We start from the raw sequence: 57,671 nt of genomic DNA on the forward strand, positions 1-57,671 counted from the left end.
CGGCTTGGTCCGCTTTGGCCAGACCATTCATGACGCCATTTTCAATCCGGCTTTCATCAACAATATCGCCCGCCACAGCAAGCTGCCCTATACGGACTGGTGGCTGGAGCAAAATACCTATTCTTTCTTAAAAGGGTGCGAAAACAATGAGTGATGTTGAAATTATCCAGGAACCGCGCCATACCTGCGCTCTGGGAGGGCTGCAGACCGTAGTGGCCATTGAACGGGCCATTCCCATCTTGCATGCCGGACCGGGCTGCGGCTCCAAGCTGCACCGGGGCATGGCCCTGGCGGGGGGTTACCAGGGAGCCGGTTACGCGGGGGCGGATGCGACCCCGTGTACGAATATGATCGAGAAGGATGTGGTTTTCGGGGGGACCGAAAAACTGCGGGACCTGATTGAGGGGACCCTGAAAATCATGGACGGGGACTTTTTTGTGGTTTTAACCGGCTGCACCGCCGATATTATCGGCGATGATGTCGGCAGTGTGGTGGCCGATTTCCAGGCCCGGGGGATACCCATCGTCCATGCTGAAACGGCCGGTTTCAAAGGGGATTCCTACAAAGGGCATGAGCTGGTGCTGGAGGCCATTATCAGGCAGTACCTGCAGCCGGCCGCCCACAAGGAAAAGGGGCTGGTCAATATTTTGGCCAGTGTGCCCCGGCATGATCCTTTTTGGGAAGGAGATCTCCATGAGGTGAAAGAACTGCTGGCGGGCATCGGCTTAAAGGCCAATATCTTGTTTGGTTTTGACAGCGGGGGCCGGAAAGCTTTGGAGGCGATCCCCTCCGCGGAGTTTAACCTGGTGCTTTCTCCCTACCAGGGCTTGAAAACCGCCCAACTGCTGCAGGAGAAATTTGACACCCCTTACCTGCATTATCCGGTTTTGCCGGTGGGCGGGGCGGAAACCTCCAAGTTTCTGCGGACGGTGGCGGAATTTGCCGGAACCTGGTCCCAAGCCGCCGCTGACGCTGTCGCTTACAGGGAACGGGAATTTTATCATTATCTGGTGCGTTCCGCGGACCTGCTGACCGAATTCCAGCTCCAGATGCCCAGACGGTTTATCAATATTAATGATGCTTCCTACGCCCTGGCGTTCAGCAAGTTTTTGGTCAATGAGCTGGGATATTTCCCGATCCGGCAATTCATTACCGAGAACGTTCCGGAGGAATACCGGCAGCCGGTGGCGGGTTATTTTCAGGAACTGGGTCCCGGCATTTCCACGGAGGTGACCTTTGCCCAGGACGGAGGGGTGATCAGTGAGGTCATCAATTCCACCAGAATACGGGGAACGCCCCTGGTTCTGGGCAGCTCCTGGGAGATCGACCTGGTCGGCAGCATCAAAGGACTGCAGCTGAGTGTGGCCCTGCCGGTCATTGACCGCCTGATTCTGCATCGCAGCTATGTGGGATACCGGGGCGGCCTGAATCTGGTCGAGGATATTTACAGTAAACTGCTGGCCCTCAATCGCGGTTAGCCGGGAGGGGGGCTGTGGGGCGGTCTGCCCTATATTTGAGGAAAGAAGGAATGAGAATGGCGATTAATTTAAACGTAAGCGCCGTAGGTACGCGGGAAGAACGGCTGGGCTCGGTCGTGGGATATGTGGGGGACATCAAGGATCTGGCCCGCCAGAGCAGGTGCGGGACCTTAAAGGACCAGGAGCGCTGCTTCAGTCAGTCCAGCACCTGTGACAATGGCTGTGCGGTGCACTATCTGGCCCACATCCGCGATGTGGCCGTGATTATCCATGCCCCTTCAGGCTGCGCGGCGCTCGCGTCAGCCTCGGTCACCATGCACACCCAGCTGGCCGACAAACGGGGCCTGGAGTATCATTCAGTGATTTTGGGAACGGACATGAATGAATCGGATACGGTTTTCGGCGCTGTGGACGGCCTGCGGGATATTGTGGTGCAGACCTATGAACGGTATAAGCCCTCCGCTGTTTTTGTCGCCACTTCCTGCGTATCCGGAATCATCGGCGAGGATGTTGATTCTGTCGTGGAGGAGCTGGACCGGGAGCTGCCGGTACCGGTTGTGGCCATGCATTGCGAGGGCTTTAAATCCAAGGTGTGGGCGACCGGTTTTGACGCCGCGGATCATGCGATTCTAAGAGGGATTGTCAAGCCGCCCCGGGAAAAAAGAAATGTCATCAATTTTAAAAACTTCAATGAACTGGCCCGCCGGGAAATCACCGAGATGTTCGCCAATTTCGGGGTAACTCCGTTTTTCCTCTATTCCAATACCACAGTGGAGGAGCTTTCCCATATTTCAGAAGCCCTGGCCACGGTCTCCATCTGCGGGACCCTCAGTTCTTATCTGGGCAACGCGCTGGAGCAGGAATACGGGGTTCCTTATATTAAAACCATCAATCCTCTGGGCGTGGCCGGTTTTGAGATCTGGCTGCGGGAAATCGGGCGGGTGATCGGCAAGGAAAATGAGGTGGAAGCGTATATTCAGGAGCAGCGCCAAATTTACCTCCCCCAGCTGGAAGAGGTGAAAAAGAAGCTCAAAGGATTGCGGGTCGTGCTGGGCATGGGCTCCAGCTTCGCCTTTCAAGTGGCCCGGGTGATCCAGGAGCTGGACATGGAAGTGGCTTATATCGCCTCCTGGCATTATGATTCCCGCTACGACGACGGGGAAGCGCCGCCCCATGTGCAATACCTGGCGGAGCACACGCCTGATAATTTTAAAGTCAGTGTGGCCGACCAGCAGAATTTTGAGATTTTGAATATCCTGAATACCTATAAGCCGGACCTTTATCTGGCCAGACACGGGGGAACCACGGTTTGGGCCATCAAACAGGGAACGCCCTCGATTTTTATGGCGGATGAGTACATGACGTACGGCTACAAAGGCACTCTGGATTTTGCCTATAAAATTTTAGCGGCCATTACCAACCGCAGTTTTGAGAAAAACCTGTCCTCCCGGATCGAGCTGCCCTACACCAGCTGGTGGTATGAGCAGGACAGCAGCTTGCTATACAAGAAAGAAGAGGTGGAAGCCAATGCCCAGGATACTTGATCAAACTCGCTATAAATGCGCTTTATCCGCCATTCAGACAGTCCAAGCCATCTCCGGGGCCCTGCCGATCCTGCATTCCGGTCCGGGCTGCTCGGACCGCTTATCGAGCGGGGCCGGAACGTCCGGGCATTTTGCCCCGCGGATTTTTCCCTGTACCAATATCAGCGAAAAAGAAGTCATTTTCGGCGGAGAGGAAAGGCTGCGGGAAACCATTGCCAATGCTCTTAAGGTAATCAATGCCGAGCTTTTTGTGGTGCTGACGGGCTGTTCGGCTGAAATTGTGGGAGATGACGTGGAGGAAGTGGTCCGTTCGTTCAGAGATGCCGAAAAACCGGTGCTTTACGCCTCCACGGCCGGCTTTAAGGGCAATAATTATCTGGGCTATGAGTGGGTCCTGGAAGCGATCATCAGTCAATATTTACAAGACGGTTCTGCCTATCCCCAAGAACCGGGTCTGGTCAATATTTTCGCCAGTATTCCCCTGCACGACCCGTTCTGGCACGGCAACCTGGAGGTTCTGGCCCAGCTTTTGTCCGAACTGGGTCTGCAGCCCAACATCATTTTCGGCTATGACAACGGCATGAAGAATATCGACAAAATTCCCTCCGCCCAGTTCAATCTTCTGGTATCTCCCTGGCAGGGACTGGACAGCGTCAAGCTCTTGGAGCAAAAGTACGGCACTCCCTATTTCCATTATCCCAATCTCCCCGTGGGCGCTTTTGAAACCAGCAAATTTTTAAGGGCGGTCAGTGATTTTGCCGGACTGGACCGCGAAAAAACCGAGGCTGTCGTGAAAGAAAAGGAACGTAAATATTACTACTTTATCGAGCGGTTTGCCGATCTCTTTCTGGAGAACAGAATCATGGCCCAAAGGTTCGTGATTGTCTCCGACGCCCAGTATACTCTGGCGCTGACCAAATTTCTGGTCAATGACCTGGGGCTTTTTCCGGAGAAGCAATATATTATGGATGATACGCCGGAAAAATACCGCCAGGCTATCGCGGGATATTTCCGGGATCTGAATTTTGGCATTGAGACCGAGGTTTCCTTTGAGACCGACGGCTATAAGGTCCACGAGGAAATCGAGGCTACGGATTACCACGGCTATCCCCTGATCGTGGGCAGCGCCTGGGAAAAAAAGCTGGCCCGCAAAACCTCGGCCCACTATTTGTCGGTTTCCTGGCCGCTCACGGAAAGACTGATCATCAACAGTTCTTATGCCGGCTATGAGGGAGGCCTGAAATTCCTGGAGGATATTTATTCGGTGGTGCTGACGCGCTTCAATTAAAAGGCTTTCCTCAGCCAGAGGGCGGACGGGATAACCAGGACTCTTGTTTGCAGATGAAAGAAGAGTGGGCAAAAGATGAACACCCCGAAAGAATATTGGAATAATGAATACCGAAAGCAGCGGATAGAGAAACCCGTCTATGATCTTTGGCTGGCTAAATATAAAGACATATTGGGGAAAGCGAAAGATACCCACATCATTGATCTGGGCTGTGGGCAGGGGAATAACAGCCTGTATCTGACTGAAAGAGGTTATAAGGTCCTGGCTTGTGATATCTCTGAAATTGCCATAGAACGCTTAAAAAAGCAGATATCCGGGGCAGAAACCAGGGTTTTTGACATGCTCGACGGACTTCCCTTTGAGACGAATAGGGCAGAAATTGTCATTGCCGACTTATGCCTGCACTATTTTGCCTGGACGGAGACTCTCGGTATCGTTCAGGAAATAAAGAGGATTCTGGTTGACGGAGGCAATCTGCTCCTGCGGGTTAATTCCACTCATACTAATTAGCGTATAATATATGGAAATATTTAGGTATATATGGTATAATATTAAACAAGGAAGGTGCTGATATTATGCCAAAATACCAGTTTAGCGAAGCCCAAAAAGAAGAAATATTAGAAGCGTCAAAGAAGAGCAAAAATACTTTCGAATACAAAAGACTTCAATGCTTAGTATTAAGATTTGAGAAAAATATGAAGTTACATGAAATCAGTGAAATCGTAGGTTATAACTATAAAGCCGTAGGAAATATCATATCAAAATATTTTGTAGAAGGCCTTAACGGTATACTTGGAGAAAAAAGAAAAGGCGGTAATAAAAGATACTTGAGTGTAGAAGAAGAGAACTCATTATTAGAACCATATTTGAAGAAAGCAGAACAAGGGAAAATGCTGATTGTGGCTGAAATAAATGAGGCCTATGAAAAAAAGATCGGACATAGTGTTCTTGCCGCAACAGTGTATAGGATGCTTTCCAGACATAACTGGAGAAAAATAGTTCCAAGAAGTAAACATCCGAAATCCAAACCAGAAGAGCAAGAGGCTTACAAAAAAAATCACGGACAAAATAAGTGAACTGGTAAATTTTAGCACAAAAAACTGCGTCTGATGTTTCAAGATGAAGGACGTTTTGGGCGTATCAATAAACCTAAACTATGCTGGTGGCCTAAGGGGATTTGCCCGAGAGTCCCTTGCCAAGTAGTAAGAGAATATACATACGCCTACGCCGCAGTCTCACCACAAGACGGGAAGATGGTTTCATTGGTGTTACCGTATGCCAATACTGATTGTATGAATGTGTTTTTAAAAGAAGTATCCGACCGGTTTCCTGAAGATCATATTGTTATGGTCATGGACTGTGCTGCATGGCAGAGATCTAAAACTTTAAAAATTCCAGAAAACATGGAAATCTATCCGCTTCTGCCTTATAGCCCTGAGCTGAATCCTGTTGAAAATATTTGGGATGAGGTTAGAGAGAAAGGCTTTTTCAACGAGATATTCAAGTGCATGAAAGATGTTGAAACTAGACTCTGTGACATTTTGCATGATCTAGAAACTGATGATAAGAGAGTTAAAGGCATAATGGGTTGGAAATGGATACTTTCCATGTTTTAAATGCAAATTAGTATTAGTTCCGAGGAAGCTGTATTGTATGAGGATGCCATCCTTACCGCCATTACTAATGATAACCCCCGTCTTTTTGAAAACGACCGGGGCCTTGCTGAAAACATTGAGAACAAAGTTCTCAATAAAAAGGTATATAGCCTTTACCCTTCAGTGGAGGTCAGTGATGGCCAGCTGTGGGGTGTATGACTGCCGGGTTATCGGAAGCTCTTTCAGCAGAAGAAACCGCGGAGCTTTTGGAATTTGTGGCCGGACAGAATAGTGACGGGTACGGTGCGGTGCTAGAACAGCGCCCAATTAAAACACCGGATAGCATAAATTATGTCAGCTTCTGGGATAGTGATAAAAATTACGCCCCTGAGACAGAACAGGAATTGAAAAAAGGTCCTCTATACTGGATACGGCGGTCCTAAGATGGGAGGGATATAAGTGAGTAAGTTATTTTCAGTAGTGGGATTGAAAACCGATACCGGTATTGGCGAGGTAGGATTTATGGGCGGCATCCCAGAAGCTGAGGAGATTCAAGATTCGAGACTCAACAAAGAGCTTGTCGAGGACTGCGGTGGCTCCGATTACATTACAGTCAACTTAAAATCCTACCTCTACGGGGAGGGAGAACCCGAAAAGATCTCTGTCGCGGACCTGGATTGGATTAAGAACAATCCGGGATTTGTCAACAGCGAGAACGTCACATGCATCCAGAGTTCCCGCTATACCATCTTGCATGGATTAGGCGCGAATCAGGGACGGACAGGGATACCAAATCGTAGAGTGCTTCAATATTCAGGGGGAGGAACTGAGCTTCATTCCCGAAACCTTTTCCCTTACAGAATTGAACTTCCTGGCGCGGCGCATAAGCAAGATGAATGAACACGACCGAATTGCTTTCACAGGCTGCGCCGTCAGGGGCGAAGGAAAGCTGGGAATGCGCGACCTCATCAATCAGACCTACAATCTGGATGACGCTCATGTGAAATGGAAGTAGCACGGAACCCGGGAGGACCACTGCGGACTTCGGAATAGGAGTACGCCGAGTGTTATGAGAAACGGAGCGTAATATTACAACTAACCTGGAATTCAGTCACTGGAACGGGATATTCTTTGATGAGAAAATGACCAGCGCTATTATTGACAGGCTTATTCATCACAGTCATTTGCTTGTATTTACCGGCCCCAGTTACAGACCACCAGATCATCCATAAACTGTTAAATTTGGAAACTGGGGTGCTGCATATTTGAATTTCAGGAGTGCTACATTTTTTACTTGCCAAAAATAGTTAATAATATTACAATTAAAGCCCCTAAAAAGTTAAATGTAAAGAAAGGTCCGTATTGGTAGTAATACATATATGAAAAACTATATCAAGCATTTGATCGACATATATCATGATTTTAAAAAGGCCAATATTAATCCTGAAAGGGAAAAATGAAATATTCTTTAATCTATGATGCAATAAAAAGAGAGATAGGCTTTAAGTGGGATGAAACTTCTAATGAACGTCTTGAAAACTTATATACGTTCCTTCAAAAAAGGATTGATAATACTATATTAGGAAAAACTCGAAAAGCACGGGGTATGAGGAGCTACAGCACATATAAGGAATACATGATTGAAAAACAAGGAATAAACTTGGAATAACTTTTTGGAGGTAATTGGATCGATTTTGACGGATTTGGTCAAAATGTCTGTCTAACTTGGGACACCTAACACCGTCAATTAATGGACATTATGCGGTGGCAGTACCAACTTATTTTATTGCTCGCGTAATGGATATATAATTAGGACATGTAATATTTTCCTGTGAAGGATTATTGTTATGGACTATATGACTGCGAGAGAAGCATCCAAAAAAATGGGATATCATGCAGAGCAGAGTGTAAGTTTTATGCGCTCAAGGGAAGATCCTCAGCGCCGTTATATTCGGAAATGCTTGGGCCATACCAAAAGATGCTGTTAAGGCCAAGGATAGTAGATATAAGAAAGATGTTAATCTAAAGAACGGGTATTAACCGACGAGCAAGTAGGATATAGTCCGAATGGCGAACAATTGGGCGGGTTTACATAGGTTCTAAGAGCAATACTACGCAGTTTGTTCGATGGTAGTTTACCGTAAAATATGCACTAGGAGGGGGCAAAATGTATTCTGGCGAAACACTCAATTCAAGAATGAATAGTGTAAAAGCTGACTATAGAAACGCAATGAAGAGTTTTACCAACATGGTCAATCTATTCAAATCCGGGCTGGACTTTACCGAAATGGATAATCTACAAAATTTGCTTGCAACCTGTCGTCTCTGCCATGAATCGCTCTTTGGCGCATTTGAAACCATAATGAAAATCTTGGCAGGAAAATTGGAAGAGCAACCAGTAGGTAAAGGCTTCCCGACACTCATTAGTCTTTCCAGAGATCTGCACAGGATATCAACCGGTTCAAAACGGGGCTCAGTACCTGGTCTAGCAATTGACTATACAGCAATCCAAAAGATAGAGCTCGACAAAATTGTTTCAACAAAAGATGTGCGCAATGATTTGACTCATAAGGGAATTATCCGTGAAGCGCGACATTATGAGAGCCTGTTTGAAAACTTAAAGCGGCTTATTCGAATGGTTGACCCTGATTTCAATGATATAGTGCCGCCCGATGTTCGGGAGCTTGAGCAAGAGACATTTGGGCACTTTTTAAAGCATATCAAATTTGATGAAGTGTGGGCACCACCGGCTCATATCCTTATTATGGACTCCATTTGGACTATACCGGACGATCATGCAGCACTACTACTCTCTTTGCCTTGGGACGTAATCATAGATTTAGATGGCCGGGGCATTGGAAATTGGGAGTATGACGGCAATCGCAAGATAAGGTATAATATCGCTGCTTCGAGCCGTGTGCAAAAAATTATAGAAAGCGGCGGCAAAAAAACCATTCCTATATTTGCAATCAAACCAGATGAGAACAATTATTCCATGATTCAAAATGTCGAAAGAATTCCGTATTTAAACTATTCGGATGGAGATATATCGCTTAATAAAGATACAGAAAAAAGCCTTGATGCATTGACCACACAGCTGCGCAAGGCAAGAAGCAACCACATCAATATAGATAAAGCGCAAGAAAATCTCACCATGAAGCAGAGGAAAATAAACGTCATACGTAAGTTTTTAAAAGAATATCTCAGCAATTACGACTCTGCTGTCATTGTCAGTCTTGCGGAGGCGTTTAGTCAGGATAATAGCAGCCAACAAATCATCCATGAGATTTTTAAAAAAATAGATATAAACATACAGGTGATACTGGTGCAGGATGCACTTGATGCGAAGGTTCCTTTGCCCGATTGGATTGACGAAACCATGTGCATGACTTGGAATTGTGAGTTAAGTACGTTTTTTAGCGAGATTTATAAAAACAGAGATATGTTTTCCGGTTATAGGTCTACTGAAAATAAAAAGAAAAGCAAGGATAGTTATCGGTTTATCCTGCGGGACAAGGTGGAAAAGATGATCTCCCGAAACGGCATCATAAAAGAAGTGGAAGATTATTTTGAGCTATTGCATTTAGATGTCGGAATGGAGGCGTCCAGAGATGGAGAGGAATTATTTTACCGTGGGCATTTAGCGGAGTGGTCTGCACTAAATAATAAGTGCGACACGGATATCGCACCTGATACGCATAAGAAACTCGTTCAGCGGATCAGAAGCTCATTTACGACCAACCCGGAAGTAGAAAATACATTCTTTATTCTACATCAGCCGGGAGTCGGTGCTACGACACTAGGACGACGTATTGCATGGGATATCCATAAAGATTTTCCCGTAGCGATTTTGAAGCGTTTTGACAGTAAGTTGCTCAACAACCGTATCAGTTCGTTATATAGAGCGCTCGAAAATACACCGTTTCTGATTTTGGTCGATTCGGCTCACGGTGTGTCCGATGATGACATTGATGAATTTGTCAAGCTCATGAGACACCAAAACTTCCCAATTGCGGCACTTGTTGTTCAACGGAATCATAGCAGCCGAGTTGGAAAAAATGTGTATACCCTTCCAAAGCTGGATTCAGATGGCATTGATGCTATCAAAATAAGGTGTATGAAATGCGCTCTTGCCCTTTATGACACGCAGCAAGAGATGATTTCCCATGTCGATGAGCTTGATAGATATATTGAAAAATCGCATCAAACTCCCATGATAATCAATATGTATATCATGGACAAAAATTTCAAGACACCTGAGCAATATGTCCGTTCGTTTATTGACAAGAATACTTTACCTGAGAATATTGTAAAGATATTGACATATGTATCGCTTTATTCAAAATATACCGATCACGAACTCTCCATTAGGTTCATTAGTTCTATTTATCATGCGGATGGCGTGTCGCGAGAAAGCAAGGCGTTCCAAACCGTTATGCAGAATTACGACAAGCTGTTGTTGTTCAGACCCTCGGCTAAATCAGGCCCTCCGGAAAGCGTGCGGTGCATCCACCCATTGTTTGCCACAGAAATTTTGCGTTGGTTGAAAGGTGATTCTTGGGAATATAGCCTTGCTGAAATGAGCTGCGATTTTGTAGAATCGACGCTGGCAGTGCTGACCGACAAAACCACAACCGAAAGCTTATCATGGTTGTTTGCTCGTAAGAGTAGGAATTATTCTGAAGAAACTAGCGGCAATATGACAAATTTAGTTGAAGCTGTGATGAAGGTTACATTAAGGAGCTCAGGAATTGAACTATTGGAGAAGGTGGCAAGCCGTGTCGCGGGATACATTAGTGAGAACGAGACCCTCATAGATGAGGATGAAACCACCGATTACAGCCATATTCTTAACTTGAGTGCTAGACTTTGGGCTCAGTGCGCCCGGTATTACCGCAACAGCGATTGCTATGATGAGTCCATGATGGATAAATATACCGAATTATCCTTGATGACACTAGACAAGGATAATCCGGAGGCACAAAAGGGTTTTCAAGATTTGTATCATATGGCAGGTGTTTGTTGGAGTAAAAAACTCAAAAATCTTTTTGAGAACTCTCCGGATGACAATAGCGATGAAAATATCGCAAATATAAAAAGTATATTCGATACAACCATAGATTATTACGGAAAATGTGTTCAGCTGGGAAAATTGGATTATGCGTTGCCATCCATGATGTCCCTATATGCTTTGGTTCTAAAGTATGTTTTCAATATGCTTGGTTTTCTCAAGGATGACTATAAACCGGAGAAGCTGGACGACATCAAGTTCAGTTGGGTGCAACAGGATATCATCGAAGAAGCAAACCAATTGATTGATGACGCGGAGCAATATGAACTCAGCAAAGAAGCATCCGAATTGTTCAACACTTACGCTAATGATTTCCGCTACACCTATATGTTAAAGGACAACATCAGGATGCTGCAGGATCTCAACAACTATATTGACCGGCTAAGAATTAGCGCCCAAGAGCATCCGGTTTCGCTCCAGCAGGCATACGCCCAGAGGGTCTATTACATTTTAAACAAATACTATGACGAAAAAACCAAAACGTATAACTACCTGTCGCTATATGAAAACAAAATTGATTTAGATAAAGTGCGCAGTAGTATTGACAGTGCACTTGGGTATTATGGCAGGAAACAGAATTACCTTTATAAAATATGGTTTAAACTCGCTAAACTTGACGATACGCCATTTGCTAAAGCTAAACAAAAAGCACTAGATTGGGCTGCTTTGATCAACGGTCAGAAGAAATCGTCGCGATATAGCCGGGAGATCGGACCTTTTTACTATATGTATGTCATCTCTCTATTAAGCAAACAACCCGCAGCAAATGTGAAAAAAGACTGGGATTTGCTCCAAATGAACAATAGTATCAATGATACGAACAGAAACGAAGAGTGGATATTAGACTACTATACATCTGGAAAAACCGGAATGGGTTGCCTGGTAGACCGTGATTGGGCTCCACATGATGGGATTAGGGACAATGCTATGGTTAGCTGGGTAAAAGGAAGAATCGTACACATTTCGACAGATGAAATTGTGGGTGGGATTGATGTCGATAAAAGCATCGTAGATTTAAGCAAAAAGCAATATAAGAGTGAGGGACAGGTATTCTTCAAACCCCGTACCGCAGATAAGACAATCAATCAAAACGGCGACGAAGTCGAATTAAAATTTGGCTTTACATTAACGCGTCTGCGTGCTGTTGACAATACCATTCCAGACAAAAAACCACTTGCACGTGGAAGGAGCGAGAATGTTGTTCTTAAAACCACCGTGTATTTGCCAAATGACTGGGTGCAGTTTATTCCTGAATGGATTTTCAAGGCTGGGCAAAACCGGACTCCGCTGCTTTTGATTGGCAAGGTAGATGGGCAAAGGGCAGCCTTGCATATTGGTGATATACAGAAATATTCCAATTTGGAACTAAATTCATTTGGTAGCGCTCAAAACGTACTCATTCGCTTAAAAGAAACGAAATCCATCTATGCAACTGTTGAGAAAAAAGGAAAACGTGGACTCGAGTTGTCACTTTATGCGACAGGACAAAAGCTCAGCGAAGTCATAAAATGATTTTTTATTTATCATTGCAAATATTGGATGGGAAATATGATAAAGATTTGATAATAAAGATTGTACTTGACAATCATAGTGCGCATACTTCGAAAGAAACCATGAAATATTTGGCTAGCAGACCAGGAAGGTTTGAATTTGTATTCACCCCAAAACACGGATCATGGCTAAGCCTAATAGAAAGCTTCTTCGGAAAGTTAGCAAGGGTATGCCTGAAGGGCATCAGAGTAAAATCTAAAGAAGAACTCATCGATAGAATCTACCGATATCTGGATGAAGTTAATGAGGTTCCTGTCGTTTACCATTGGAAATATAAAATGGATGAAATTCAAATCTGATTTGCGCATGTCGGGATAGGAATTTCTGAGAGGGATGCGCATAACTGTACGCTTTATTGCACGTTTCTGATTTTTGGCCCCGACGGCACAATCCTTGCCAAGCACAGGAAATTAAAACCGACAGGTATGGAACGCTGTATCTGGGGAGACGGCAATGAGGGAGCGGCGGCAACCGTTGACACGGAGTTCGGAACCATCGGCGCTTTAATCTGCTGGGAAAACTATATGCCTCTGGCCCGTGCTGCGCTCTATCAAAAAGGGGTGACAATCTATTTGGCTCCCACAGCAGATAACCGGGAGGAATGGCAGTGTACCATGCGACATATCGCCGCAGAGGGAAGATGCTTTGTGATTGGCTGCAATCAGTTTGTGACGAAATCGATGTATCCGGACCAATTCCACTATCAGCAGGAACTTGATGTGGTGCCGGAAGAACTGTGCCCCGGGGGAAGCTGCATTGTCGATCCATTTGGAAAGTATCTTGTTGAGCCGGTATGGAATAAGGAAGAGATCTTATCTGCGGAGCTGGATATGAATCAGGTGCCTCTCAGCCGGATGGATTTTGACTCGACCGGGCATTATGCAAGGCCGGATGTTTTTGAACTTGTCATTCACCGGTGCTGAAAAAAGCGGCGGCTGTGATTCCGGTACCAGTACAATCTGAAACGGATCAGAAAACGAGGCATTCTTCGGAGACAGAGGAATGCCTCTTAGCGTGCTGCGGGGAAATCAGCGAGATGGTGAGACCGCTCAACAGATCCCGGCAGAAATCATTCGCAAATCAGATTGATCCGTCATGGCTTGACCGATCATGATTTTATCGCATATATCTGATAAAATAATAGTTTAGTCATATGCACATTCGGGAGTGCTCAGGCTCTCTCACCCATAAAAAAGCGGAATGGGATTCCACGAGGAAAAGGAGTCAAGAAAAGATGAACGGACAAAACCGAAAGGATGTCACCGTGGGCGCACGGGTGAAAATCGTGCTCAAAGCGGACCAGAGAACAGGAAAGCTCACTGAGGGGAGAGTGGCAAGGCTTCTGACCAAGAGCAGCGCTCATCCCCACGGCATCAAGGTGATGCTGGAGGATGGACAGGTTGGCCGGGTGAAGGAAATATTAGAGCCGTAAGGACAAATACAAGGGCAGGCGTGTGACTTTTCCGCACAGCCTGCCTTTATTGTTGCCGCAGCTTAATCATTATTCAATTTTAGCAGCACCGGTAATACCGGCCTTTGCCAGCAGCTATTCTTCCAGCTATGGATATTCATCTTCATGTCTTTTTTGAAACAGCAAGTCTCTTTATTCGTCCAATAAATAACGCAGCATCTTTTCAGGATTTTCCAGAAAGCGGCGGGTCAGCTGATAATGCTCGGTTTCCCGGTAGTCCACAGAAGAAATGGCGTCCTCTGACAGCTGGTATACCTCCGCGCCAGGATAAGCGCTTCATAAACCTCATCCAGATAACTGGCGGCATTATAAAAGCTCTCGGCCCTCAAAAAGAAGCCGTCCTTAGGATAGGCGCTCCGCGAAAGGGTCAGGTGACGATAGAAATCGGAGTGAGTGCCAAAGGTGCCGGACCACAGGCAAACGGCAAAGATAGGAGTGCTCATCCACCGGTGACCGCATCCGTACGCTGCTGATATAATTCCGTTCCATTTGTTCACCTTTCTACCGTTTGCCCCTGACCGCATGGCGCTGGGTGTAGGTCAGCTTTCCATTGACACGCTCCGACAGCATCAGGCTGACAGTATCGGCTTCCGTCCCAAAGGGGATTCCCAGGAGTTGGCTCTCGTCAAGGGCTTTGTGGAGAAGCACCTGCCTTGCCAAGGTGATATGGGGAGAGAAACGGCGGTTTTCCAGGATAAAGCCCTTGCCTTGCAGGTGGGCGCTCAACTCTTTTTGCAGGGTGATCAGCGCTTTGTTCGTTCCCAGCCCAAGCCACCAGATGTCGCCGCCCTCGCGGCGGAACCGTCCGGCGTGGTCAAAGATCAGCTTCATGGGCGGGACCGCTGTGCTGTCCAGCGCTTCCCGCGCCGCAGCCTCGCGCCGCGGCTCCACCTCGCCTAAAAAGGCGAGGGTAAGGTGCAGGTTTTCCGGATGCGAGAAACTCCCGCGTCCCGCCTCCCGCAGGCGGCCCTGCACCGCGAGGATATGTTCTTTTGTCTGGGCGTCAAAGTTAATGGCGAGAAACAGCCGCATAGTCCGCCTTCTTTCCTTATCTTCTAAATGAGGATGCCATTGCAGTGGTCGATTTCGTGCTGGATAATCTGGGCGGTGAAGCCTTTGAAGTTTTGCAGGCGGGTTTGCAGGGCGGTATCTTGGTACTGGACCCTGATGTTTTTGCAGCGCCTGGCTTTGCGGGTGCCGGCAAGGGACAGGCAGGCTTCCTCCGTCTCATACGGTTCGCTTTGTTTGACGATTTCAGGGTTGAGCATCACCAGATAGCCGCCCTCGGCAGTCACGGCAATGATGCGTTTGGCCACGCCGATCATATTGGCGGCAAGTCCCACGCAGCAGCCGGCGTTGGCGGAAAGGGTATCCAGCAAGTCCTGGACTACGGACAAATCCTCCGCGGCGGCAGGGGCGGAGGGAATGCGCAAAAATGCTTCATCTTTTATTATCGCCTGTACCATGTGCTCATTTCTCCTTATTTGTTTACGGGGTGATGTCAGACGGAGGATAAACAGGGACTTGAGCGGAAGGTTTAATCTTGAAATGATTGATTTTCTTAAAGAATAGCACATAAATTTGTCTTAGGGCACCCCATTGTCCAGAGAAATGTTTGCCTCAAGGCTCTAACCCATTGGCAGACACTGTCTGGGGGTAATGGTTTTTTTATCATAGCAAGAGTTCAAGACACCTTGTTAGTCAGTGAGTTTTCACTGACTAATTCTGCATAATAGCCATTGTTTTGCAATAATTTGCTGTGATTGCCCATTTCGATGATTGTTCCGTTTTTCAAAACAATGATGTTGTCCGCGTTTTTAATGGTAGAGAGCCTATGGGCGATGATCAGGGTGGTTCTGTTTTTGACCGTGTTTTCAATTGCCTTTTGAATCAGTTTTTCGGTATTGGTGTCAATATTGGCTGTTGCTTCATCTAGAATAAATATTCTGGGATTATGGGCGATTGCTCTGGCGAAGGAGATGAGTTGTCTCTGCCCTGCTGAGAGGGTTGCCCCCCTTTCCATAACAGGCTCTTCCATACCATTAGGAAAGGAATCAATGACCGAATCGCAGCAAGAGTATTGTATCGCTTCGGAGAGCGTTCTTTCGTCGATTGGATTGCCAAGTGTGATATTGCTTTTAATCGTTCCGGAGAATAAAAATACATCCTGCAAAACAACTGAAATATTTTTTCGCAAATCTCTTAAGTTAAGATGATTGAGATTAAAGCCATCGATAAGAATTTCACCCTTTTGAATTTTGTAAAAGCCGCTGATAAGACTGATGATCGTTGTTTTCCCGGAACCTGTTTCGCCAACAAAAGCGACACTCTGACCCGGGCTTATTTTAAAGCTGACATCTTTTAATATCCAGTTTTCGTTATCATAGGAGAACCAGACATTTTTAAATTCAATATCTCCTTTTATTTCATCCATTGGGATTCCGGAATCTAAATCTTCCAAAATGTCTTTCCGGTTCAGCAAATCAAATATTCTTTCTGTTGAGACGAGGGCAGATTGAATGCTGGTATATCTTTCAGAAAGGTCTGCAATGGGGTTGAAGAACTGTTTGACATAAGTGGTAAAGGCATAAAGAAGACCGATTTGGATATGGTGATTGGAAATTTGGCCCATGCCGTACCAGATCAGGATGGCGACAGAAAGGCTTTGAAAAACCTCTGAGGCCGGCCGCAAAAAACTATTAAGCCTGACTTGGATCATTGTGGACTGAAAATATTCTTGATTCAGTTTTTTAAATTCCTGTTCTTTTTCTTTTTCCGCATTAAATATTTGAATGATCTTCATACCGGAAATATTCTCAGCCATGAAGCTGTTTATTTTTCCGATAATATGCTTTACCGTAAAAAAGTTTCTTCGCACTTTGTTCTTGATTACAGTGACGAGAGCGGCCATGGGGGGGATTACGGCAAGGGCGACCAGAGCCAGTTCCAGGTTTAAATGTATCATGGCATATAAAATACCGGTAAGTAAAAAGATGTCGTTGAAAAGGTTCATTAATACATCGGTATACATATCGCTGATTTCTGAAATATCATTTGTAGCTCGTGTGATCAGTCTCCCGGAAGAGGTTTTGTCCAAATAATGCAGCGGGAGCAGTTGGATGGTTTGAAAGACGCGTTCCCGCAAAGCTTTGATCATTTGCTGGCCGGCTGCGTTGATCACATTCACCTGAATGTAACCGAACAGGCTTCCGGTTAAAGAAACGAGTAAATATATTATTCCGATTGACGTAAGGGAATAGAAACCGGTCTGTGCTTTTTGACCAATGAACAAATCATCAATAACAAACTTGAGGATAATCGGCTTATAGATCACGGCTGTGTTGACGATCACAACACAAACGCAGGCCAGTAAGAGCTTGCTTTTTTGAGGGGAGGAAATTTTTAGCAGTTCTCTAAGGCTATTGACACTCCCGGCAGTGTTCGGTATGCTTCTCGCTTTGTTCCGCATAAATTTCATCATACAGCCCTCCCTTCTCGATCAGTTCCTGATGCGTGCCGCGTTCATAGATCTTGCCATTGTGCAGCAAGACGATTTCATCGCAATCAGAGACCGCTGAAATTCGGTGAGAAATGATGAGCGTTGTTTTTTCTTTTCTGTAGGTTCTGAAATTGTTCAGGATATGAGTTTCTGTGACCGAATCGACAGCAGAAAGAGCATCATCGAGGATTAATATGGAAGAATTTTTGATGACAGCTCTTGCGATGGAGACACGTTGTTTCTGCCCTCCGGAAAGATTCACACCGCGTTCTCCGAGTATTGTGTCAAAACCGGAAGGGAAGTTCGCGATGTTTTCGTATATGCTGCTATACTTTGTTGCCGCCTCTATCTCATCGTCAGAATAGATATTTTTAAAGGACATAATATTGTCTTTAATACTGGCCGAAAATAAAAAGGTATCCTGAGGGACCAGGCTGATGCTGTTTCTGATTGATTCCAGAGAATATTCATTAATGTCGATGTTATCCAGATAAAGCTGCCCCGGACCGACATTGTAAAGTTTGAGAAGAAGGTTGGTAATGGTCGTTTTTCCGGAACCTGTTTTCCCGATGACTCCGATGGTTTTGCCTTTTTCGATTTTGAGGTTTAAGTTTTCAAGCGCAGGTTTTTTCATGCCGGGGTAAGAAAAAGTAAGATTTTTAAATTCAATGGTTCCTTCGATGTTTCCCTGAATGGCAGCTTCACTGTCAAAAATACTCGGCGGAATACGGAAAATTTCTTCGAGTCTCTTTAAAGAAGCTACTCCCCGTTGGAAAAAGTTTATTACGCGTCCGATTGAAACAATGGGCGTCATGATCATGGCGAGGTAAGTGTTGAAGGCAACAAAATTTCCTACGGAGATCTGCCCGCTTAACACCATATGGCCCCCGAAGACAAGGCTCAGAACAAAGCTGAGACTGAAACATCCTTCAATAATCGGAGTAAGCAGAGATGAGGTTTTTACCATTTTTATATTTGCATCCAACATTTTGCTGCTAAGAACCTGAAATTTGTCAATTTCCTGGTCCTCCTGCACATAAGCTTTTACAACGCGTATACCATAAATATTTTCCTGTATCCTGTCTGATATTTCACCGAAGAGGTCTTGGACTGTTCCGAAGCGCAGCCGGATCTTTTTACCGATGAGAATGATCAGGAAAATGACGATTGGTATGGGGGTTATGGTCAAAAGAGTTAAACGGAAGTCAACCGAAGTCAGCATGAAGTAGATCGAAGAGGCGCAGATGACGATTCCGTTTATGGATTGAGCAGCAGCCGGTCCCAGAGACATTCGAACCGCTAACACATCATTGATGGCATAAGCAAGCAAATCTCCTGTTTTACGTTTGGTATAAAATTCAGGAGATAAGGTTTGAAAGTGTTTATATAGATCTTCCCGCAGCGTGCATTCAAATTTCCGGGCATTCCCGATAATGAACATTCTCCAAATATAGGTAAAGAGAAACGTGAAAAGGGAAATCAGAAGCATCAAACCGATTTCCCAAAGAATGCGATTTCTGTCGTAAGCTTCGTCTTTTAATAAATCGATTGTATTGCCCAATATTTTGGGGAAAAGGGTCTGAATGGAAGAAGCCAAAAACATAAAAGTTAGTCCGGTTAGATAAGTGATTTTATTTTCCGATACGAAGTTCAGCAAAATGTTATTTTTCAAGTTTTTCACCTGCTGAGTCATGATCTAAGGCTTTTTACCGACTCTCTTTCTATTAAGCTGCTTAAAATTGCAATGTTTTCATATGGTTTATTGGGATTGGTTATTCTTTTCAACAATGTCTCAACGACAGCTTGGCAGGCATACTCAAGGTTGAGATCCAAAGTCGTTAATGTGGGGGTAGAAAGGCTTGAGATATCTGTATTCCCGCTGCCGATAACCGAGACATCTCCGGGAACTTTTATTTTTTGGGAAGTTAGAAACTTCATTAATTCAACCGCCTTGATATCATCTTCGCAAATAAATGCGGAAGGAAGATTCGCGGTACGGATTAATTCGATAAGGGATGAGGAATATTCTGCTTCGGATGGGATAAAATATTCATTTTTGGAGGGGAGTTTATAATCTTCTAAAGCAGTAGTAATGCCCAAAATGCTTTCTTTATTTCTAATAAATCTGCTGTTGCCGATAAATCCGATTTTGGTATGTCCTTTCTTAATTAAAAGTTCACACAGCTTGTAGCCCGCGTTCACAAAGTTAAAGCGAATACAATCACAATCAACTGAGGGATAATATCCTGTGAAGAAGACAAGATTATCTATTTTTCCTTGAATAAAAGATAAGTACTTCAAAGTGAAACGGCCAATTAAAATGGCCCCGTCAAACTGAATCCCCTTAGACAATTTATAGGGCAGGGTTAGCTGCTTCTGGTTGTCGTTGTCTACAAATTCTACACTATAATCGGAATTGGTGTTCTGCAAAAATTTTTCCACTCCTTGAACCATGGAGCTAAAGTTGCTGTTGTCTTCCTTATAAGGTTTTTGGTGAAGGACTAAAATATTAAACTGATCAGCTTTTTTGCTTTTCTCATAGCCCAGTTCTTTGGCTTTTTCAATTATCTTATTTTTTAATTCTTCTCCGACACCGGTTTGACCTGAAAGCGCTCTGCTGACTGAAACCGAAGAGACGCTTAAAGCAGCGGCGATGTCATTAATGGTGACTTTGTTGTTCTTCAAAATAATTCCTCCATATATCAGTTAATGATAGAATAAAAAAATAACGAAATAAAATAAAGAAATTAAGTAAGTATTTAAGTGTTTTAGGTAAATATGTGTTTAAATTAAACGCATATTTTTTATGAAAAATAAGTAAATTATATGAATAACAGTATTGACATACAAGGGATTTAGTTATATGATTTCAAAAACATACTTAACACGTGGATATAATGTAGTATAGAAGATTTACACTTAATATTTTAATGCAATTTAAGTAATAATACAATGTTTTTTAAGTTGACTCAAGCAATGGGAGATTTAAATATTCCTTCTGAAGTTGCTCAGAATGATGTTTTAGGTCTCTTTTAATTTTATGTTTGGGGGCGAAAGATATGGGATTGATCGAAAATCTTCGTTTAAGTAAGAAGAGTATGTTTAATCTAGGTGGGATAAGCGAACCGAAAACGGAAAAGCTCTCCGTGTCTGATTTAGGAATAAGTTTTGAAAATACAAAGACCGGAGCAATTACTGATGCGGTAGAGCAAGTAAGCATTAATATTAATCCCGGCGAATTTGTTACAATAGTCGGTTTAAGCGGCTGCGGAAAATCTTCGTTTCTCAATGCCATTGCCGGTCTTGTTAAACCAAGCAGAGGAACAATCAAATTAGGCGATAAAACCATAGACGGCCCGGGCCAGGACAGGACAGTTGTCTTCCAAAAAGCTTCTTTATTGCCCTGGAGAAATGTCATTCGAAATATTACCTACGGACTGGAATTAAGAGGGATGAAATATAAAGATGCCCTAAACCATGCTGAAGAATATATTGAGATGGTCAATTTGAAAGGATACGAAAGCTTTTTCCCCTATCAGCTTTCCGGAGGGATGCAGCAGAGAGTAAATATAGCCAGAGCGCTTGTCTGTAAACCGGAAGTGCTTCTCTTAGACGAACCGTTTGCCGCGCTTGATGCAATAACCAGAGAAACAATGCAGAATGAACTGCTTTCACTATGGGAAAAAACGCGCAAGACGGTACTCATGGTTACTCATCAAATTGATGAAGCGGTACTGCTTTCAGACAGGGTAATTGTATTTTCCGCAAAGCCCGCAAGGATATTAGAAGAAATAAAGATTGATTTGCCAAGACCGCGGATTCCTGAAATAAGGGCGCATGTGGATTTTGATCTGCTTTCTACAAAAATTTGGAGTCTGATTCATACTTCGGCAAGAAAGAAAGTGGATGTAGAATATGAAATCTAATAATCAGGCAGCAATGATCAAAAGACAAATGATTAATCTGACCCAGAGTATCGGTCTTGGCGGAGGTGTTATTCTGGTGCTTCTGATCACGTGGGAAGTTTCCAGTGCTTTGAACCTGGTTAATCCGATGTTCGCAAGCTCTCCGGCAAGAATATTTACCGCTTTAATAAAGCTTTTTAAAAACGGTGAAATTATTCCGCATATCGTTGAAAGCAGTAAGGTCTTCGCGATCGGATATCTGATGGCAGCGGTGACAGGTATTCCCGCCGGGATTGCGCTGGGCTGGTTTAAGAAAGCCGGACTTGCGTTTGGTCCGATGATTGCAGCGTTTTACACAACTCCGCGAATCGCGCTTATGCCTCTTTTCATTATCTGGTTTGGTTTGGGAGTCGGCTCCAAACTGGCTCTTGTTTTTCTGAGCGCAGTTTTTCCTCTGATTGTGAACATGCAAACAGCGGTATCCAATTTAGATAAGGATTTCACGACAGTTGCCAAAGCATACGGAGCGAATCAGCGTCAGATTTTCTTTACAATTGCGCTGCCGGAGTCAGTTCCTTTTCTGATCACAGGGCTGAGGCTGGCAACAGGCCGTGCGCTCTTGGGTGTGGTCGGGGCGGAAGTATTTGGCGGCGCTGAAGGTCTGGGGTATTTGATTCAATATGCCGGAGCGACATTTCAGGTGGATAAGGTATTTGTATGCGTGGTTATCATTGCCGCAGCCGGAATCATTATGGATCGATCACTTCTCGCCTTAAATAAACGGTTTAGTTTATGGAGAGGTAATGATCATTAAAATCATTCCGGGCGGATTTGGTTGAAAGATAAACAACGAAGAGAAAAGGAGATTGATTATGATGTCAAGTGTGACAGCATTTGCAGGGGTGGATGTAGGCTCATTGGGAACAAAAGCAGTGATTCTTGTTGATGGTGAAATAGCGGGATCTACGATCATAAGAACCGGGATAAACACGGAAGAAAACGGCAATAAGGGCCTTGACGAGGCACTCGCCAAGGCGGGGTTAAAAAGAGAAGATCTGAAATACGTGGTAGCTACAGGATATGGCAGAATTTCCGCACCATATGCCAATAAGACGGTAACCGAGATTACTTGTCATGCGAAGGGAGCTCATTACATTCATCCTCAGACGAAAACTATTATTGACATGGGTGGACAGGATTGCAAGGCAATCAGGCTGGATGAAGACGGAAATGTTGTTGATTTTGCCATGAATGACAAATGCGCGGCCGGGACCGGCAGGTTTTTGGAAATTATGGCTAATGTTTTCAAAGTTCCTTTAGAAGAACTTGGTCCGCTGTCACTCAATGCAACAACCGTGTTGCCGGTAAGCAGCACTTGTACGGTTTTTGCCGAATCGGAAACGGTTTCGCTTCTGGCCAGAGGAGAAAAACCTGAAAACATTATAGTCGGTATTCATCACGCGATTGCCAATCGGGTCGGGGGAATGTTCTCGAGAGTCGGGATTCAGAACGACGTGTTTTTCTCCGGCGGTGTGGCGAAAAATATTGGGATGAAGAAAGCGCTGGAGGAGGCGCTGAACGTGCAGATTGTAGAACCAGGCCAAGATCCGCAGCTGGCCGGCGCGATCGGGGCGGCTGTAATTGCTGAAAATTTATGGAAAAGGGGCAAATAGTATGACGTTAAAGTCAATCGAAATAATCAGAAAACGTCTGCAAGAAAGACCGGGCGAAATTGAACAGGCCAGAGAGAAAGGGCAAAAGGTGGTAGGATGGCAAGGATACAACCTGCCGGAAGAACTCATTTATGCCTTGGGTCTTCTCCCGATAAGAATTGGCGCCGGCGGAGACGACAGGCTGGTTGAAATCGGAGCCAGGTACATTTCCACCAAGAATTGTGTTTTTGTCCGTGAGACGGTGGGTCTTTTCGCAGAAAATAAGGACCCATATGTAAAAAATACCGATTTTCTGGCCTTTGACGCAACTTGCCTGCAAACATACAGAACGGCGGAAATCCTTCAATATTATTTTCAGAAAACGGTCGCGATACTGGGCGTGCCCAGAAACTTCTATTGGCCGGAAGCAAAGGTTTATTTTACCAAAGAAGTAGAGCATTTCGTGAAAAGATTGGAAGAGCTTTCCGGCAACCGGCTTGATGAGAAAAAACTTCAGGAAACGGTTGTCTTATTTAACAAAATCAGAGAAGCAATTCTTAAAATCTATAACAACCAGGCAACCGAAGAAAGATTGATATCCTGGGAAGAAACCTATGATATGATCCAGGCGGGATATTTCCTCGACAAAAAAGAATATCTTCTTCTTCTGGAACAGGTTCTGCGGGAGCTGGAAGAAGCAAAAGGGAAAGCGATCATTGCGGAAACGGATGACCGGGCGAGAATTTTTGTATCAGGCAGTGTCATTCCGCCTGGAGATAAGAAGCTGATTAATATCATCAACGAAGTCGGAGGCAGAATTGTCGGTGAAGATCTCTGGTCGGGAATCATTCCCTATTTGGATGTTCATATTGAGGAGGATTCGATCCAGGGGATTGCTATCGCTTATATCAACCGGACACCGCACGGGGCCTTACCGTATCTGGAGCTGGACACAGATAAAAGAATTAAAAGACTGAAGGAATTAATTGAAACGTACAAGGCTCAAGGTGTAATCTACCATACACTGCGCTATTGCGACCCGTACACGTTTAAGGCCAAGGAAACAAAAGACGTGCTGGCGGCGGATCATATTCCTCTATTGGAGATTCACACCGAATACGCCGGATCAGATTATGAAGCCATTAGAACAAGGGTTGAAGCCTTTGTGGAAATGATCAAAAATAAAAATTTATAGGAGGCTTGTATGAGTGATTTGAATAATCTATTTAAGTTTCCGGAGGAGCTAAAGGAAGACTTTTTGAAAACGGCAGATATTATTTACAGGGATGGTTCCAGAACAGCTCCGGAAGAAATCTGGCATTACTTAACGGAGATAGGACCGGTCAAATATCCAAATCTTTATGACAACAGCCCTGAGTATGGGAGGAGATTCTCCGGTGACAATCTTCCGTACTCGCTGAAACACAATTATTTGCTGATGACCATGAATGACAGGATGACGAAAGCCAAGGAACAAGATGTTCCGGTGGTCTTTGTGCAGGGGGGACAAAGCGTCGATCCATACTATGCCGCGGGCGCAATTGCCCTGAGACCGGCCAGTACAGGAATATGGGCGCGAAGAAAAGAAGAAGGTCTTGATTTGAATCAAGATGCGGTCAGAAGTGCGGATGACAAAGAAAAGGCTTATCGGGCAATTAGCTTTGAAGCCTGCAATACGGCTGGATATGAGCATATTCAGGAAGGTAATCTTCCGGTAGATCTGATAGCCCCATACTCCTGCCTGCGTTGCTCGGATGTTTCTTACGGGCTGGAAGCGCACAGGCACGGAAACAAAAAAAATGTGAAGCTCTTTCTGGCGGATTACCCACTGGACCATCAAAAAGACAAGGAATGGGCAATTGAATATTTTGCGGCAAATATCAAAAGGCTGATTGAAACGATCGACGACCTCACCGGAAAAACAACAACAACCGAGGACCTGAGAAAAGAAATCAAGCTTCATAATGAAGGAAGAAAATTAGCCATTGAAATTGCGGAACTTTGGTGGAGCGCCCAAATACCGCCAACCAACGGGAAAGATAGAAGAGACCTTTTTCAGCTTGGGGGGATGGAACTGCATGGCGACCCTGAAGCGAGCCTGGGGCTTTTGCACGAGGCGAAGGCCAATATACAATACAGGGTTGAGAATAAAATCAAAGGGGACGGTGTTGCCGATAATCCGGCCAGAATCTTTGTATGCGGATCCTGTGTCTTTCCGAATGAATATCAAACAGAAGCAGCCGGAGGAATTATCGTAGGAAATGACAACCATTGGAGTGATATTACGACTCTGGTCGAGGAAGAGGGAGATCCGTTCTATAATCTTTCTAAAGCAATCCTTTCTTATCCTTACGAGCAACCAATTAAAGAACGCGCCCAGTGGACAATAGAACAAATCAAAAAATCCAGGGCCGATGGCGTCGTATTTTTATACAATTGGGGCTGCAACACCCAATCAGCTGTTGCCAGAGCACTGGTGGATGAAATAAAAAGCAATACAGGCCTGCCGACGTTAATTGTTGAACATGAGTTCGGAACAAAACAATCGGAGCAACTGCAAAATCGGATCAATGCATTTGTTGAAATGCTGGGATAAAAATAATTTAAGGAGATGTTTATGCTAATGAAGAAAAATTTGTTGAATGGCACAGCCTTTTTCTTGGTCATTGCTTTATTTGTATTGACCATAACCGGTTGCGGCGGCAACGCGAAACAAGCGGTTTCCGGAAGTAAAGAGCCGGTAAAAATAAGGCTGGCAAACCTGGCCGTGGGGTTAAGCTCTGCCTATCTGGATTTGGGGGTTGAAAAAGGGATCTTTAAAAAGTATGGGATCGACCTCCAAATCGTTAATTTTCCAAAGGGAGGGGCGGAAGCCACTGCGGGGGTTGCCAGCGGACAGGTTGATATGGGTAATTACGGGACCCCGATATTGACCGGAATATCCAAAGGACTGCCAATCAAAATTGTTGCTTCCCCGCCGGTGAAAGGGAATCCTTTTGTACTGGTTGGAACAAATGATACGAAAACGGTTGCTGACCTAAAGGGGAAAAGTGTGGCAACCGGCGCTCTTGGCGGGGGCAATCACCAATCCTTTCTGAAAGTTCTTGAGGGAAGCGGAGTGAAGGACAGTGAGGTTAAGGTTGTCGCTACCGGGGGAACCGACGCTTTCATGATCCTGAAGTCCGGGAAAGTTGCTGCGGTCATGACGAACGAACCAAGTGTATCCCAGATCGAAGCGGACGGATCGGGTCATGTCTTGGCAAAAGCCGAAGACTTTTACGGCAAATATCAACATAGCTTTATTTTTGCGACCGATGATTTTATTCAAAACCATCCGGAAAGCATAACGGATTTCTTAAAAGCGAGCAGAGAGTCTTATGAGTATTGCAAAAACAATTTTGAAGAGCTTGTGGCCAAGGGAAAAACCCTTGTAGGGCTGGATGAAAGCATTGTCAGAGAATATTATAAAAATGATATTGCAAAATGGGATCTTAGTTTCCAGGTTGATGCCGAAGGAACAGAGAACGCAGTCAAGATTTTAAAAGGCTTAAAAGAAATTGATGAGAGCGCTGTTTTTGACAAAGATAAATGGATCAATCTCAATTTTCTAAATGACACAGGCAAGTAATCTTTAGATTATTTTGGCAACTCATTCACCGTGCTGCAAGCTTCAGAGATTTAAGTACATATCTTTCGTTGTTTGCAGCCGGTTTCTTTTTGTATCACGAAGAAGGAAGATTTGAAGGATTAAGCATTTAAGCAGAGGAAATGGGCGGATTACTTATGGATCATTTATGCGGTAAGGTTCTTATCAATAGGTTTCCGGCTCTTCGTCATAAGAACTTTAGAATATTTTTAATCGGCCAAAGTATTTCTCTGATCGGAACCTGGATGCAAAGGGCGGCACAGCAGTGGGTAATCTATGAACTGACAAAATCGGCATTCATCGTAGGTTTGGTTGGTGTTTTTCAATTTACGCCGTTACTGCTGTTCTCACTTTTTGCAGGGGTGTTCGCCGACAGATTTCCCAAAAAAAGGGTTCTTTTATTGACCCAAACCATTCAAATGCTGCAAGCGTTTACCCTTGCCGTGCTTTTTTGGACAGGAAGGATTCAGTACTGGCATATCCTAATATTGGCGGGGGTTTTGGGATTAGCGCATACCTTTGATATGCCGACACGGCAATCATTTTTCATCGAACTGGTCGGAAAAGAAGCCCTGGGTTGTGCGATCGGAATGAATTCATCTATTGTGAATATTGCCAGAATCATTGGACCGGCTTTGGGGGGGCTTCTATTAATGTATTTTGGCGGTACGTTCTGCTTCTTTTTCAATGCCTTTAGCTTTATTGCAGTGCTGATTAGTCTGATGAAGATTCAATCATATCATGTGAATATCAGGAAAAAAGGAAAAAACGTTTTTCACGAAATCAAAGACGGTTTAAAATACATTTACGCAAAAGAAATTTTATTCCAGGCGATATTATCCATGTTGATTGTCGGAACCATTGCGATGAACAGCGATGTAATTATTCCGGTTTTTGCAAAAGAGGTGTTAAAACAACAGGCCGGCGGCTATAGTTTATTATTGTCGTCAATGGGGGTAGGTTCCCTGATTGGATCATTAATTTTTGCCGGAAGAAGCAAGATCACGTTTGAAAAGCAAAATCTTATGAAGACTTCGCTTTTGTTGAGTGTATTCTTAGTCTTTACAGGTTTATTGCAGAATTACTATTTGGTTATTTTCAGTTTAGCCGGAGTCGGTTTGTTCAGCATGATATTTATGGCAACCGTCAATTCCACCATTCAGTTGAATTCCTCCGACGAGTACAGGGGACGGGCGATGGGTGTTTATTCTATGGTATTTACGGGAACAACCCCTATCGGGAATTTATTCTCCGGAATAGTAACACAAAAATTTGGAGCAAATGCAAGCTTTATTACCTGTGGAGGATTATGCACATTATTGGTATTGCTTCTTTATCTGGTTAAGAAACAATAGGCTGTCAGCAGGCACCCGGCATCTTTTGGTATTTTCAAGGCAGGTGAAGCAGTACATTGTTTGGGGTAAACCCACTAATCCGGCTTGAAAGAAGTGTGGAAGGGATGTCCGGAAAGCTTTTTCTTTTTGGAGATCCTTCTGTTGCGTTCCCCGCTGCTGGTGCGGGATCGAATGCGGGCGATGCGGGCGCTCCAGTGAAGTTTCAGGCGGGGAAGGGGAATGTGAAAGGCTTAAGTTTGCCGCCGTAATGCTGTCGGATATCCCAGTTAGGCTGTTGGCGGCCCGGATAGATGTTCTTGGAAGCACAATGACTGTTGAATGGCCGGGGTTATCCCTGATCAGGCTGACAGGCATCTACAAATGCAGAGAAGAGCTGTTTGCTGCTTTCGTCAGGCAGAGAGTATTCCGGGTGCCATTGTACGGCCCATACAAACTTTTTTGCCGGCAAACAGACAGCTTCGGCCAGCCCGTCGGGAGCTGCTGCCATGACAGTAAGCTGTGGGGATATGGTATGGATTGCCTGGTGGTGGTAACTGTTGACATGAATCGCGTCTTTCCTGAGCAAATCATGCAGCGGGCTGTCTTTGGCGATCTCAAGGCGGTGGGCGGGGGTGTCATAAGGGGGAAGTTGTTTATGTTGGATAGTTGACGGAAATTGGGTGTTCAGGTCTTGATAAAGGCTTCCGCCCAACAGAACGTTCAACATCTGAATCCCTCTGCAAATACCGAAAACGGGTTTATCCAGATCAATAAGCCTTGTAAGCAATTGACTTTCCATGGAATCGCGTATTTCGACAACAAAGCCGCACTGGTCTGATTTAGCCTGATGATAAAGTGCCGGAGAAACATCATGTCCTCCGGTAAACAGGAATCCATCATACGCCGCGGCCAGTTGCCGGATGATCTGATCATCGTCTGTCAAGGGCAGAATGACCGGGCAGCCCCCGGCAGCGATAATACCGTCTAAATATCCCGGCAGCATCCAAATGCTGTTTTTATCTTCATCCCAAAGCGGGATAACTCCTATTGTACTTTTATGCATTCACTTCATCCCTCTGGTTTGAATAAAAAGGCGCTCCGGTATGAGCCAGAGCGCCTTTGCTAAAATCAGCATAGCACTGTTTTACAGATAAATCAAGGGATGGAATTTTCCCGGGGAATACCGATGATGATTTACGAATTCGGTCCGGCCCCTGCTGCTTTTGTTTCCTGTATAATGTAAAATCATGTGTTTTTGCCTTGATTGTGGATGCTCAAAATGGGTACAATATATAATAATGTGATGATTAGCACTAAAATATATATAATTATGTGATTTGGAGGTGGTGTCTGCATGGAACGATTTATTCTAAACGATCTGCTCAAATGGAAAGACTCCAAATATCGCAAGCCTCTGATCTTAAAGGGCGTACGCCAGGTGGGCAAGACTTGGATATTGAAAGAATTCGGCAGAAAATATTATGAGAATGTCGCCTATTTTAATTTCGATGAAAATGAGGAGTACAGGCAGTTTTTTGAAACAACTAAGGATGTCAATCGCATATTGCAAAACCTTGTTTTTGCAAGCGGTCAGACAGTCGTGCCCGAAAAAACCCTGGTGATCTTTGATGAGATACAAGAGTGTCCCAATGTGATTAATTCATTAAAGTATTTTTGCGAAAATGCAAGTGAGTATCATGTTGCCTGCGCCGGTTCGCTGCTGGGCATTGCTCTGGCAAAGCCATCCTCTTTTCCTGTGGGCAAGGTGGATTTTATGGATATCAGCCCCATGACTTTCACCGAATTCCTGCTTGCCAACGGCGACGGGAATCTTGTGGAGTATCTGAGCTGTATTGAAAACGTTTCGCCGATACCGGATGCCTTTTTCAATCCCTTATATGAAAAAATGAAAATGTATTTTGTTACAGGCGGTATGCCGGAGTCAGTCAAAATGTGGACGCAAGAAAGAAATACAGAAATGATGCAAGCTGCCTTACTCAACATCATCAATGCTTATGAAAGAGATTTTGGCAAACATCCTGACCCAAAGGAGTTTCCAAAAATATCGCTGCTTTGGAAGTCCATCCCCTCGCAGCTTTCCAAAGAAAACAAAAAATTTATCTACAAAGCAGCCAAAGAAGGTGCTCGGGCCAGAGAGTATGAAGATGCGCTGCAATGGCTGGTGGACGCACAGCTGGTACGAAAAATTTACCGAAGCGGTGCTCCTGGCCTGCCTATTTCCGCCTATGATGACCTGACGGCGTTCAAACTTTATCTTATAGATGTTGGGTTGCTGCGCCGGCTGGCATTGCTTGCTCCATCCGCTTTTTCGGAAGGCAACAGACTGTTTGCTGAGTTTAGAGGCGCTCTCAGTGAAAACTATGTCCTGCAGGCTTTACAAAATCAATTTGAAGCCACACCCCGATACTGGTCTGTCTTGAATCCATCCTATGAGGTTGATTTTCTCATTCAGAGGGAAAACGATATTTTCCCTGTTGAGGTCAAGTCTGAGGACAATGTGGAGAGCGCCAGCCTGAAAAAATTTAAGGAAAGATTCAGAGACAAAGTCAAACTGCGGATCCGTTTCTCTCTTAATAATCTTAAGCTGGATAACGATCTGCTGAACATTCCTCTTTTTATGGCGGACTATACAGATAAATTAATCGGTCTGGCGCTGAAACATGGTTAAGCTCTATGCTCCCGAAGCAGTAAAAAATAATTTATGATGCTCAACCTTCCGGTGTCAAGCTGGGGCAAACTGCCTATAGTATAAGACGATAAAGAAGATGAGGGATGTCTCTATTTTTATCACGTCTAATAAACTGCTTGGTTACGGACATGCCAAGTCTTTCAGCCACTTTTCTTGAAGCCGTATTCTCCGGTCGAATTTGCGCTGTAATTTCATTTAGATGCAAAATATTAAAAGCATAATCAATACAAGCAGAAGCGGCTTCAAAGGCATACCCATTTCCCCAGTATGATTTTTGATAAATATAGCCAATGCCGACATATTTTTCATCATCTGCTTGTTCAGAAATTAACCCGGTGACTCCAATTAACTGATCAGACGCTTTTTCTATCACTGCCCAGTAACGATAACCGTCCCTATGATACCTTATCATATTTTCGTCAATCCACTGCACTACTTCCTCATCAGAAAAGGGATGCTCCCAAGCATACATGACATCAATATCCTGCAAAATTGAGCAGACCGAACGATAATCATCTGTTTGTAGTTTTCGCAGGAACAAACGTGGTGTTCTTAAAATGATCATACCAAAATTTCTCCTGCCAAATATATTTGACGCACCTTCTGCGCGAATGATGAACATTGATAAATTCTTGTTTTTCTATCCTTATGACCGATTGGATTCAAGTCCATAATATCATGCTTTGTCGCCCATTCCCAAAAGATATCTCACTCCCTTCTCCACGGTATCATAGGGATATTTTCTAAACCGTGGTGAAGTGGGCGGTATGTATCGGCAGACAGTGGGTATTCGCTGTCTGCCGTTGCCGTTTTATGCGACGCTTTCGGAAGACCTCGTTCGGGATTTTGCCAAGGACATTATCTTCATACAGCCTTTTGAATAATGTGCTCAACTCAGTGGCCCGCCACTTGAGCATCTCCAGCTCACGCTCGGTGCGGGCAATCCCACGGCGGATTTCAACACCGTTCTTTTGGGTGATGTGCTTGGCGAAAAGCAGTTCATTCTGCCTTGCGAAGTGGGTCACCCTGCGGAGATCGTCCAGCAATCACTCTTGACGGCTATGCGGAGCTGCGCATACAATTAAGGTGTAAAAGTTTTTCGGAGGACGGTTATGGAATATATTACGGTACGGGAAGCGGCAAAAAAATGGAAGGTTTCGGAACGCCTGGTGCAGCAGTATTGCATCTCAGGACGCATCGAGGGGGCTAAGAAGTTTGGTGTTTCATGGGCCATTCCGGAATGTGCCCAAAAGCCCGCCGACCCACGCAAATATAGACGAACAGGAGGTGGCGGCTACGACAACAGCAACAACAAATGAAGCGCTCTACGCCGCCTATCTCGGCGGCGACGGCAATGCGCTGCGCATTCTCATGGAACGCCACGGCAACGCTTTGACGCTCTATATTAACGGCTACATACACGACATTCACGAATCCGAGGATTTGATGATCGAAGCCTTTTCCCGCATGGTGGCCGCAAAGCCCCGGCTTGTGGAAAACGGATTTAAGGCATATCTGTATAAAACGGCCCGTAATCTTGCCCTGCGCCATGCGAATAAACGCCGCCACTCCTGCTTTAGTCTTGAGGATTTAGAGAACGAACCGGAAAGCAGGCTGCTGGTGGAAGCGGTTTTGCAAACCGAAGAACAAAACCGCATCCTGCGTCAGTGCATGGAGCAGATTAACCCGGATTACCGGGAGGCATTGTACCTTCTGTATTTTGAAAATATGAGCTATGCGCAGGCGGCACAGGTCATGGGAAAAACCACAAAGCAAATCGATCATTTGCTGGGGCGGGGCAAGAAAGCCCTTCGCCCGCTATTGGAACAGGAGGGGATTACCGATGCGCAGTACCGATGAACGGGCCGCCGCCGTGGAAAGGCGAGTAAAGGAATTGGCACGGCAAAAGAAACAGCGGCAAAGCCGGTATCTCGGCCTGTCCGCTGCCGCTGCCTGTCTGCTTGTCGTCGTGGGGATGGGCGCTGCCATGCCCGGTATCATGGCGGGGCTTTCTCAGGGGGACTATACAAACACCGGCATGATGGCAAGTATTTTTTATGAGGGCGGTGCCCTTGGCTATGTGCTCATCGGCCTGCTGGCCTTTGCCCTCGGCGTGTGCCTGACCGTCCTTTGCTTCCTTCTGCGCCGTGGGAGCCATCGGGATAAGGCGGATGAGAACGATGACCGAAACAATTGATGCTTCCATCCGGCTTTCGACCATTGACAATGCTATTCAGCTTGCGGTCATGGCGGGCTGCGGTATTTACGCCGCCGTGCTTTTTCTCCGGCGTAAGGAGCAGACGTGGTTTTTGCTCACCTGCTTTTACGGCGCTTTCGCCCTTGGCCTGATTTACTGGCTTTTGTTCCTTGTGTTCCGCTCGGATGTGCCGAGGCTTTCCCCTGTGTCGGATTTAAGCTGGCTGGCAAGCGTGTTGTTTCTGCTGGTGCTGCAAACGACGATTCGCCTGCCGGAAGAAAGGGCGTACCGGCCTCCCCTGGCATGGGCTGTTCCTGCCTTCTGCGCGGTCATGGGCCTCTATTTTTTTCAGTGGGGCGACTATTTCCTGAATATTTTGTGGGAGGTGCTGTTGGGCATATGTGGGTACTCCGCCCTGCGGGGGCTGCTGTTTGCCCGCCGCCAAAGCGGTGGGTTGCGTAGCCGTCAATATTTCCATGGTGCGGTTTTGGCATTTGTCCTGCTGGAGCATGGCCTTTGGGTTGCCTCCGGTCATTGGCAGGGCGGCACCCTTTTAAACCCTTACTATTGGTTTGACTTTCTCCTGAGCGCCACGTTTTTCACCTTCCTGCCGACGCTGAAAAAGGCGGTGACGGAGTGATCTATATTGAGAACGTCTTTATCTGCATTGCCGCCCCCCTGCTGGTCGCCATGCTGTGCGCGGGAAAGCGCAGCCGCCCGGCCTTTGTCTTCCTGCTTGCGGGAATGGGAGGCTGCCTTTTGTCCGCCTATATCAACACCTTTTTTGCAAGGCTTTACGGTGCGGACATCACACAGGCCACGGTGGAGCTTGCCCCGGTGATCGAGGAAACGATGAAGCTCCTGCCCCTGCTCTTTTTCCTGCTGGTGTTTGAACCGGCGAGGCGGGAGGCGCAAAGCGCCATCCTTTTTGTGGCGGCGGGCTTCGCCACCTTTGAAAACGTCTGCTACCTCATCGAAAACGGTGCGTCGCAGCTTTGGTTTCTGCTGATGCGCGGCTTCGGTACGGGCGCGATGCATATCGTCTGCGGGGCCATCGTGGGTTACGGTCTTTTGTATGTATGGAAACGCCCGTGGCTAAAGGTGGCGGGAACCTTCGGGCTTTTGTGCATTGCCATGACCTTTCACTCCATTTTCAATCTGCTTTTGAGCGTGGGGGGCGCCGCGCAGACGGTGGGGCTGCTGATCCCGATCCTCACTGTTTTATCCGGCGTTATCATTACAAAGCTGCTGCGGCCCAAGCTGCCGGAGTAAGCGGCAAACAGCATCCTCGGAGCTGCCGAAAGGCGGCTCTTTTTTTGCGCCAAAAAATATTTTCAACTTTATTTCATTTTAGGTGGGGAGTTTTTGCGTTTTATGTATCTCAGTAAGTAGAAAGACTTTTAGGCGTCTTTTGGGAAGGCGGCTTATTCATGTACGATACGGAAACGCGGGTAGCAATGGTAGCGCAGCGCGTGAACGTGCTGCACAGGAAACGGGAAAAACGCCTGAGCGAGGCGCTGTCCGCACTGTGTCTGATGCTGACAGGCAGCCTTGTAGGGGCAATCGGCGCATTGGGCGGCCGGGGGCAAGGCAGTGTGACCGGATTGTACGGCGCAACGATGCTGTTTGAGGACGCGGGCGGCTATGTGCTGGTGGGCGTGATCGCCTTTGCCGCGGCGGTAGCGATTACGGTGCTGTGCATCCACTATCGGGAAAAGAGAAAGAAAATATGCGATAAGACGGAGGATGATCAGAAATGAAAAAAAGAATGTTAAGCCTGCTGCTGGCGGTGGCAATGGTTGTGACCCTGCTGCCGGTTACGGCGTGGGCGGAGGAAGTTTCTCCGGTACAGGAAAGCGGCGAGGTCTCTGCGCCTGTCATTGGAGAGAGTATTGCAACCGACAGCAATGCCGGTAAACATACAGTTTCGGAGAATACGCTGTCCGTCAGCGTAAGCAGCGTGACCGACAGCGGAGCGGAGCTTGCCTTTACCAGCAGCGTGGACGGAACTGTATCCTATCTGGTGCAGAAGTCCGACGAGGCGGCGCCGGACGAAGCGGCTGTTCTGGCAGGAAAAACCGTTGCGGCAACCACGGGAGCCGCCATAACCGCTGAGCTGACAGGGCTGACGGCGGAAACGGACTACACCGTTTACGCTCTGCTGGAAAGCGGCAGCGGGAGCCGTTCAGCCCTCGCTTCGGCACAGTTTACAACAGAGGCGGCAACGCCCCTGCTGTTAAGGGCTGGCCGGGCAGCGGGTACTACTCCTTATGTGGATGAGCACGGAGTGGAACACACCGAGACCGCGACAGAAATTTCGAGCGCAACCACAGGGCTGAATGACACCACAACCGGTGGCTGGTATGTGGTCAGTGGCAACGTGTCCACGGGAACCCTTACCGTAAACGGCGACGTCAAGCTGATTCTGGCAGACGGTGCATCCCTGACAGTTACGGGAAGCGGAACAAAGGCGGGAGTCCTCGTCAATGAAGGGAATAGCTTGACAATTTACGGCCAGGTAATGGGCACAGGCAGACTGGATGCTATGGGCGGCGACAGCGGGGCAGGTATTGGTACAGACAAGGACGGTGCTTTAGCTGCCGGTATCGTTAATATCTATGGCGGTACAGTCATTGCCAGGAGCGGGGGAGGGGTTTACGGCAGTGCAGGCATCGGAGGAGGCCACGACAGCAGCGGCGGTACAGTCAACATTTATGGAGGAAGTGTCACAGCCACGGGAGAAAAAGGTGGTGCAGGTATTGGAGGAGGCAACCTAGGCAGCGGCGGCAGCGTCAATATCTATGGGGGGACGGTCACAGCCACGGGAGGAACTTACGGCGCTGGGATTGGCGGGGGCTACTTAGGCAACAGTGGCATGTATGGCAACGGCTGTACGGTCAATATCTATGGGGGAACAGTCAAAGCCACGGGAGGCTCCACCGGTGCGGGGATTGGCGGGGGCTACCACGGCAATGGCGGCAGCGTCAATATCCATGGAGGGTGGGTCGAAGCTACGGGAGGAACTTACGGCGCTGGGATTGGCGCCGGCCAAGGCGGCAGTGGCGACATCGTCAAGATCACCGGCGGCACGGTTACAGCCGCAGGGGGATCCGCCAGTGTAGATATCGGCGGCACAAATGGCACCATCACCATCACCGGCGGCACGGTGACCGCCTCCAGATTTTCCTCCGCTGATACTGCTGCGCCAACCATTCAGAGTGTTTCCCCCAATGACGCCGGCGCAGCTATCAGCGGGAATCTTGCGATTGCCTTCAGCGAAGCAATGATGCCGTCCGTGGGGATAATCTCCTTAGACAACGGTGTTGGAGCATTGACCGGAGGCAGTTGGGACACAGACAGGAAGGTGTATACAGTTCCTTATTCCAGCCTTACCCGCAGTACGGAATATATCGTCTCAATCTCCGGCTTTTACGATGTAGCGGGCAATGCGATGACAGCCGACGCTTCGCATCGCTTTACAACAGAACCAGAGCCTGACACGACAAATCCTACCGTGGCAAGCGTTGCCCCAAGCGGAGCGAATGCCCCCATCAGCGGGAATATGACCGTTACCTTCAGTGAGGCCATGAACACCTCGGCAGGCACCGTGTCCCTTGACGGGGGAATTACTTCTCTGACGGGCGGCAGTTGGACTGTAGGCAGTACAGTCTACACGGTGCCTTACGCACTGCTCGGCTACAGTACGGAATATACTCTGTCGATCTCCGGGTTTGAGGATACGGCGGGGAATCCCATGACAGCCGACAATTCCCATAGCTTTACAACAATAACTGCGCCTGACACGACCAGTCCCACCGTGATAAATGTCACGCCGAGCGGTGTGGATACTGCCATCGGCGGAAATATTGTGATCACGTTCAGCGAAGCCATGAATACCTCGGCGGGCACCGTGTCCCTTGACGGAGGTGCAACTTCTCTGGCGGGCGGCAGTTGGACGGTGGGCGGTACCGTTTACACAGCGCCTTACTCACTGCTCGGCTACAGCACGGCATATACTCTGTCGATCTCCGGGTTTGAGGATGTGGCGAGCAATCCCATGACGGCCAACACTTCCCATAGCTTTACAACCATAGCGGAGCCTGACACGACCAGACCCACCGTAGTAAGTGTCACTCCCAATGGTACAAATACTGCCATCAGGGGAAATATTATCATCACGTTCAGCGAAGCAATGAACACCTCGGCAGGCACCGTGTCCCTTGACGGGGGAATTACTTCTCTGACGGGCGGCAGTTGGACGGTAGGCAATACCGTCTACACGGTGCCGTACTCACTGCTCGGCTACAGCACGGCATATACTCTGTCGATCTCCGGGTTTGAGGATATGGCAGGCAATACCATGACGGCCGACATTTCCCATAGCTTTACAACAATAACTGCGCCTGACACGACCAGTCCCACCGTGATAAATGTCACGCCGAGAGGTGTGGATACTGCCATCGGCGGAAATATTGTGATCACGTTCAGCGAATCCATGAACACCTCGGCGGGCACCGTGTCCCTTGACGGGGGAATTACTTCTCTGATGGGCGGCAGTTGGACGGTGGGCAGTACCGTCTACACAGTGCCATACGCACGGCTCGGCTACAGTATGGAATATACCCTGTCGATCTCCGGGTTTGAGGATACGGCGGGGAATCCCATGACTGCGGATACCTCACATCGCTTTACCACTGTGGCAGAGCCGCGGACTCCTTCCGTTTCAGCCAATACACTGACTGTAAATAAGGGCGCTACGGCCAGCTTTACCGTTTCTCTCGGTCAGGGTGTTTCGGCGGCGACTGCGGCGGATATTACCGTCGCAAACGGCAGTATCGCTTCCGTCAGCACAGGCAGAGTCACAGCGTCAGGAACTGTCACCGTCACCGGGCTTGCGGCGGGAACCACCGGCATCATCGTGACCTTTCATGATTCTGCACAGACAGTGAAAAACATTGCCGTCACTGTAAACGCCGTTTCCGATAGAGGTAATCGGAACAGGGGCTACAGTTCTTCTTCCGGCAGCAGTTCGGCAACCATATCAGAAAAACAGCCCGATTACCCGGTAACGGCTGAGATTTCCGTTACGGCGACCGCTGACAAAAACGGGCACGCTACGGCAACTATCCCGGAAAGCGCCATAGCGGACGCCATTAAGAAAGCTGCCACAGCGGCAAAATCACAGGGTAAGACCGAAAACGGTATCAGCATATCGGTTACGGTAAATACTCCTGCAAATACAAAATCCCTCGGACTGGTATTGTCACAATCGGTGCTAAAACAGTTTGCCGACACCAAGGTGCAGCAGTTCGAGGTGAATGGGCAGCTTCTGACCTTTAGCCTCGATCAGGAGGCCATCCGCCAGCTTTTATCCCAAAGCACAGGTGACGTAACCGTTACGGTTAAACCTGTCACTGTCGCGGGTGTGCGAAACGCTTACGAAATAACCTTTACAACAGTGAAAGATGGCAAAACCGTCACAATCACAAGCCTTGGAAGCGGCAACGCAACCCTCTCCATTCCCTGCCTGCCGGAGAAAAACGAAGCTGCGGGATACCTCTATGCTGTCTATGTGGATGCTAAAGGCAAGCGGAGCCGCATTCCCGGCTCGGCCTATGACGCAAACAGCAGAAGTGTGATCTTCAACACCAACCACTTCTCGGTGTACGGCGTGGGGTACGAAGAACCATCTGCCAATTTTACCGATATCGGCAGCCATTGGGCAAAGGAATCCATTGATTATGTGGTGGGCAGAGGGCTTTTCTCCGGCACATCCCAAACCACCTTTGCACCGGATAAAGCCATGACACGGGGAATGCTGGTGACGGCTCTCGGCAAACTGGCAGGCGTGGATGTGAAAGCATACACCACAAACAGCTTCACCGATGTGAAAGCGGACAGTGCGTTCCGCCCTTACATCGAGTGGGCAGATAAAAAGGGCGTTGTGCAGGGCATCGGAAACGGCAAGTTTGAACCCGACCGTGCCATCACCCGTGAGGAAATTGCGGTCATCTTCGCAAACTTCGCCAAGGGCACCGGCTACAAGCTGCCTGTGACCCGTGAAGCCGCCGCCTATGCGGACGTATCCAGCATCGGCAGCGCCTACAAAACGGCAGTCATAGCCATGCAGCAGGCGGGCATTATGACGGGCGAAACAAACAACAAGTTTAATCCCAAGTCCAATGCTACCTGCGCCGAGGCCAGCGCCATGCTCCACCGCTACATCAAGCTGACCATCGACCCCGCCACGACACAGGGCTGGGCGCAAAACGACGCAGGCCAGTACCTGTACTACAAGGACGGAAAGGCTCTCACCGGTTGGCAGACCATTGACGGAACGAAATATTTCTTCAATACGGATAGTACGCTCAAAACCGGCTGGGTCAAGAATGAGAACAACTGGCGGTACTACACCGGGAACAAAGCGGCTGTAGGCTGGCTGGACATCAGCGACAAACGCTATTACTTCACCAAGGACGGCCTGATGGTATCCGGCAGGTGGCTGGAGATCGGCGGTAAGTGGTATTACTTCAATGCCGATGGCTCCCTCGCTCGGAACACCAAAATCGGCGAGTACGAGGTGGACGAAACCGGCGTGAGAAAGACAAAGTAATAAAACCCAAGTAGATAGGGCAGGGGTGGAGGCCGGTATGGTTCGGCTTCCAGCCTTGCTTTTTTGTGTTCGGCTTGCCTTATAAATAGATGCTTCATCTGCCGCATCTCCCTCCCGCATAGCAAAACGACCGTTCTCATTGAGGGACTCCTCAGGCGGACGGCCGCTTTGATTTTGAATTTTATATAAAATAGGAATAGGTAAAGCATCTGTCCAACAAATACGTCAACCAGTTGGCTTTTTCCCCGCGTTGATCAAAAGAGACATATCCGTCAGACTTATAAACATAATTGATTTTCCAATAGCCGTCTTTCGTTTTTTTGCTTTTCACAAAGTCAAGCGCGCTTTGGCAGCCGGCATGTTTCATATTACCTGTTGTATACGCCAAATCCAAGAGCTCTACAACATTTAGTTGATAAGAAGCAGGAAAGGACAAATCCAGAATATGATTATTGATGGGCTCCCCATTGGAAAGCCGTTTATACAATTCATGCCGGATTAATACCAAATGTTAAAATTGAAATTTTCAGCTTTCTACGCATCATTATTCTTCCTCCTTAACGATTTGATTTGTTTTAAGCGGATTTTTTTCCGATATGTCAAATTCAGCAAGGGTTAGAGTTCCGTCGTTGTGTTTAAGTGCTATCGATACTTTATCATTTCCTTCGATGAAGAAGAGTGGCATGAAATCACCATTTCTGTGAGTTCCGTCCAGCGCTAACGCTTTAAGAGCAGCTGAGCATTGATATCTGACATCAGGACTCAATTTAGAAGTATCGCCGTCATAGACATCTCGCATGTACGCAGGTTTGGCCTTATCAGTATCTATATTCATCATTTCTACAGCCTTATCTTTAAATGCAAGTTCTTGCTGAGAGATATGACGATCCGAATAAGCTGTATCGACGTTTACGATTAATCGTACCGCAAGAAAGATTACGCCAAGACTAATGGCAGCCCATGAGAATGTTTTCTTTCCCTTCATCATTTCTTTCCTCCCGTCTATCGATATTCGAATTCACCTTTCACCAATCTCATCGTGCAGTAAAGATTACCATAGTCTGCGCCTGTTTTTTGTTCTGCGTGATTGGCTTGCATTTTGATTTGAGATTATACGTTGATTTTTCCCTTCACTTCTATACATTGGTGATATCAATTCCTTCAATCATAATATCCTTCCTTTCAGAATGGCCGGGACATTGGCTTTTTCCATCGCGCTTGCCTTCTTGGCGATAAATCCTGACTCAAGAGCCAGTAAAATGAGCCCTCCCCAGATCAGATCAGCGCCCTCGGCAATTCCTAAGAGTCCTCTCAGCAAAAACGCCAGGAATAAGCTCAGCAGAAAAACGACGAATGTAATCAGGATTAACCGTTTGTTTCTGGCAAAAAATGAGTAGCCCAAGACTTTTTTCAGCGCCAGTTCCATCGCGTTGAACTGATACTCCAGCTTGAGAATAAAGCCGATCAGCCCGATTTCCAGCGTCAGCAAGAAGATTGATAAAATCACGACCAATTTCATATTGCGGGAGATCATCGTCCAATTGTGCTCATAGACATCCAGGGCATTGGATTTGACCCTGATTTGATCGGACAGCTGATACTCGGCGATGAACTGATTGAAATCCTGCTCGGGGATATTGAACATCGTATCATAGGACTGGTGCATAATGTTGCATGCCTGATATTGAAGCGTATTATTGAATAAGATGATCGGGTTCGCCATTGGCCGGCTTGTATAGTTCACCTGATTATTAATGCCCACTAAACTGATATCGTCGTCATACACTTTGGTCGTAATGGATTGAATATTCTTTCCAAAAAAAGTAGTGAATATTTCTTTCGCGATATCATATTCCTGAGAATCCTCCGACATACCGGACGGGATCAGCATATAATAATCATCGTCCGCGCTTTGGACCGTCTCCGCCAAGGCATTGTTCCATCCTGATATTTCTTCAAAGGCATTTCGATTGATTAAAATAACAGGGTAAGGGCTGTTGAAATGATCTGACAAGTCGACGTACTGCAATGAATAATTTTGAAACCGTTGATAGAATTCTTCATTCATCACAAGGTCATCTTCCATTGTTTTGCCTAAGTGATTATCCACCCTGTAATTTAATTTATAGTAATCATAATCCTTATGTTCGGAGAAAAAATCACCTTGCTTATACATCAGATACCCTTGAACCAGTATCGCGAAATTACTGGATAAGACAATCAGGGTAAGTATGGTGGTGACGGTTTTCAGGATATAGTTGGCTGTAAGCAGTCCGCCGCCGGAGCGTCTGGCAGCGATATCTTTTTTCAAGTTAACGCGCAATATTGCCGCGTTGATCAGGGTATTAGCAATCATGAACACCAGAAAAGCCAAGGCCAGGGCTTCAATCTTAAAAAAGACATTGGAGAAGGGGCGTAATAGGAACGGGATGCTAATAAAGGCGCCGGCCAGGATAGCGAGATCGGCCAAAGCATTTTTGCCGAAAAGGGCTTTGACATCCTCCCCAAGGGTGATCCGCACCATGATTTCCTTCTTCAAGCTAATGATTTCATAAATCGTCAACAGCAGGATCAAGCCAAAAATGATCGACCAAACTGAAAATAGATTCAGCCAGGTCTCTTGATCGGAGCTGAACAAATTCGGGAGTCCGCCTCCGTATTTACCGATCAGGCTCGCTTTGAATAGGCGCATCGCTTCCTGGTGAGATGGATCGCCGATGTAATAACAGTCTGTGAATCTTTCCATCGTTTTAATATGACTGAAATCCTCGTATCTGACTTGGGTTTCCCCCATAAAAAGGCTATTATGCTTTCCTTCAGGAATCCCCTTGGCTTGCAGGGTTTTCAAGGCGTTCGGAGTGCCGAATATCGTTATCTCTTTGGCGTAGGCCGAGACAATCGTACTGTCCACAAAGAAGAAATCGACATCATACGCCTTTCCCGCCTGGAGAAAATCCCGGATGACTTCTTTTTCTTCAATATCGACTTCCCGATTCACAAAATCAAACCCTGACTGGTAATAGGATCCTTGAAAATCGTCCAGATAGAGAATGAACAGCTCCCCGTTAAACAGAAAGCCTATGGTGATTAACAGGTATATGACGATCAGTTTTATTTTCTTCATCATACAGAAAACCCTTCTATATTAACTGTGGCAAATACGAAAACGAAAGAATGTCTCCATATCAACATATCGTAACCAAAAAATCTTCAAACCCATGCGTTCAAAGCAAAATTTATAGTTCGATCACCCTCTGGGCCTTATCTTTAATTTTTTGATCATGGGTCACGATAATGACGGTTTTCCCTTCGGCATTCAGTGAAAGCAGAATATCCATAATGATTTGAGCATTTTTGGCGTCCAGCGATCCTGTCGGTTCATCCGCTAAAACGATCTGGCATTTTTTTAGAAATAAACGGGCCAATGCTACCCGCTGCTGCTCTCCGCCGGACAGGGTATAGACTTTGCTATGCAGTTTGCTTTCTAACCCGACTCTTTCCAGCACTTCTTCAATCGTATGATTGGTGCGGCTGCCCTGCCTGATCAACTCAAGGTTCTGTTCAACTGTTTTACTTTCGATCAGCGCGAAATTTTGAAAGATAAACCCAGCGACAGAGCGGAAATACTCCAGTTTCTGCTTATTGGTCGTGTACTCGATTCCATTGATTCTTAAGCTTCCGGCGTCAATCGGCTCGATTAAGCCGATCATGTTTAATAAGGTGGTCTTTCCCGTTCCGCTGGCACCGGAAAAGCAGACGAATTCCTGATCCTCGATCAGAAAATTATAATCCTGAAAGAGAGTCAGACCATCAAACTTTTTGGTGATATCAATTCCTTCAATCATAATATCCTTCCTTTCAGAATGGCCGGGATATTGGCTTTTTCCATCGCGCTTGCCTTCTTGGCGATAAATCCTGACTCAAGAGCCAGTAAAATGAGCCCTCCCCAGATCAGATCAGCGCCCTCGGCAATTCCTAAGAGTCCTCTCAGCAAAAACGCCAGGAATAAGCTCAGCAGAAAAACGACGAATGTAATCAGGATCAACCGTTTGTTTCGGGCAAAAAATGAGTAACCCAGTACTTTCTTCAGCGCCAGTTCCATCGCGTTGAACTGATACTCCAGCTTGAGAATAAAACTGATCAGCGCCAGTTCCAGCGCCAGCAAGAAGATCGACAAAATCACGACCAATTTCATATTGCGGGAGATAATCGTCCAATTGTGCTCATAGATATCCAGGGCATTGGATTTGGCCATGATTTGATCGGACAGCTGATACTCCGTGATAAAATTATTGAAGTCCTGCTCGGGGATATTGTACATCGTACTATAGGCGTAGTACATATCACTCTCTGCTTGATCTTCATCAATTTGTTGAAGTGTATTATTGAAAATTATGATCGGGTTCTCCATTGGCCGGCTTACATACTTATCCATATTATGAATACCCACTAAACTTACATCGTCATCATATATTTTGGTTTTAAAATGAATATTTTGTCCCCAAAAAGCGGTGAATATTTGTTCCGCCACAGCATATTCCTGAGAATCCTCCGATATACCGGATGGGATCAGCAGATAATAATCATCGTCGGCGCTTTTGACCGTCTCCGCCAAGGTATTGTTCATTTTTGAGATTTCTGCAAACGAATTTCTATTGATTAGGATGACAGGGTAAGGGCTGTTGAAATTCGCTGTCAAATCGTTGTATTGCAAGGAATAGTTTTGAAATCGTTGATAGAATTCCTGATTCATCGTTTCGTCATCTGATATTGTTTTGCCTAAGTGATTATCCACCCTGTAATTTAATTGATAGTAATGATAATCTTTGTGTTCGGAGAAAAAATCACTTTGCTTATACATCAGATACCCTTGCGCCAGGATGGCGAAATTACTGGATAAGACAATGAGGGTAAGTATGGTGGTGACGGTTTTCAAGATATAGTTGGCTGTAAGCAGTCCGCCGCCGGAGCGTCTGGCGGCGATATCTTTTTTCAAGTTAACGCGTAGAATTGCCGCATTGATCAGGGTATTGGCCATCATGAACACCAGAAAGGCCAGGGCCAGGGCTTCAATCTTAAAAAAGACATTGGAGAAGGGGCGTAATAGGAACGGTATGCTGATAAAAGCGCCGGCCAGGATAGCGAGATCGGCCAAAGCATTTTTGCCGAAAAGGGCTCTGACATCTTCCCCAAGGGTGATCCGCACCATGATTTCCTTCTTCAAGCTAATGATTTCATAAATCGTCAGCAACAGGATCAGGCCAAAAATGATCGACCAAACTGAAAATAGATTCAGCCAGGTCTCTTGATCGGAGCTGAACAATTTCGGGAGTCCGCCTCCGTATTTACCGACCAGGCTCGCTTTGAATAGGCGCATCGCTTTCAGTTGGGATTGATCGCCGATGTAATAACAATCTTGGAACTTTTCCATCGTCTTAATATGACTGAAATTCTCATATCTAACCTGGGTTTCCCCCATAAAAAGGCTATTATGCTTTCCTTCAGGAATCCCCTTGGCTTGCAGGGTTTTCAAGGCGTTCGGCGTGCCGAATATCGTTATCTCTTTGGCGTAGGCCGAGACAATCGTACTGTCTACAAAGAAGAAATCGACATCATAGTCCTTTCCCGCCTGGAGAAAATCCTGGATGACTTCTTCTTCCTCGATATCGGCTTCCCGATTCACAAACTCAAATCCTGACTGGTAATAGGATTCTTGAAAACCGTCCAGATAAAGAATGAACAATTCCCCGTTAAACAGAAAGCCTATAGTGATTAACAAGGATATGACGATCACTTTTATTTTCTTCATCATACAAAAACCCTTCTGCTTTTTGTTTCTACATGATTGGCTTTGATTTGAGATTTATCTGTTCATTTCTCCCTTCACGATATACATTACATTAAACGGGCAAAATCACCTCTTTTAAAAAAATATATTTTCAATCAAATTACGACAAATTAACCTATTTTTACCGGAAGATGATACGGATGTATATCGGAATAAAAAGCTGTAAGAATGCGAACGGCGTTATGTTATTCTGATTTTATCTTTTCAGAGGGGATTAGCTGGTTCTACTTCGATGCGATCAGGATCAGGGATGTTATACTGATTAAAGTGTCTTACACCCCATTGATTTTGGGGGTTAAACATGACCTCTTTTGTGTAGCTGTGATTTTGTTTATCCCAGTAATAATTGAATAATCGAAAATCCAGGTCCGTGGAGATTGAAACATAGATGCGTTTTTCCAGATCTGTGGTTTCGGGACTTTGAATGTTGTCTTTATTAAAACTGACAATCCAATATTGCAGTTCCCCATATTGCAACCGGTCATTAAAGAGAGGGAAGGTTTCCTCACCTTTTCTCACGAGCAGCACCCATTGATGTCCGGTATCCCATCCGATACGACCGGAGGCTATCTTTTCCGCCGAGGTATATAATTCAACGATTTCATTCGTACCATCACTATCGGTGTCGGCATATGTTCGCTCCAACAGGGTGAAACCATCGATTGTTACAGGGGTTGTTGCAGTAATCGACTCTGTATTTTCCCCTATACTTTTCGCAGAGCCGCAACCTGGGACGAATAAACTGATCATCAATGCTATGAGGGATATGGATATGATGGGATATTTTCGTAATAGCATTTACCAATCAACTACTTTCTAATTTTTCTCCATAGATATTATATTAGAGAGAAAAAGGGATTGAGAAAAGTTTATGGACAACCCTTTTTTCTTTTCGTTCAGTTCAAAGTTGAAGCTATGGTTAGTTCGTCAGATATTAACCTGACACCAAACGTTGATGCCTAGTCCTAAGTAATATCCAATATCGCCGGAACGAGTTTGAAGGATTTGCAAATCACTGCTGTTCGTCATAAATTGCTGCATAATAAGTTTTAAGGCTTTCAAATATTCTTCTAATCAAAGACTTTCAGAGGTTGGTGATCACTAGGATTATGAGAGAGCCTTTTGTTGTAGACGGGGATCTTAGATGCATCATAGCCTGTCCACCTCCTTTTGATATTAAAGCTTCGGGAGTAAACTTAAGCAATCTCATATGTCAGTGAAAATTCGTATGACCATCGCTTGTTTTTATTTCTACATGATTAGCTTTGATTTGAGATTTATCTGTTCATTTCTCCTTTCACGATATACATTGCATTAAACGGGCAAAATCACATCCTTTTAAAAGAATAATTTTCAATCAAATTACGACAAATTAACCTATTTTACCGAATGCTGATACGGGCGTATATTGGAATTGAAGGCTGTAAGAATGTGAAATGAATAGAACAGCGAAGGTCGTAAGGTGTAATATATAAATCGAATAAGCGGAAAGGAAGGATTTTTACGTATTAATTAGGCCCATTTGTATCTAAGCTTGGAGCTGTATTGACGCAATGCAGACGGCGTTATGTCATTCTGATTCATATTTTTGAGGGTTTTCCAGTCAGCAAAAAAAGCGCCGCCGGAAAAGAAAAAAGCCCTTAAATCCGCTTGTATCACAGCTTTAAGAGCGATTGCTCTGGTACCGAGGCCGGAGTCGAACCGGCATGAAGATTATTCAACGTAGCTCGCCTGGCAATACCACAAAGCCAGTAGCTAGACCGTTTGATGATCCATAGCCCCCATACAATTGATCAGGTTTGATTGGCTATGTAGTACTGTAAGATAGAAGGATAAAATAAGTTATAGAGGACGCTAAGAGTTTAATATTCTCAGCGTCCTCTATCCTTTTTTGTTAAAACAGGAAAGCAGCACAGCTTATTTCGTTTGAGTATATTTATTTGAAATATATTTAAATGATCCGTCAGGTTCATTTTTAACAGTTAAAATACTTTGAGCAGCAAGTTCTTTGCCAAATTCTAATTCAACAAAATCAACCCAAAGAGTCAGTGTTCCATCAGTATTATTTTGGAATTTAGAGACTTCAAGTGTAGGAGAATAACCACCGCCATTAAAACCATAGAAGGTATAAGTCCCATTCTTCTTGTTGTATTGTTTCAAAGCTCGAAGTGTCTTTGTTGGCACCTCAAAATATTTTTGCAACTTTTTCTCAACGATATCCTGAGGTATAACAATCGAGTTATTAATGTAATACTTTGAATTGCCCATATATGTGCCGTTTTCATACACCCATAGTCTATCTAAAATGTAATCCCAGTTTAATTCATTGAAGCTGCTACTGTTCCAACTCATAACCAACGGCCCTTGATCAATAAATCCCGGTTCAACATATCTTTTATAGTATTCGCGGCTTTGTTCGCTTAAAGATAAGACTCTAAAGCCCGTGTTTTCAAGTTCTGGACCATCTTCAAAATGAAAATAAACATTTCCTTTCTTTGTGTAAACAAATTTAGTTATGTTTCTTGGAACCATGGTTTCAATACCATTCGCATTGTAAATTATGTAAGAGCATGTCATTTTTCCTTTGGCATAAGTAAAATTGTAGCTGGTTATATCTAGGATATAGGAAAGAGGCGAATAAACAGTCACTTTCCCTTCTTTTCCAGCTAGAGCATTTTTAAAAAAATCATCAACAGGCTTGTAGTTAATCATGTTCTCGTTATATCTTAAAACTGGGAATCCAAGATTTCCAATTTTCTGAGCAACTTCGTTTACTTGTGCATTTGATGGATTTTCTGATTTATTGTCTGCTACCTCCCTAATGATTTTAGGAATAACTTCTTTAGGAATAACAATTTGAGATTCTTTATTCTGATTTGATGGAACATTAGCACAACCAGTTAATGAAAATAGAAATGCTAATGCTGCTAGTAATACTATAATTGTTGGGCAAAAGTTTTTTCTAAACATACTTGTCTCCTCTATGAATGTATTTCACTTACTCTTATTTATTCGATATAATGCAAAAAACCCTTGGAATAAAATGAGACTAAATGATGTAATATTGTTATATAAAATCTAAGGTTTAGTAATAAAAAGTATAATAAGCACTACTTGTTTTGTAACCGTAGGCACCGTTTGCTCTATGCGTACCAAGAATCGACCAATAATGGGTTTGTGATCTATTGGCATTATGACCTACATCTGCCTGAGCCCAATCAGGTCCATAGTCCTCATCAATAGTAAGAATATTAGACAGGTTAAACAGAAAGCCTATGATGATTAACAAGGATATGACGATCAGTTTTATTTGATAAAACCCTTCTGCTTAATTGTGGCAAATATTGAGCGGAGGAATGTCTCCATATCAGAGATATCGTAGCTGAAGACTCTCAAACTCATTGATATTATGACTAAAGTACATGAGCTTTCAATCTAATCAAATTGAAAGCTCATGTATGATTCAAATACGAAGATTTATTGCAATACGATAATTATTCACCTTGACTTGTACATGACCCTGCCTTAGCATACGTTCAAAGCAAAATTTATAGTTCGATCACTCTCTGGGCCTTATCTTTAATTTTTTGATCATGGGTCACGATAATGACGGTTTTCCCTTCGGCATTTAGTGAAAGCAGAATATCCATAATGATTTGAGCATTTTTGGCGTCCAGCGATCCTGTCGGTTCATCCGCTAAAACGATCTGGCATTTTTTTAGAAATAAACGGGCCAATGCTACCCGCTGCTGCTCTCCGCCGGACAGGGTATAGACTTTGCTATGCAGTTTGCTTTCTAACCCGACTCTTTCCAGCACTTCTTCAATCGTATGATTGGTGCGGCTGCCCTGCCTGATCAACTCAAGGTTCTGTTCAACTGTTTTACTTTCGATCAGCGCGAAATTTTGAAAGATAAACCCGGCGACAGAGCGGAAATACTCCAGTTTCTGCTTATTGGTCGTGTACTCGATTCCATTGATTCTTAAGCTTCCGGCGTCAATCGGCTCGATTAAGCCGATCATGTTTAATAAGGTGGTCTTTCCCGTTCCGCTGGCACCGGAAAAGCAGACGAATTCCTGATCCTCGATCAGAAAATTATAATCCTGAAAGAGAGTCAGACCATCAAACTTTTTGGTGATATCAATTCCTTCAATCATAATATCCTTCCTTCCAGAATGGCCGGGATATTGGCTTTTTCCATCGCGCTTGCCTTCTTGGCGATAAATCCTGACTCAAGCGCCAGCAAAATCAGCCCTCCCCAGATCAGATCAGCCCCCTCGGCAATCCCTAAAAGTCCTTTCAGCAAAAACGCCAGGAATAAGCTCAGCAGAAAAACGACGAATGTAATCAGGATTAACCGTTTGTTTCTGGCAAAAAATGAGTAGCCCAGGACTTTTTTCAGCGCCAGTTCCATCGCGTTGAACTGATACTCCAGCTTGAGAATAAAACTGATCAGCGCCAGTTCCAGCGCCAGCAAGAAGATCGACAAAATCACGACCAATTTCATATTGCGTGAGATCATCGTCCAATTGTATTCATAGACATCCAGGGCATTGGATTTTACCGTGATTTGATCAGACAGCTGATACTCCGTGATAAAATTATTGAAGTCCTGCTCGGGGATATTGTACATTGTACTATAGGCATAGTACATAGCATTGTCTGCCTGATCTTCATCAATTTGTTGAAGCGTATTATTGAATAATATGATCGGGTTTGCCATTGGCCTGCTTACATACTTGTCCACCATGTTATGAATGCCCACTAAACTTACATCGTCATGATATACTTTGGTTTTAAGACTTATATTTCGACCAAACAAACCAGTGAATATTTCTTTCGCGATCGCATATTCTTGTGAATCCTCTGATATACCGGACGGGATAAGGATATAATAATCATCGTCCGCGCTTTCGACCGTCTCAGCCAAGGCATTGTTCACTCTTAAAATTTCTTCAAACGAATTTCTATTGATTAGGATAACAGGGTAAGGACTGCTCAACTCAGCTGTCAAATCGTTGTATTGCAAGGAATAGTTTTGAAATCGTTGATAGAATTCCTGATTCATCGTTTCGTCATCTGATGTTGTTTTGCCTAAGTGATTGTCCACCCTGTAATTCAATTGGTAGTATTTATAATCCTTATGTTCGGAAAAAAAATCAGATTGCTTGTACATCAGATACCCTTGAACCAGTATCGCGAAATTGCTGGATAGGACAATGAGGGTGAGTATGGTGGTGACGGTTTTCAGGATATAGTTGGCTGTAAGCAGTCCGCCGCCGGAGCGTCTGGCCGCGATATCCTTTTTCAAGTTAACGCGCAAAATTGCCGCGTTGATCAGGGTATTGGCTATCATGAACACCAGAAAGGCCAGGGCCAGGGCTTCAATCTTAAAAAAGACATTGGAGAAGGGGCGTAATAGGAACGGTATGCTGATAAAGGCGCCGGCCAGGATAGCGAGATCAGCCAAAGCATTTTTGCCGAAAAGGGCTTTTACATCCTCCCCAAGGGTGATCCGCACCATGATTTCCTTCTTCAGGCTGATGATTTCATAAATCGTCAACAGCAGGATCAGGCCGAAAATGATCGACCAAACTGAAAATAGATTCAGCCAGGTCTCTTGATCGGAGCTGAACAAATTCGGGAGTCCGCCTCCGTATTTACCGATCAGGCTCGCTTTGAATAGGCGCATCGCTTCCTGGTGAGATGGATCGCCAATGTAATAACAGTCTTTGAACTTTTCAATAGTCTTAATATTACTGAAATCCTCGTATTTGACTTGTGTTTCTCCCATAAAAAGGCTGTTATACTTTCCTTCAGGAATCCCCTTGGCTTGCAGGGTTTTCAAGGCGTTCGGCGTGCCGAATACCGTTATCTCTTTTTTGTATGCCGAGATAAACGTAATATCCAGAAAAAAGAAATCGACATCGTACTCCTTTCCTGCATTGAGAAAATCCTGGATGACTTCTTTTTCCCCGATAACGGCTTGCCGATTCACAAAATCAAATCCTGACTGGTAGTAGGATTCTTGAAAGCCGTCCAGATAAAGAATGAATAATTCCCCGTTAAAAATAAAGCCTATGGTGATTAACAGGTATATGATGATCAGTTTTATTTTCTTCATCATACAAAACCCTTCTGCTTTTTGTTTCTACATGATTGGCTTTGATTTGAGATTTATCTGTTCATTTCTCCCTTCACGATATACATTACATTAAACGGGTAGAATCACCTCTTATAAAGAAATATATTTTCAATCAAATTACGACAAATTAACCTATTTTACCGGAAAATGACGCAATGCAAACGGCGTTATGTCATTCTGATTCATATTTTTGAGGGTTTCCCAGTCAGCAAGAAAAGCGCCGCCGGGAAAGAAAAAAGCCCTTAAATCCGCTTGTATCACAGCTTTAAGAGCGATTGCTTCTGGTACCGAGGCCGGAGTCGAACCGGCATGAAGATTATTCAACGTAGCTCGCCTGGCAATACCACAAAGCCAGTAGCTAGACCGTTTGATGATCCATAGCCCCCATACAATTATCCCTGTTGCTTGCATTTCTGACGGTGCGCTTCCCGTATCTTTCATATGATCGTTGGACTTCCCCGTTTTGTAGACTTTATTCGATTGACGGATGAGAAAAAATCCATTTCAAGAGTATCGGGACGTCAATCTTGGAGTTTTCACAGAGTTCAGGATACACCCTCGAGCATCGTTTAATCATTCAATAAATTCAATGCTTCCATATAATTTTAAATAGGATAACATCATTGGTTTAGTAATAAAAAGTATAATAAGCACTACTTGTTTTGTAACCGTAAGCACCGTTTGCTCTATGCGTACCAAGAATCGACCAATAATGGGTTTGTGATCTATTGGCATTATGACCTACATCTGCCTGAGCCCAATCAGGTCCATAGTCCTCATCCGAGTCCATTAGTTCACCATCACACCAAAGCTGTGAATGTGCACTAACAGATTGGGTACCGGAGCCTGAAGTATATGAATAACCACCTACATATGAACTTAGATTAGTAAAGGCAGAAACACCTTTATAAGAATACGCATACACAGGAATTGCATATAAACATAATACAATTAGTGTCAATGCAATCACTTTATATTTTTTGGATTTCATAATTTTATTCTACCTCCTTCTTATCTATACGATCAGTTTTAGTTGGATATTGTTTTGATACATCATATTTAATAAGAGATATATTTCCATCCTTGTGTTTAATTGCTACTAAAACTTCATCTTTATTATCTTCAAAGAAAAAAACTGGAAGTTTATCACCTTTTTTAAGAATATGTTCTTCTCCTAACATAAAATTAGCAGCCAGTACTTTGTTTTTTGCATCTGATTGCAAACTACTGGTAGTAAGACTGTCATTAGCAGTACTACTTTCAGTGTCAGACAAATCCTCCCAAAAAAATGTTTTATATTTTTCATTATCTATATCAAAAGTTTTAATAGCTGAATCTTTAACTTTTTGTTGTACTTCTAAATTTTTAGCTTTAACTTCTTTATCCATTTCTAATTGTGAGTGTTGTACATTACTTGCATAAGCAATGCTTCCCACAAATAGAGCAACGAATAAGGCGAACATACTGCTCGTACCTATTGCAATTTTTTTAATATTCTTTTTATTCATTTACCACTACACACCTTTCATTATCATCAAATTTTACAATGCTCAGCTTGTCGTTAATTTTCATAATACTTTAAGTTTTCATTTTAGCACCTTGTATAATAGAGTCCGGAGACGGGCTCCATTATCTTTCTCCCCAATATGGGTTAAAATGTAGTCTGCGCTGTGGATTGATTTCGTACTTGGCGGGTTCTCCCGACTGGTTCTATTCTGGAAGCGACAACCACAGCTCTATGCTAATTCGTCAGTTAATTGGATAACGCAACGACGCCTTAATATCAGACAAAGATACATTCAGTTTGTTTTATTCTTCATTAAGGCAACAGCAAGGAATATTTGAGTTGAGTTTATAACATTTTTCTTCATTTGTAACTACAACTATTTGTAGTATTGGGAATATTTTGCTCTAAATAATCCCTTTTGATTTTGCAATTGATATAGCTTCGGTAGAAGTCTTTGCATCTAATTTCGCAAAAATTTGTCTCTTGTGATAATTTACGCCATTTATACTCAAATACATTTTTGATGCTATTTGCTTAACCGTCAAACCATTCGACAAATATTTAATAATAGTAATCTGTTGATCACTTAACAGAAAAAACGGAGCACTTCTATGAACCATAGCCTGTTTCTCCTTTTTTTGACATCGAACTTTCTGGGAGTGACACCAGTCTCATAGTGCAGTGAAGATTAACATAGTCTGCGCTTGTTTTTTTCGTTCTACGTGATTGGCTTTCATTTTGATTTGAGATTTATCTGTTCATTTCTCCCTTCACGATATACATTGCATTAAACGGGCAAAATCACATCCTTTTAAAAGAATAATTTTCAATCAAATTACGACAAATTAACCTATTTTACCGAATGAGGCCTGATTAAATATAGGAAAAAGCCGTACTACCGTTTATGAAAAACAGCAGTACGGCTTTTGCAAACATTTATGTCAATACGCGGTCACTGGATTTGAAGTAACAATCTTCGTTTCTGATCCTCCGTTATCGGCAACGTAAAACTCAACATAACTCCGGTATTGTGTGCCGGGCGTTCCATAATAGTAGCAATCATAAATATAGGTACCGCTATTGTAGAGATAATCATTTCTGACTATTGTATAGATAGACTGCCAGTAACCATTTTTTAAGGTTTGGACTTCTATGGTTTTGACTCCAAGTTGGTCGACGATCCTTGTGGCATCTAATTTATTTTTCAGCAAAATTGTCCCATTGCCCATTGCTTTTGTACTTACACTTGTGGACCGGATATATAAACTTGCCTTGGGGGCTTGAACATTCCCGGCACTTGCATAAGAAGCCAGCGGGGAAGCCAGCATACACAGCATAACGGTAAAAAGCAGTGCAATCATCTTTTTTTTACATAACATAGATTTAACCTCCATACATCGAATCTATGATCTTTTTCATTTCACCTGCCGAGACATCGCCGCTGATACTATACACAACAATGGAATCATTCCAAACGGCCTGAACTTGGCCAAGGTTACTCAGGATATAGTGTTTTACCCCGTTTTTTTCGTAGATTTCAACCGGTTTTTCATCTTTTTCAAAGTTAATATTTTCTGCTGCTGCATTACCATCCTCATAGATGTTAAGGTCAAAAACAAGAAATTTACCGGCAGCATCCTGGTAATAGAGCAAAACGTTCGTGTTATCCAAGCGGGTAAAGCTCTCGGCATACTTAAAGGTAAAACCATCAGGAAGCCATTTAGGGAACAGCGGTGTGGCAGGAAGATCCTTCAGCACTTCTCCGATACTGCTATAGGTTTTTCTTTGGACAATATTGGCATCGCCGTTTTGCTCGTTTGAGTGATTTTGAGTAGATAAATTGAAGGTATCTTTCCCCCACTGAACCACAGATTGGATGAAATTGTAACCAAACGCACTGGCGACAACGGACGACGTAAAGAAAACGAGAACAAGGCAGGCCGCAATTTGGGCAGCCCGTTTTTTACATTGGATTTTGCGCTGGCTGAGGCGCCAGTCTTCATATCTCCGGTCAATATTGAGGCGCATGGCTTGCACTTTTTCTTCGGAAAGCTCTTCCGCTTTGCCTTCAATCAGGTCAAGCGTCTTTACACATTCAGCGATCAGGTCGGTATCCATGCTTACCGCATCGGCTGACGACGCTTCGTATAAAATCCTATACAGCTTATCTTTTACAATCGCATCACTCTCCTTTTCGGACAGTATTGTTTTGATCATCTCTTTATCGCTGCTTGGGCCGGGGGGATAAGAATGATTCGTTTTCTGCTCCATGACTTTCTCCCTTCACTATATACATTGCATAAGTTATCGAAAATCACATGTGATTTTCAAAAAAATTTTTAAATTTCATTTTCAGCAAAATAAGCGCGGACGATCTCTTTTATTTTTCTCTTCAGACGGTAAATCCGGGTCGTCATAGCGGTGGCCGAAATGTCATATTTTTGGGAAAGCTCCGGGACGGACAGCCTCCCTTTGTAATAGTCCAAGTACAGGTCATACTCACTCTGCTTGAGCTTTCTTAATATCTGAGCACTGATTTCATCCGGGTCGAGCGTGGCGGCAAAAAGCTCCTCCAATTTGTTGTCCAATTCCGGCAAAGCTCCGGTGATCTTATCATCGATACTGACCTCGCGCCTTTTTTTTATGTACATGTTTCTATATGAATTGTTGATCAGGTTGCGCGCCGTGGTATACAGCCATCCTTCCACATTCGGGTGGTTTTTTAATGTTGAGATCTGTTTCCGGGCTTCCAGAAATGTGCTCTGCGTACATTCTTCCGCAAAGTCTGAAAGTTGCTCTTGCCCTTTGATCAGCCTTCGGCAATACAAAAAAATCCGGTGAAAATACGTATTGCATAAATCCTCATAAAAAGGATCAGTGTTTTTGCGATTCCACTGCCACAAATAAACCCCCTCCTCTTACTTGATTTTACATCATTTTACAAGATTTGACACCTTATTTTGTCTGAGGCAGGTTTGAAGATCAATTAAGTTTTTTGTAGGCTATTTTCACTGACCAAGCGAAAGGACAATTTCTCTGGGCATTCAGTGACAAGCCGTTTTTGAGGGTGACAACCGAGAAGTGTTATACTACTGGGAAGTGATGACAAGATTCGGCTTTAATCCTTTAAAATGTTGAAGGGTTAAATAAATATTTCAGGACAGTACGGAGGAAGTGGTTGCGTTCATTACCATTATTGTCTATGATAAATACGAGTAAATCATAGAAAAAAAAGGATAAAATGTTAAACCTGCCCTGATCTTCATCCCTGTGATCGGACGCCCGGATCAGTCCGGAGAAAAATCATGAAAGAAGGTGGCTTTTTGAAAAAAACGTATTTCCCTTTTCTCCTCTCTGCCGTTCTCCTTTTTTCCGGCTGCGGCAGTGTTCCTGTCGAGCAGCGGATAACGCCGGAGCAGGCGGTGACCGGGGGGGAATCCCGTACGTTCAGCAAAGAATTTGCTTTGGAGCACCGGACTGATCCCCCGCTGACAGATCAGTCCTCCGCCTACCTGACGGAAGATTTCGGCGGGATTGAAGGCACTGGCTGGGTCCCGATTCGTTTTGTGGATAATGACAGCTTCCTTTACCGCGAGAGAGCGGAGGATTCCCAGAATCCCTGGGTCTGCCGCTATCATCTCCGGACCGGGCAAAAAGATAAGCTTTTTCCGGTTCAGGGTGGTGCCGGAAATCTGTTCAGAGAAAATGCTTCCAATTTTAGTTTCGCCGATAATCTGGGGGTAATATCCATCAAAGATGACCGGATTGAGACCGAAATTTCCTTCGCCTCTTGGAAACAGGAGCATCAGGAATATGAAGCCTGTGACATCGTTGCCAATCCCCGGACCGGGAAAATTGCCCTTGTGGATAATACTACGTGGAAGTGTATCCTGACTGATTTTGATTTGAAGGAAGTATCGGCGCTGCCCTTTGAGGGAGTATACAGAGCTGGTTGGGTTGACGACGACAACCTGATTTTAGGAGCTTTTGATCAGGTCGAAAAACATCAGGGCAGTGCGGTGATAACCTATAACATTCAGGACAAAGCGACAACGAAAACTTATATCGGGGACAATGAAGTTTTTGTTGATCCCTATCGGGACTCCGGTGATTACTGTGGGTTTACCTACCTTGATGATGATCACGGTCCCCCGGGTACCCTCGGAGTGGTCGATTACACGAAGAATAAGATCATCTTCCTGAAATTGAGTAATATTGCCTGGTATTTAAACCTCCAATACAACTGGGTCATCGCGGCAGCGGCGGATCAGCCGATTGACTGGGATGTCTGGGGCGGGACGACGGAAGGGACAGTGAACCTGTGCGTTTATGATGCTGCCGCCGGTTCTTATGGAATCCGGGCCAGGAATTTATCCCGGCCCAATGGGGCGGTGATCATTTCTCCTGATGGCAGGACAATTATTTACCAATCCTTCAGTAAAAACTATCTGATCCGCGAAAAATAAACGCCTTGATTCAGGCGCGGGCTTAGAGGGAGACAGACTGTATTTTCCTTTCAACGGCATAAGACATGGCACCAACCATTAATCAAAATAGTTGGTGCCATATTCTTGGCAGTTTTTCCCAATTAAAGGAGCAGTCAAATCTTTTGCCTAT

57 protein-coding genes (1 of these 57 cut by a window edge) are annotated in these 57,671 nt (G+C 44.9%); 32 read left to right on the top strand and 25 right to left on the bottom strand.

All coding sequences use genetic code 11. The annotated features are described in order from the left end of the window. The 16 genes from SGLY_RS05025 to SGLY_RS05090 all read left to right on the top strand — a co-directional run. A protein-coding gene (locus SGLY_RS05025; RefSeq protein WP_013624205.1) for a nitrogenase component 1 crosses the window boundary here: on the top strand, positions 1 to 154 show its 3' end. Its footprint begins 1,307 nt before the window's first position; only the last 154 of its 1,461 coding nucleotides appear in the window; its start codon lies off the left edge, out of view; its stop codon occupies positions 152 to 154. Further along, positions 147 to 1,478 (top strand): nitrogenase component 1, encoded by a 1,332-nt coding sequence (locus SGLY_RS05030; protein WP_013624206.1) that lies wholly within the window; start codon positions 147 to 149, stop codon positions 1,476 to 1,478. The genes SGLY_RS05025 and SGLY_RS05030 overlap by 8 nt, the downstream gene beginning before the upstream one ends. Positions 1,479 to 1,534: 56 nt before the next feature. Next, entirely contained in the window at positions 1,535 to 3,022 is a 1,488-nt protein-coding gene (locus SGLY_RS05035; RefSeq protein WP_013624207.1) for a nitrogenase component 1, read from the top strand. After that, a complete protein-coding gene (locus tag SGLY_RS05040; RefSeq protein WP_013624208.1) occupies positions 3,006 to 4,310 on the top strand; it encodes a nitrogenase component 1 in 1,305 nt (434 codons plus the stop codon). The genes SGLY_RS05035 and SGLY_RS05040 overlap by 17 nt, the downstream gene beginning before the upstream one ends. A gap of 75 nt (positions 4,311 to 4,385) precedes the next feature. Next, entirely contained in the window at positions 4,386 to 4,820 is a 435-nt protein-coding gene (locus SGLY_RS05045; protein WP_013624209.1) for a class I SAM-dependent methyltransferase, read from the top strand. A gap of 65 nt (positions 4,821 to 4,885) precedes the next feature. Next, a complete protein-coding gene (locus SGLY_RS05050; protein ID WP_013624210.1) occupies positions 4,886 to 5,386 on the top strand; it encodes a helix-turn-helix domain-containing protein in 501 nt (166 codons plus the stop codon). Between the two features lie 33 nt (positions 5,387 to 5,419). Continuing rightward, entirely contained in the window at positions 5,420 to 5,926 is a 507-nt protein-coding gene (locus SGLY_RS18240) for an IS630 family transposase (protein ID WP_013624211.1), read from the top strand. A gap of 194 nt (positions 5,927 to 6,120) precedes the next feature. Beyond that, the gene (locus tag SGLY_RS18620) at positions 6,121 to 6,348 is read left to right on the top strand and encodes a hypothetical protein (protein ID WP_052298611.1); all 228 of its coding nucleotides are present in this window, start codon (positions 6,121 to 6,123) and stop codon (positions 6,346 to 6,348) included. A gap of 16 nt (positions 6,349 to 6,364) precedes the next feature. Then, the gene (locus tag SGLY_RS05065) at positions 6,365 to 6,805 is read left to right on the top strand and encodes a hypothetical protein (RefSeq protein WP_013624212.1); all 441 of its coding nucleotides are present in this window, start codon (positions 6,365 to 6,367) and stop codon (positions 6,803 to 6,805) included. After that, a complete protein-coding gene (locus SGLY_RS18505) occupies positions 6,798 to 6,920 on the top strand; it encodes a hypothetical protein (RefSeq protein ID WP_282432416.1) in 123 nt (40 codons plus the stop codon). The genes SGLY_RS05065 and SGLY_RS18505 overlap by 8 nt, the downstream gene beginning before the upstream one ends. Before the next feature lie 127 nt (positions 6,921 to 7,047). Then, positions 7,048 to 7,137, top strand: coding sequence for an ATP-binding protein (locus tag SGLY_RS18625; protein ID WP_427916603.1), 90 nt, complete (start codon positions 7,048 to 7,050; stop codon positions 7,135 to 7,137). A 224-nt stretch (positions 7,138 to 7,361) separates the two neighbouring features. Next, positions 7,362 to 7,574: a hypothetical protein gene (locus SGLY_RS05070; RefSeq protein ID WP_052298612.1), complete on the top strand. Its 213-nt coding sequence runs from the start codon at positions 7,362 to 7,364 to the stop codon at positions 7,572 to 7,574. A 498-nt stretch (positions 7,575 to 8,072) separates the two neighbouring features. Next, positions 8,073 to 12,488: a hypothetical protein gene (locus tag SGLY_RS05075; protein ID WP_013624213.1), complete on the top strand. Its 4,416-nt coding sequence runs from the start codon at positions 8,073 to 8,075 to the stop codon at positions 12,486 to 12,488. Beyond that, entirely contained in the window at positions 12,485 to 12,826 is a 342-nt protein-coding gene (locus SGLY_RS05080; RefSeq protein ID WP_041444655.1) for a transposase, read from the top strand. The genes SGLY_RS05075 and SGLY_RS05080 overlap by 4 nt, the downstream gene beginning before the upstream one ends. A 21-nt stretch (positions 12,827 to 12,847) precedes the next feature. After that, positions 12,848 to 13,450, top strand: coding sequence for a nitrilase-related carbon-nitrogen hydrolase (locus SGLY_RS05085; RefSeq protein ID WP_345786555.1), 603 nt, complete (start codon positions 12,848 to 12,850; stop codon positions 13,448 to 13,450). Positions 13,451 to 13,761: 311 nt separating this feature from the next. Beyond that, positions 13,762 to 13,959: a YwbE family protein gene (locus SGLY_RS05090; RefSeq protein WP_013624214.1), complete on the top strand. Its 198-nt coding sequence runs from the start codon at positions 13,762 to 13,764 to the stop codon at positions 13,957 to 13,959. A 227-nt stretch (positions 13,960 to 14,186) separates the two neighbouring features. On the opposite strand, the gene SGLY_RS17455 is transcribed toward SGLY_RS05090, so the two are convergent. The 6 genes from SGLY_RS17455 to SGLY_RS05120 form a co-directional block, all read right to left on the bottom strand. Next, positions 14,187 to 14,441 (bottom strand): hypothetical protein, encoded by a 255-nt coding sequence (locus tag SGLY_RS17455; protein ID WP_242822977.1) that lies wholly within the window; start codon positions 14,439 to 14,441, stop codon positions 14,187 to 14,189. A gap of 58 nt (positions 14,442 to 14,499) precedes the next feature. Further along, the gene (thpR, locus tag SGLY_RS05100) at positions 14,500 to 15,030 is read right to left on the bottom strand and encodes an RNA 2',3'-cyclic phosphodiesterase (protein WP_013624215.1); all 531 of its coding nucleotides are present in this window, start codon (positions 15,028 to 15,030) and stop codon (positions 14,500 to 14,502) included. Positions 15,031 to 15,053: 23 nt separating this feature from the next. After that, positions 15,054 to 15,464, bottom strand: a complete 411-nt coding sequence (locus SGLY_RS05105) for a peptide deformylase (RefSeq protein WP_013624216.1) — start codon at positions 15,462 to 15,464, stop codon at positions 15,054 to 15,056. A gap of 218 nt (positions 15,465 to 15,682) precedes the next feature. Continuing rightward, on the bottom strand, positions 15,683 to 17,479 hold the full coding sequence (locus SGLY_RS05110) for an ABC transporter ATP-binding protein (protein ID WP_242822978.1): 1,797 nt from the start codon (positions 17,477 to 17,479) through the stop codon (positions 15,683 to 15,685). Continuing rightward, positions 17,418 to 19,178, bottom strand: coding sequence for an ABC transporter ATP-binding protein (locus SGLY_RS05115; protein WP_427916610.1), 1,761 nt, complete (start codon positions 19,176 to 19,178; stop codon positions 17,418 to 17,420). The genes SGLY_RS05110 and SGLY_RS05115 overlap by 62 nt, the downstream gene beginning before the upstream one ends. A gap of 8 nt (positions 19,179 to 19,186) precedes the next feature. Then, entirely contained in the window at positions 19,187 to 20,182 is a 996-nt protein-coding gene (locus SGLY_RS05120; protein WP_013624219.1) for a substrate-binding domain-containing protein, read from the bottom strand. Positions 20,183 to 20,556: 374 nt separating this feature from the next. On the opposite strand from SGLY_RS05120, the gene SGLY_RS05125 reads away from it, so the two are divergent. From SGLY_RS05125 to SGLY_RS05155, 7 genes are all read left to right on the top strand, one after another. Then, positions 20,557 to 21,423, top strand: coding sequence for an ABC transporter ATP-binding protein (locus SGLY_RS05125; RefSeq protein WP_013624220.1), 867 nt, complete (start codon positions 20,557 to 20,559; stop codon positions 21,421 to 21,423). Then, positions 21,413 to 22,216: an ABC transporter permease gene (locus tag SGLY_RS05130; RefSeq protein WP_013624221.1), complete on the top strand. Its 804-nt coding sequence runs from the start codon at positions 21,413 to 21,415 to the stop codon at positions 22,214 to 22,216. Before SGLY_RS05125 ends, SGLY_RS05130 begins: the two co-directional genes overlap by 11 nt. Positions 22,217 to 22,274: 58 nt before the next feature. Next, positions 22,275 to 23,075, top strand: coding sequence for an acyl-CoA dehydratase activase (locus SGLY_RS05135; protein WP_013624222.1), 801 nt, complete (start codon positions 22,275 to 22,277; stop codon positions 23,073 to 23,075). A gap of 1 nt (position 23,076) precedes the next feature. Continuing rightward, complete coding sequence (locus SGLY_RS05140; RefSeq protein ID WP_013624223.1) at positions 23,077 to 24,249, top strand: 2-hydroxyacyl-CoA dehydratase subunit D; 1,173 nt, start codon at positions 23,077 to 23,079, stop codon at positions 24,247 to 24,249. 9 nt (positions 24,250 to 24,258) lie between these two features. After that, the gene (locus SGLY_RS05145; protein WP_013624224.1) at positions 24,259 to 25,650 is read left to right on the top strand and encodes a 2-hydroxyacyl-CoA dehydratase subunit D; all 1,392 of its coding nucleotides are present in this window, start codon (positions 24,259 to 24,261) and stop codon (positions 25,648 to 25,650) included. Between the two features lie 27 nt (positions 25,651 to 25,677). Further along, a complete protein-coding gene (locus tag SGLY_RS05150) occupies positions 25,678 to 26,682 on the top strand; it encodes an ABC transporter substrate-binding protein (RefSeq protein WP_041444660.1) in 1,005 nt (334 codons plus the stop codon). A gap of 155 nt (positions 26,683 to 26,837) precedes the next feature. Continuing rightward, complete coding sequence (locus SGLY_RS05155) at positions 26,838 to 28,055, top strand: MFS transporter (protein WP_013624226.1); 1,218 nt, start codon at positions 26,838 to 26,840, stop codon at positions 28,053 to 28,055. 328 nt (positions 28,056 to 28,383) lie between these two features. Here SGLY_RS05155 and SGLY_RS05165 read toward each other — a convergent pair whose 3' ends face one another. After that, positions 28,384 to 29,097, bottom strand: coding sequence for a gamma-glutamyl-gamma-aminobutyrate hydrolase family protein (locus SGLY_RS05165; RefSeq protein ID WP_013624227.1), 714 nt, complete (start codon positions 29,095 to 29,097; stop codon positions 28,384 to 28,386). A gap of 291 nt (positions 29,098 to 29,388) precedes the next feature. On the opposite strand from SGLY_RS05165, the gene SGLY_RS05170 reads away from it, so the two are divergent. Next, complete coding sequence (locus SGLY_RS05170) at positions 29,389 to 30,723, top strand: ATP-binding protein (RefSeq protein WP_013624228.1); 1,335 nt, start codon at positions 29,389 to 29,391, stop codon at positions 30,721 to 30,723. Positions 30,724 to 30,796: 73 nt separating this feature from the next. Here the strand turns inward: SGLY_RS05170 and SGLY_RS05175 are convergent, their stop codons facing one another. Continuing rightward, positions 30,797 to 31,309, bottom strand: a complete 513-nt coding sequence (locus SGLY_RS05175) for a GNAT family N-acetyltransferase (protein ID WP_013624229.1) — start codon at positions 31,307 to 31,309, stop codon at positions 30,797 to 30,799. A 178-nt stretch (positions 31,310 to 31,487) separates the two neighbouring features. Beyond that, entirely contained in the window at positions 31,488 to 31,769 is a 282-nt protein-coding gene (locus tag SGLY_RS05180) for a hypothetical protein (RefSeq protein WP_148228072.1), read from the bottom strand. Positions 31,770 to 31,856: 87 nt separating this feature from the next. On the opposite strand from SGLY_RS05180, the gene SGLY_RS18700 reads away from it, so the two are divergent. The 7 genes from SGLY_RS18700 to SGLY_RS17020 all read left to right on the top strand — a co-directional run bounded on the left by SGLY_RS18700 (position 31,857) and on the right by SGLY_RS17020 (position 39,554). Then, entirely contained in the window at positions 31,857 to 32,063 is a 207-nt protein-coding gene (locus SGLY_RS18700) for a helix-turn-helix domain-containing protein (protein WP_013624230.1), read from the top strand. After that, positions 31,963 to 32,604 (top strand): RNA polymerase sigma factor, encoded by a 642-nt coding sequence (locus SGLY_RS05185; RefSeq protein ID WP_242822979.1) that lies wholly within the window; start codon positions 31,963 to 31,965, stop codon positions 32,602 to 32,604. Before SGLY_RS18700 ends, SGLY_RS05185 begins: the two co-directional genes overlap by 101 nt. Then, entirely contained in the window at positions 32,588 to 32,941 is a 354-nt protein-coding gene (locus tag SGLY_RS05190; RefSeq protein WP_013624231.1) for a hypothetical protein, read from the top strand. Before SGLY_RS05185 ends, SGLY_RS05190 begins: the two co-directional genes overlap by 17 nt. Further along, positions 32,925 to 33,581 (top strand): hypothetical protein, encoded by a 657-nt coding sequence (locus SGLY_RS05195; RefSeq protein WP_013624232.1) that lies wholly within the window; start codon positions 32,925 to 32,927, stop codon positions 33,579 to 33,581. Before SGLY_RS05190 ends, SGLY_RS05195 begins: the two co-directional genes overlap by 17 nt. After that, complete coding sequence (locus tag SGLY_RS05200; protein WP_013624233.1) at positions 33,578 to 34,213, top strand: PrsW family glutamic-type intramembrane protease; 636 nt, start codon at positions 33,578 to 33,580, stop codon at positions 34,211 to 34,213. Before SGLY_RS05195 ends, SGLY_RS05200 begins: the two co-directional genes overlap by 4 nt. A 185-nt stretch (positions 34,214 to 34,398) precedes the next feature. Further along, positions 34,399 to 34,701, top strand: coding sequence for a hypothetical protein (locus SGLY_RS05205; protein WP_242822980.1), 303 nt, complete (start codon positions 34,399 to 34,401; stop codon positions 34,699 to 34,701). Continuing rightward, positions 34,698 to 39,554 carry an Ig-like domain-containing protein gene (locus tag SGLY_RS17020; protein WP_013624235.1) on the top strand — a complete coding sequence of 1,619 codons (4,857 nt, stop codon included), beginning with the start codon at positions 34,698 to 34,700 and terminating at the stop codon, positions 39,552 to 39,554. The genes SGLY_RS05205 and SGLY_RS17020 overlap by 4 nt, the downstream gene beginning before the upstream one ends. A 181-nt stretch (positions 39,555 to 39,735) precedes the next feature. Here the strand turns inward: SGLY_RS17020 and SGLY_RS18075 are convergent, their stop codons facing one another. The 16 genes from SGLY_RS18075 to SGLY_RS05295 form a co-directional block, all read right to left on the bottom strand. Beyond that, positions 39,736 to 39,942, bottom strand: a complete 207-nt coding sequence (locus SGLY_RS18075; RefSeq protein ID WP_169312009.1) for a hypothetical protein — start codon at positions 39,940 to 39,942, stop codon at positions 39,736 to 39,738. 156 nt (positions 39,943 to 40,098) lie between these two features. After that, entirely contained in the window at positions 40,099 to 40,542 is a 444-nt protein-coding gene (locus tag SGLY_RS05225) for a hypothetical protein (RefSeq protein WP_013624236.1), read from the bottom strand. Between the two features lie 177 nt (positions 40,543 to 40,719). Further along, positions 40,720 to 42,678: a DUF1430 domain-containing protein gene (locus SGLY_RS05230; protein WP_041445070.1), complete on the bottom strand. Its 1,959-nt coding sequence runs from the start codon at positions 42,676 to 42,678 to the stop codon at positions 40,720 to 40,722. 112 nt (positions 42,679 to 42,790) lie between these two features. Then, positions 42,791 to 43,399 carry an ATP-binding cassette domain-containing protein gene (locus tag SGLY_RS05235; RefSeq protein ID WP_013624238.1) on the bottom strand — a complete coding sequence of 203 codons (609 nt, stop codon included), beginning with the start codon at positions 43,397 to 43,399 and terminating at the stop codon, positions 42,791 to 42,793. Beyond that, the gene (locus SGLY_RS05240) at positions 43,396 to 45,363 is read right to left on the bottom strand and encodes a DUF1430 domain-containing protein (protein WP_041445071.1); all 1,968 of its coding nucleotides are present in this window, start codon (positions 45,361 to 45,363) and stop codon (positions 43,396 to 43,398) included. Before SGLY_RS05240 ends, SGLY_RS05235 begins: the two co-directional genes overlap by 4 nt. A 243-nt stretch (positions 45,364 to 45,606) precedes the next feature. Beyond that, positions 45,607 to 46,152 (bottom strand): hypothetical protein, encoded by a 546-nt coding sequence (locus SGLY_RS05245; RefSeq protein ID WP_148228073.1) that lies wholly within the window; start codon positions 46,150 to 46,152, stop codon positions 45,607 to 45,609. A 1,167-nt stretch (positions 46,153 to 47,319) separates the two neighbouring features. Continuing rightward, a complete protein-coding gene (locus SGLY_RS05250) occupies positions 47,320 to 48,372 on the bottom strand; it encodes a DUF6070 family protein (RefSeq protein WP_013624241.1) in 1,053 nt (350 codons plus the stop codon). Positions 48,373 to 48,950: 578 nt separating this feature from the next. Continuing rightward, entirely contained in the window at positions 48,951 to 49,559 is a 609-nt protein-coding gene (locus tag SGLY_RS05255) for an ATP-binding cassette domain-containing protein (protein WP_013624238.1), read from the bottom strand. Next, on the bottom strand, positions 49,556 to 51,526 hold the full coding sequence (locus tag SGLY_RS05260; protein ID WP_041445072.1) for a hypothetical protein: 1,971 nt from the start codon (positions 51,524 to 51,526) through the stop codon (positions 49,556 to 49,558). Before SGLY_RS05260 ends, SGLY_RS05255 begins: the two co-directional genes overlap by 4 nt. Before the next feature lie 153 nt (positions 51,527 to 51,679). Beyond that, positions 51,680 to 51,988: a hypothetical protein gene (locus SGLY_RS05265; protein ID WP_041444667.1), complete on the bottom strand. Its 309-nt coding sequence runs from the start codon at positions 51,986 to 51,988 to the stop codon at positions 51,680 to 51,682. Between the two features lie 187 nt (positions 51,989 to 52,175). After that, positions 52,176 to 52,538 carry a hypothetical protein gene (locus SGLY_RS05270; protein WP_013624243.1) on the bottom strand — a complete coding sequence of 121 codons (363 nt, stop codon included), beginning with the start codon at positions 52,536 to 52,538 and terminating at the stop codon, positions 52,176 to 52,178. Between the two features lie 4 nt (positions 52,539 to 52,542). Beyond that, on the bottom strand, positions 52,543 to 53,055 hold the full coding sequence (locus SGLY_RS05275) for a hypothetical protein (protein WP_013624244.1): 513 nt from the start codon (positions 53,053 to 53,055) through the stop codon (positions 52,543 to 52,545). Between the two features lie 403 nt (positions 53,056 to 53,458). Further along, complete coding sequence (locus SGLY_RS05280) at positions 53,459 to 53,674, bottom strand: response regulator transcription factor (RefSeq protein WP_041444669.1); 216 nt, start codon at positions 53,672 to 53,674, stop codon at positions 53,459 to 53,461. A 321-nt stretch (positions 53,675 to 53,995) separates the two neighbouring features. After that, positions 53,996 to 54,433, bottom strand: coding sequence for a hypothetical protein (locus tag SGLY_RS05285; protein WP_013624245.1), 438 nt, complete (start codon positions 54,431 to 54,433; stop codon positions 53,996 to 53,998). A 4-nt stretch (positions 54,434 to 54,437) separates the two neighbouring features. Continuing rightward, a complete protein-coding gene (locus tag SGLY_RS05290; RefSeq protein ID WP_013624246.1) occupies positions 54,438 to 55,325 on the bottom strand; it encodes a DUF4367 domain-containing protein in 888 nt (295 codons plus the stop codon). A gap of 68 nt (positions 55,326 to 55,393) precedes the next feature. Continuing rightward, positions 55,394 to 55,957: an RNA polymerase sigma factor gene (locus tag SGLY_RS05295; protein ID WP_013624247.1), complete on the bottom strand. Its 564-nt coding sequence runs from the start codon at positions 55,955 to 55,957 to the stop codon at positions 55,394 to 55,396. Between the two features lie 420 nt (positions 55,958 to 56,377). On the opposite strand from SGLY_RS05295, the gene SGLY_RS05300 reads away from it, so the two are divergent. Next, the gene (locus tag SGLY_RS05300) at positions 56,378 to 57,520 is read left to right on the top strand and encodes a TolB-like translocation protein (RefSeq protein WP_242822981.1); all 1,143 of its coding nucleotides are present in this window, start codon (positions 56,378 to 56,380) and stop codon (positions 57,518 to 57,520) included. Positions 57,521 to 57,671 lie beyond the last annotated feature (151 nt).

This window comes from Syntrophobotulus glycolicus DSM 8271 (assembly GCF_000190635.1).
Classification (GTDB): domain Bacteria; phylum Bacillota; class Desulfitobacteriia; order Desulfitobacteriales; family Syntrophobotulaceae; genus Syntrophobotulus; species Syntrophobotulus glycolicus.

Excerpts from the sequence above, each read along its gene's own strand:
- SGLY_RS05285 (WP_013624245.1), bottom strand. The coding sequence starts at position 54,433 with ATGTTATGTAAAAAAAAGATGATTGCACTGCTTTTTACCGTTATGCTG.
- SGLY_RS05205 (WP_242822980.1), top strand. The coding sequence starts at position 34,399 with ATGGTAGCGCAGCGCGTGAACGTGCTGCACAGGAAACGGGAAAAACGC.
- SGLY_RS05250 (WP_013624241.1), bottom strand. The coding sequence starts at position 48,372 with ATGTTTAGAAAAAACTTTTGCCCAACAATTATAGTATTACTAGCAGCA.
- SGLY_RS05145 (WP_013624224.1), top strand. The coding sequence starts at position 24,259 with ATGAGTGATTTGAATAATCTATTTAAGTTTCCGGAGGAGCTAAAGGAA.
- SGLY_RS18620 (WP_052298611.1), top strand. The coding sequence starts at position 6,121 with ATGACTGCCGGGTTATCGGAAGCTCTTTCAGCAGAAGAAACCGCGGAG.
- SGLY_RS05125 (WP_013624220.1), top strand. The coding sequence starts at position 20,557 with ATGGGATTGATCGAAAATCTTCGTTTAAGTAAGAAGAGTATGTTTAAT.
- SGLY_RS05230 (WP_041445070.1), bottom strand. The coding sequence starts at position 42,678 with ATGAAGAAAATAAAACTGATCGTCATATACCTGTTAATCACCATAGGC.
- SGLY_RS18240 (WP_013624211.1), top strand. The coding sequence starts at position 5,420 with ATGTTTCAAGATGAAGGACGTTTTGGGCGTATCAATAAACCTAAACTA.
- thpR (WP_013624215.1), bottom strand. The coding sequence starts at position 15,030 with ATGCGGCTGTTTCTCGCCATTAACTTTGACGCCCAGACAAAAGAACAT.
- SGLY_RS05045 (WP_013624209.1), top strand. The coding sequence starts at position 4,386 with ATGAACACCCCGAAAGAATATTGGAATAATGAATACCGAAAGCAGCGG.
- SGLY_RS05130 (WP_013624221.1), top strand. The coding sequence starts at position 21,413 with ATGAAATCTAATAATCAGGCAGCAATGATCAAAAGACAAATGATTAAT.
- SGLY_RS05265 (WP_041444667.1), bottom strand. The coding sequence starts at position 51,988 with ATGAAAGATACGGGAAGCGCACCGTCAGAAATGCAAGCAACAGGGATA.
- SGLY_RS05270 (WP_013624243.1), bottom strand. The coding sequence starts at position 52,538 with ATGAAATCCAAAAAATATAAAGTGATTGCATTGACACTAATTGTATTA.
- SGLY_RS05260 (WP_041445072.1), bottom strand. The coding sequence starts at position 51,526 with ATGAAGAAAATAAAACTGATCATCATATACCTGTTAATCACCATAGGC.
- SGLY_RS05195 (WP_013624232.1), top strand. The coding sequence starts at position 32,925 with ATGACCGAAACAATTGATGCTTCCATCCGGCTTTCGACCATTGACAAT.
- SGLY_RS05235 (WP_013624238.1), bottom strand. The coding sequence starts at position 43,399 with ATGATTGAAGGAATTGATATCACCAAAAAGTTTGATGGTCTGACTCTC.
- SGLY_RS05225 (WP_013624236.1), bottom strand. The coding sequence starts at position 40,542 with ATGATGAAGGGAAAGAAAACATTCTCATGGGCTGCCATTAGTCTTGGC.
- SGLY_RS17455 (WP_242822977.1), bottom strand. The coding sequence starts at position 14,441 with ATGAGCACTCCTATCTTTGCCGTTTGCCTGTGGTCCGGCACCTTTGGC.
- SGLY_RS05150 (WP_041444660.1), top strand. The coding sequence starts at position 25,678 with ATGAAGAAAAATTTGTTGAATGGCACAGCCTTTTTCTTGGTCATTGCT.
- SGLY_RS05255 (WP_013624238.1), bottom strand. The coding sequence starts at position 49,559 with ATGATTGAAGGAATTGATATCACCAAAAAGTTTGATGGTCTGACTCTC.
- SGLY_RS05275 (WP_013624244.1), bottom strand. The coding sequence starts at position 53,055 with ATGAATAAAAAGAATATTAAAAAAATTGCAATAGGTACGAGCAGTATG.
- SGLY_RS05280 (WP_041444669.1), bottom strand. The coding sequence starts at position 53,674 with ATGGTTCATAGAAGTGCTCCGTTTTTTCTGTTAAGTGATCAACAGATT.
- SGLY_RS05080 (WP_041444655.1), top strand. The coding sequence starts at position 12,485 with ATGATTTTTTATTTATCATTGCAAATATTGGATGGGAAATATGATAAA.
- SGLY_RS05240 (WP_041445071.1), bottom strand. The coding sequence starts at position 45,363 with ATGAAGAAAATAAAAGTGATCGTCATATCCTTGTTAATCACTATAGGC.
- SGLY_RS05190 (WP_013624231.1), top strand. The coding sequence starts at position 32,588 with ATGCGCAGTACCGATGAACGGGCCGCCGCCGTGGAAAGGCGAGTAAAG.
- SGLY_RS05245 (WP_148228073.1), bottom strand. The coding sequence starts at position 46,152 with ATGATCAGTTTATTCGTCCCAGGTTGCGGCTCTGCGAAAAGTATAGGG.
- SGLY_RS05135 (WP_013624222.1), top strand. The coding sequence starts at position 22,275 with ATGATGTCAAGTGTGACAGCATTTGCAGGGGTGGATGTAGGCTCATTG.
- SGLY_RS18505 (WP_282432416.1), top strand. The coding sequence starts at position 6,798 with ATGAATGAACACGACCGAATTGCTTTCACAGGCTGCGCCGTCAGGGGC.
- SGLY_RS17020 (WP_013624235.1), top strand. The coding sequence starts at position 34,698 with ATGAAAAAAAGAATGTTAAGCCTGCTGCTGGCGGTGGCAATGGTTGTG.
- SGLY_RS18625 (WP_427916603.1), top strand. The coding sequence starts at position 7,048 with ATGACCAGCGCTATTATTGACAGGCTTATTCATCACAGTCATTTGCTT.
- SGLY_RS05170 (WP_013624228.1), top strand. The coding sequence starts at position 29,389 with ATGGAACGATTTATTCTAAACGATCTGCTCAAATGGAAAGACTCCAAA.
- SGLY_RS18700 (WP_013624230.1), top strand. The coding sequence starts at position 31,857 with ATGGAATATATTACGGTACGGGAAGCGGCAAAAAAATGGAAGGTTTCG.
- SGLY_RS05030 (WP_013624206.1), top strand. The coding sequence starts at position 147 with ATGAGTGATGTTGAAATTATCCAGGAACCGCGCCATACCTGCGCTCTG.
- SGLY_RS05290 (WP_013624246.1), bottom strand. The coding sequence starts at position 55,325 with ATGGAGCAGAAAACGAATCATTCTTATCCCCCCGGCCCAAGCAGCGAT.
- SGLY_RS05175 (WP_013624229.1), bottom strand. The coding sequence starts at position 31,309 with ATGATCATTTTAAGAACACCACGTTTGTTCCTGCGAAAACTACAAACA.
- SGLY_RS05090 (WP_013624214.1), top strand. The coding sequence starts at position 13,762 with ATGAACGGACAAAACCGAAAGGATGTCACCGTGGGCGCACGGGTGAAA.
- SGLY_RS05165 (WP_013624227.1), bottom strand. The coding sequence starts at position 29,097 with ATGCATAAAAGTACAATAGGAGTTATCCCGCTTTGGGATGAAGATAAA.
- SGLY_RS05155 (WP_013624226.1), top strand. The coding sequence starts at position 26,838 with ATGGATCATTTATGCGGTAAGGTTCTTATCAATAGGTTTCCGGCTCTT.
- SGLY_RS05035 (WP_013624207.1), top strand. The coding sequence starts at position 1,535 with ATGGCGATTAATTTAAACGTAAGCGCCGTAGGTACGCGGGAAGAACGG.
- SGLY_RS05040 (WP_013624208.1), top strand. The coding sequence starts at position 3,006 with ATGCCCAGGATACTTGATCAAACTCGCTATAAATGCGCTTTATCCGCC.
- SGLY_RS05070 (WP_052298612.1), top strand. The coding sequence starts at position 7,362 with ATGAAATATTCTTTAATCTATGATGCAATAAAAAGAGAGATAGGCTTT.
- SGLY_RS05140 (WP_013624223.1), top strand. The coding sequence starts at position 23,077 with ATGACGTTAAAGTCAATCGAAATAATCAGAAAACGTCTGCAAGAAAGA.
- SGLY_RS05105 (WP_013624216.1), bottom strand. The coding sequence starts at position 15,464 with ATGGTACAGGCGATAATAAAAGATGAAGCATTTTTGCGCATTCCCTCC.
- SGLY_RS05075 (WP_013624213.1), top strand. The coding sequence starts at position 8,073 with ATGTATTCTGGCGAAACACTCAATTCAAGAATGAATAGTGTAAAAGCT.
- SGLY_RS05110 (WP_242822978.1), bottom strand. The coding sequence starts at position 17,479 with ATGATGAAATTTATGCGGAACAAAGCGAGAAGCATACCGAACACTGCC.
- SGLY_RS05050 (WP_013624210.1), top strand. The coding sequence starts at position 4,886 with ATGCCAAAATACCAGTTTAGCGAAGCCCAAAAAGAAGAAATATTAGAA.